This is a genomic window from Methylobacterium nodulans ORS 2060, from assembly GCF_000022085.1.
In the GTDB taxonomy this organism is placed as follows: Bacteria; Pseudomonadota; Alphaproteobacteria; order Rhizobiales; family Beijerinckiaceae; genus Methylobacterium; species Methylobacterium nodulans.
Genome location: NC_011894.1, coordinates 2696540 through 2749636, shown reverse-complemented (window position 1 = coordinate 2749636; position 53097 = coordinate 2696540). Strand labels below are relative to the sequence as shown.

Below are 53097 nucleotides of genomic sequence, written 5' to 3'. Positions count from 1 at the left end.
ACTTCACGTCGGGACGATTGCTGACGAGGTAATAGGGGAAGTTGCCGAGGGAGGCGACGCCCTTGACGTTCTGTCGGCCGCGGGTGCGGTCCCAGAGGGTGAAGAGTGGACCGACCCCGGCACTGGCGATGTCGATGCTGCCGGAGAGCAGTGCGTCGTTGACGGCCGAGCCGCCGGACAACTGGACGTAGTCGACCTTGATGTCGATGCCGGCCGCTTGGCCGTGCTTCTCGATCAGCTTCTGGTCCTCGGTCACGTTCAGGAGCAGGTAGACGATACCGAACTGCTTGGCGATGCGCAGCTGGCCCTCGGCCGCAGCGGCCGGACCGGAGGCGGCCACTGCCAGGCCCAAGCCTCCGAGCAGGGCAGAAGCCTGCCTGCGCGAAAGCAGGTTGCGTCTCTTCGTCATCACTCGCCTCTGATAATCGTCGTCCTGCGGGCCTGAATAGGCCGCGCTCGATGACGGAGAATCTGGCTTTGCGGGTGCGCCACGTCAACGAGAACGTTTTTCCTGGAGCAAGAATGCGGTGAGACAAATGATCTAGGTTCGCCAAAGTCGGGAGAAAAATCTTGTGATATCGACGATGTGCGTTCTTATGGTTTAGGATTTTCCACGATGTGGGGTGTGCCTGGCTGGTTATTCTTCCGATCTATTCGTTTTTAGAACACGTTTCTCTTGACTGCCCGGCAGCCGTCTCGCCATGCTTGCCCTGCCGCGCGGGACGGTGCGGGCGGGATCGGGCACGCCTCTCGAATGCTGGCGTGGGCGCGCTTCCGGTCTTTCAAAGCGAGGTTGCGGATGTCCAAGCCCGAGCGCCAGCTGGCGCTGAACCTGTTCATCTACCCCGGCGGTCATCACGAGGCGGCGTGGCGCTACCGGGAATCCGAGCCACGCCGCGTGCTCGACATCAGCTACTATCAGGAGCTGGCGCGGCGGGCCGAAGCCGCCAAGTTCGATGCGATCTTCTTCGCGGACGGGCCGTCGCTGCCGGAGAACGTCCGCTATTCCTCGCGGGTGCGGTTCGAGCCGGTGACCTGGCTGACCGCGATCGCCGCCGTGACGAGCCGGATCGGACTGATCGGGACCGCCTCCACCACCTACAACGAGCCCTACAATCTCGCGCGGCTCTTCGCGTCGCTCGACCATATCAGCAACGGTCGGGCCGGCTGGAACATCGTCACCACCAGCGATGCCGGCGCGGCGCAGAATTTCGGCCTGCCCGAGCACCCGCCGCATGGCGACCGCTACGACAAGGCGCGCGAGTTCCTCGACGTGGTGACCAAGCTCTGGGACAGCTGGGAGGACGATGCCCTCGTCGCCGATCCCGCGAGCGGCGTCTTCGCCGACGGCGACAAGGTCCACCGCATCGACCACGTCGGCAAGCATTACCGCGTGCGCGGACCGCTCAACGTCTCGCGATCGCCGCAGGGCCGGCCGGTCTACGTGCAGGCCGGCTCGTCGGAGGATGGCCGCTCCTTCGCGGCCCGGCACGCGGAGGCGATCTTCACCGCGCACCAGACGCTCGCCAGCGCGCAGGCCTTCTACGCCGACATCAAGACGCGCGCCGGCGCGCTCGGGCGCCGGCCAGAGCACATCCGCATCCTGCCCGGCATCAGCCCGTTCATCGGCTCGACCCAGGCCGAGGCCGACAGGCTGGAGGAGGAGATCGACGCACTGATCCAGCCGGCCGCCTCGCTGGAGCAGCTCAAGCGCATGCTCGGCGTCGACCTGAGCGGCTACGATCTCGACGGCCCCTTCCCACGCCACGTCATCGACAGGCAGGGCCCGAACGGCGTCGCGAGCCGCTTCCAGCTCGTGATGGACATCGTCGATCGCGAGGCGCCGACCCTTCGCGGGCTGATCAAGCGGCTCGCCGGCGCGCGGGGCCATTGGGTCCTGGCGGGCACGCCCGACCGCATCGCCGACGCGATCCAGACCTGGTTCGAGTCCGGCGCCGCCGACGGGTTCAACGTGATGCCGCCCTGGCTCACCGGCGGCTTCGACATCTTCGTCGCCGAGGTCGTGCCGATCCTGCGCAAGCGCGGTCTGTTCCGCGCGGAGTATGCGGGCACGACGCTGCGCGACCATTACGGGCTGCCGCGGCCGGAGAGCGGCTATGCCGTGGCCCGGCGCCGGAGTGCCTGATCCGGGCGGCGGCTCGACCGTTCGCCCCGCCCAGACACTCGGCCGGTGGCTGATCGCAGGCGGCACCCCCCAGCTCAGCAGCGCAGGGCGGTCGCGATTTCGGGCCTGTTCAAGCACGTGTTCGACTTCGTGGAGCCGGGGCGCTGGTGAGCCGGCCGGTGGCGCTCGCCGTGACCCTGCGGGCTTCCGACGCCACCGCGAGACCCGTGGCCTCGACCTGCACGTCCCGGCCGGCCAGGTGATCGCCGGAATCGGCCGCTCCGGCTGCCGCCAGAGCACTCTGCCGCGCCTCGCTCTATAACCAGCGCACCGGCTGGGTTGGAGACGAACGATGCCGACGACCTCACGTCCCGTGGCCGTGATCGGCGCGGGGTTCAGCGGAACCATGGCGGCCATCCACCTCAGCCGCATCATGCCGGAGCGCCCGGCTAGGGCTCGGCCTCGCGGTGACCGAGGACCTGACGCTGATCGACCAGCACGGGGATGCCCACCATCCGCTCTGGACGCTCGGCCCGCTCCTGCGCGGCACCCTGTGGGAGTGCACGGCCGTGCCGGACATCCGCGGCCAAGCCGCGGACCTGGCGCGGACCGTGGCGGCTCGCCTGAGAGCTGCGCCGGCCGTGCGGAGCTAGGCCCATCCGGAACAGCGCAGCCGGCAGGCGTGAGGTCAGGGGAGCAGCCGAAGGTGGTGTCCGCCCAGCAGCGTGGCGGTCATGCCCGCGACCATCGCCAGCCCGAAGACCCAGCCGGAGAAGGCACCGCCCTGACGAATACTTTTCATCAGACCTCCTCGGCGAAGGAAGTTCTCGTTTCGTCGGCGATCGACGGTGGTGAAAGCCTCATGCGCGGCGAAGGCCGAATGACTGGCGTGATCACGGCACCCGATGTTCTGAATGGAGAACGCGAGCGCTGGCCACGCTTGGTGACCATTCTCAGCCGAATGCCGACCGCGGCATGTCCGCCGGGCCGCGGCGGTTCTGCATCGCCGCGGTTGGGGTGATGCTTTCTGGATGCGGCGTTGGTGGTGGCGGAGCACCCAGCATCGCAGGATTCTCTCGCGAGGCGCCGATCGACAGCGGTTTCTTCTGCATTCGTGCGTTCTTTAAAAAGTACGTTCTCGTTGATCTTTCGGCCCGTTCGCTCGACAATTCCCCCTCATCGTCGCGCCCGGCGACGGCCGGAAGGAGGCCCCGATGCAAGCGGCAGCCGCGCCCCCGCGTCCGAGGGATGGGCGCCACCACCTCGTGGTGGGCGCCACGGCCAGCGCCCTCTGCCTGACCTCGCACCTGCTGCGGCAGAACCCGCGCGCCCAGGTGACGCTGATCGAACGGAAGCCCGACCTCTGCCGCCTCCTGCGCCGGCAGACCTACGCTCCGATCCTGAGGACCGGCGTCGCGGACGGGGAGCGATGGTGGCCGATCGGAGCGGCGGACGGTGCGGAGCCCCGGCTGAGTGCCGCGTTGCGGGAGGCCGCCACGCGCCTTCACGTGGCCGAGGGGACGTGCACGGCGCTTGGCGCGACGGGGCAGGGCGTCGCGGCTCTGCTCGACGACGGCACGACCTACCTCGCGCAGACTGCGACGATCACGGTGGCGGGATCGCCCGCGGCGCACGGGGCGGCATTCACCGCCAAGACCGGCGAAGCCCTGCGCGTGCTGCGCCTCGACCGCGCCGACCTGCCGCTCGGCACCGGCATCGCCTACCTGATTCGCTGGCTGCGGGATGTGGTGCGGGAGGCCGAACTCCGAAACATGCCCTGGACCGAGGCGATCGACGGCGTGCGCCTGCACGCCCCGGAGATCTGGCATCACCTGCCGCCGCGGGCCCGGGCGAGCGTCCTGCGTCATGGGCGCCGGGCGTGGCACGCGCTGACGGCGCGCGCACCGGGGCGTCCGGGGGCCTCGCCGCAGCAGACGGATCATCCGCTCCTGGCGATGGCGCGGACCGGGGCGGGCGGGCGCGAAGACCGGATCTTCACGACCGATCCCGCCGCGCTGATGCCCTATGCGGCCGGGGGGCAGCTTCTCGATCTCGACGTCGCCTGCGCGTGGCTTGCCACCCGCATCCGGGACGGCGGGGTATCGGATCGGCCCGAGTCCGTCCCGCATGCGGCCGCGCGCCCCTGCGCCACCTGGTGAGGGGAGTGGCCGTCAGATCTGGTAGGTGAGGCTGTCGCCCTCGTCCGCCGCCGGCCGGTCGCGCATCTGCGCGAGGGTGAGCGTATCGAGCACGCCCGCGATGCTGTTGCGCACCTCCAGCATCACCAGGCGCACCGCGCAGGCGGCCTCGTCCGCACAATCCTCGCAGGGGCGATAGCCCGTCCGGCTCGCGCAGGGGATCGGAGCCAACGGCCCATCGAGCACGCGGATGGCGTGGCCGACCCGGATCTCCTCGGGGGGCCGTGCCAGGGCATAGCCGCCCCCGGGGCCCTTGCGGCTGTGAACGATCCCGGCGTTGCGCAGTTCGCCCAGGATCGCGTCCAGGAATTTTTTCGGGATGTTGTTGGCCGCGGCGACCTCGGCCACGCCGATGCGGGCGCCGGGCGGCAGCCCCGCGAGATGGACGAGCGCCTTGAGCCCGTACTTTCCCTTGTTGGTGAGCATCCTGGCTCCGCGCGGCCGGGGAGGTAACTTGGTCGATATAATCGCTTGACTTCCCCCGCGCCAGCGCATCAGCACAGCCCGAAGCCGAGCCGCTCCCGCGCGCGGCCGATCGCGTCGAGGCGCGACAGGTCGGCGAGCCAGACCAGGACGAGCGGCGCTTCGATCACGTGCCGCTGGCCGCCCGTCACCGCGGCGAGGCGGCGCTTCGTCTCCGGATGCTCCACTGCGACCACGCTCCAGGTCTGGAGGTTCGAGGAGGCGGCCACTGCGCCGCGGCGATCAGGGTCTCCAGGGTGCCGGCGGGCGGGGGATCGGGCCGGTAGGCGCGCACCGAGCGATGGGCGAGGAGGCCAGGGTGTCGTTCCAGGCGATGGCGAGGTTCGCTCCCGCCGGTCCGTAGCGCTCCGCCAGCGCCGCCGTGCGTGCTCCCGTCCCTGCCATGGCTGCCCTCCATTCATCGGCAGCCTAGCGCGGCAACGGGTCCAGGCACACAGTCTACCTTGTATGTTGACTATATCACCTGAGGCTGGCACACCTTGCGCGTCAGGCCGCGAGGCGCCGGAAGCCGGCGCCCGGATGGGTGGATTTCAGCCGCGCGCCCGTCCCCGGAAACAGCTTCTCGCGAAGAGTCCCCTCCCGGTAGCGCGTCTTGAAGACGCCGCGGTCCTGGAGTTCCGGCACCACGAGGTCGACGAAGGCCTCCAGCGTCTCCGGCACCACCACGCGGGTGAGGTTGAACCCATCCACATCGGCCTCCTCGGCCCAGGACAGGAGCTCGTCCGCCACCTCGCTGGGCGATCCGACGAGGAAGGGCGCGCGCGCGCCGAGCGGCCCGAACTGCGCGAAGTCGCGCACCGTGAAGCGGTGGTCCGTGTTCACCGTCAGGTTCTCGACCAGCGACTGCATGGCGTTGGTCTTCACATAGGCCAGCGCCTCCTCGGGCCCGAGGGTGGACAGGTCGATGCCAGTCCAGCCCGAGACGAGGGCGAGCTGACCCTGGACGTCGAGATAGCGCGCGTACTCGTCGCGCAGGTCGAGCGCCTCGGCCCGGGTCGGCGCCACGATCACCGTCGCCCCGAGGAACATCAGGATGTCGTACGGGTCGCGCCCATGGTCGCGCGCCGCCTCGCGGATGCTGCGCACGGCCCTGGCGGCGATCGGCTTGGTGTGGCCGTTGAGGAAGATGCACTCCGCATGGCGCGCCGCGAAGGCGCGGCCCCGGGAGGAGGTGCCCGCCTGGTAGAGCACCGGCGTGCGCTGGGGCGAGGGCTCGGCGAGGTGGCGGGCATCGACGCGGTAGAACGGCCCCTTGTGCCGGACCCGGTGCACCTTCTCGGGCCGGGTGTAGATGCTGCGTTCCCGGTCGTGGATGACAGCATCGTCCTCCCAGCTGCCCTCCCAGAGCTTGTAGGCGGCCTCCATGAAGTCCTCGCCCGCCTCGTAGCGGGCGTCGTGCGCGCGGGCCTGCGCGAGGCCCATGCCGCGGGCACCGCTCTCCAGATAGCCGGTGACGATGTTCCAGCCGATCCGGCCCTCGGTCAGGTGGTCGAGGGTCGAGAAGCGCCGGGCGAACTGGTAGGGGTGCTCGTAGGTGAGGTTGGCCGTCACCCCGAAGCCGATCTGCGAGGTCACGAGCGCCATCGCCGGCACGACGAGGAGCGGATCGGCGTTCGGCGCCTGGGCGGCTCCCGCGAGCGCGGCGTCGGCGTTGCCGCCGTAGACGTCGTAGGTGCCGAACACGTCCGCGAGGAAGATGCCGTCGAGAAGCCCGCGCTCGGCCGTGCGGGCGAGCGAGGTCCAGTAATCGAGGGAGGTGTAGCGCACCGACGCGTCGCGCGGGTGCCGCCACATCCCGGCCCAGGTGTGACCCGGGGAATGCATGTGGAAGGCGTTCAGCCTCAGCTCGCGGCGGCTCATTCGAAGTAATCCGGCAGCTTGAATCCGTAGTAGAAGCGGTCGGCCCGGATCGCGGCCTTGAAGGCGCTCTCGTCGGGGCCGGGCACGAAGCCGACCTTGAGGTCGGGCGTCGTTGGTTCGGCGAGCGCGCTGCCCGCTGCCGCGGGGGCGGAGACGAGTGAGACAAGCAGGCGGCGCATGGTCAGGCCGCCTGCGCCAGCCGGCCGGCAGCCGCGAGCCCCCGCTCGAGATCCGCCAGGATGTCATCGATGTGCTCGAGCCCGATCGAGAGGCGCACGTAGCCCTCCGACACGCCCGTGGCGCGCTGGTCTTGCGGAGAGAGCTGCGAATGCGTCGTGCTCGCCGGATGGATCGCGAGGCTGCGGGCATCGCCGATATTGGCGACGTGGTAGAAGAGCCGCAGGCCCTCGATGAAGCGGCGGCCCGCCTCGCGCCCGGCCGCGAGTTCGAACCCGACGAGCCCGCCGTAGCCGCCCGCGAGGTAGCGGTCGGCCCGCTCCCGCTGCACGCCGGTCTGGAAGGCCGGATGGATCACCCGTGCGACCTCCGGCCGCCGGGACAGGTAGGTGGCGACCGCGAGCGCGTTCTCGGCGTGGCGCGCGATGCGCAGGGGCAGCGTCTCCAGCCCCTGCAGGATCTGGAACGCGTTGAAGGGCGAGAGGGCCGGCCCGAGGTCGCGCAGCAGCCGCACCCGGGCCCGCAGCGCGTAGGCGATCGGCCCGAGCGCCTTCGCCTCCTCGACCCAGACCGCCCCGTGGTAGCTCGGATCCGGCTTGGTCAGGGCCGGCTGGCGCTCCGGATGGGCGCTCCAGTCGAAGCGCCCGCCATCGATGATGAGCCCGCCGATCGAGGTGCCGTGGCCGCCGAGATACTTCGTCGTGGAGTAGACCACGACCGCCGCGCCGTGCGCGAAGGGCCGGGCCAGCAGCGGGGCGGCGGTGTTGTCGAGGATGAGCGGGATGCCGAGCGGCCGGCCGATCGCCGCCACCTCGGCGATGGGGAAGACGGTGAGCTTCGGGTTGGGCAGGGTCTCGCCGTAATAGGCGCGGGTGCGCTCGTCGGTGGCGCGGCGGAAGCTCTCGGGATCCGTCGGATCGACGAAGCGTACCTCGATGCCCTGCTCCTTCAGGGTGTTGGCGAAGAGGTTCCAGGTGCCGCCATAGAGGTCGGTGGCGCTGACGATGTTGTCGCCGGCCCGGGCGAGGTTCTGGATCGCGAGCGCCGCTGCCGCCTGGCCCGACGCCACCGCCACGGCCGCCGCGCCACCCTCCAGCAAAGCCGCGCGCTGCTCCAGCACCTCGGTCGTGGGGTTCGTCACCCGCGTGTAGATGTTCCCGAGTTCCTTGAGCGCGAAGAGGTTCGCGGCGTGGTCGGCGTCGCGGAACTGGTAGGAGGTCGTCTGGAAGATCGGCACCGCGACGGCGCCGGTGGACGGGTCGGCCCGCCAGCCGGCGTGCAGGGCCAGGGTCTCGGGCCGCAGCCCGGCCGGATCGAGGGTCTCGTATGCCATGACGGGTCTCCCTGGAGGGTCGGTCGGCGGCGCTGACGGGCCGCGGGACAGCCTCGGAACGCTCTCGCGGCACGGCGCCGATGTCAACGAGAATGTTCTTTTTAAAGAACGCAAGCTCAGAGCCGCAGGCTGCGTTTTACTGCCGATAGACGAAACTTTCTTCCTAGACCCTGCTCAACTCAGTGAGCGGACGCGGCTCTCAACGCCCCGACTGGTGAGCGTGCCGCCGCTTCGTTCGATTTGAAAAACGGACCGGCCCCTTGCGAGATGCGCTTGTTTCGTTCTCCAATTTGTCTATCAGATAAGTGCACTAATGGCTAGCGCGGCTGCGCCCGCGCGTGACAGGGAGCAGGACCGATGTCGCAGATCCAGGCAGGGTGGGGGGCTGGGCCGAGCGCCCGCTACGAGGATCTGGCCGAGCGCTTCCGGCCGGTCTTCCGGCGCATCTGCGAGACTGCCGCCGAGCGCGACCGCGACCGCCGGCTGCCGCACGAGGAGATCGCGTGGCTGCGTGAGGCCGGCTTCACCACTTTGCGCCTCCCGCGTGCGCGCAACGGCCACGATGCGACGCTGCCGGAGCTGTTCAACCTCCTGATCGAACTCTCGGCGGCGGACTCGAACGTCACCAACGCGCTTCGCGCCCATTTCGGCTTCACCGAGGACGCTCTGAACTCGCGCTTTCCCGCGTGGCGCGAGGCCTGGATCGAGCGGATCGCCCGCGGGGAGACGGTGGGGAGCGGCGTCTCGGAATCCGGATCCGCCAAGGTCGGCTCCTTCGAGACGGTGCTGCGCCGCGACGGTGCCGGCTGGCGGCTGAACGGCACCAAGTATTACACGACGGGCTCGCTCTTCGCGGACTGGATCCATCTCGCGGCGGAGGACGAGAGTGGTGCGCCGGTCGGCGCTGCGGTGCCCCGTCGCGCCCCGGGCGTCGCGGTGATCGATGACTGGGACGGCTTCGGTCAGGCGCTCACCGCCAGCGGCACCGTGCGCTTCACCGACGTCGCGCTGACGGCCGACCTCGTGAACCCGGACCCGGGCCGCTTCCGCTACGCGATGGCGTTCTTCCAGCTCGTCCACCTCGCGACGCTCGCCGGCATCGCGCGGGCGGCGGCCGAGGACGTGGCGCGCCTCGTCGGCGAGCGCCGCCGCGTCTACAGCCACGGCAACGCAGCCCGCATCGCGGAGGACCCGCAGGTGCTCCAGGTCGTCGGCCGGGTGCGCGGCGCCGCCTACGCGGCGGGGGTCGTCGCGCTCAAGAACGCCGAAGCGGTGCAGCGGGTCTATGAGATCGACCAGGCGGGCGATTCCGAGACCGCGGAGGCCGCCGGCGCGGTTGCCGACATTGAGGTCAACCAGTCGGTGACGGTGGTGACGAGCCTCGTCCTCGACGCCACGACCCTGCTGTTCGACGCGCTCGGCGCCTCGGCCACGGCGCGCTCGCTCGGTCTCGACCGCTACTGGCGCAACGCCCGCACCATCGCGTCGCACAACCCGCGCATCTACCGCGACCGCATCGTGGGGGATTTCGCCGTGAACGGAACGGTGCCGCCCAAGCAGTACCGCGTCGGGCAGGGATAGCCCGACGCGGGGCGGGCGCCCGAACGGGCGCCCGCGCGCCCCGTCCGGGGCGCCCGCTACGCCCCCGGCCAAGCCGGAACGAAGGCGGGAAGGTTGCGCTCGATGTAGCTCTTCACCTCGGGCGCCTTGAAGGTCTCGACGAAGCGGCGCAGGCGCGGGTCGTTCTTGCGGTCCTCGCGGGCGGTGAAGCGCAGCACGAACTGGTCGTCCGCCGAGCGGTCGAGCAGGAGCGCCGAGTTCGGGTCGCCGCCCGCCGGGATCAGGTAGGTGAGGTTCACCATCGCGAGTGTCACGTCGTCGAGCGAGCGGTAGAGCTGCGCCGCGTCGAGCTCGATGATGTCGAGCTTCTTCGGATTGGCGACCACGTCGAACTTCGTCACCGCGAGCCCCTTGCCGGGCGCGAGCGTGATGAGCCCCGCCTTCTCCAGCAGGCGCAGGCCGCGCGCCCCATTGAGCGGCTCGTTCGGGATCGCCACCGAGCCGCCGACCGGAACCGCCTCCAGCGATCGGAGCTTTTTCGAGAACAGCCCGATCGGGGCGATCAGCCCGACCGGATCGACCTGCACCAGCTTGGTGCCGCGCTTGGCGTTCTGAAGTGCGAGGAAGGCCCCGTGCTGGAAGAGGTTAGCGTCGAGATCGCCCGTGTTCACTGCCTCGTTCGGCGTGACCCAGTCGGTGAACTCGACCACCTCCACGCGCTGGCCCCGCTCCTTGGCGAGGCCGGCGGCGAACTGCACCACCTGCGCTACCGGACCAGCGGTCACGCCGATCCGCAGAGGCTTCTCGTCGGCCTGCGCCACCGCGCTGAGGCCCAAGAGGACCAGAAGGACACCAAGCATCATTCGCCGCATCGGGCGCTCCATCGGCTGTGATAGGACAATCATGTGGTCCGGTGCGCAATGTGGATGATCATTCAAGAATAACCAGCCTGCGCAGCAGGGACAGCTACTTCATCCCATGCGCGGATCGGCGAGATCAACAGAATGTATTGCTGTTTTTGCGGTGCGAGGGCGGATGATGCTCTCTGCGATGCGGCGATAGGGGGAGTCTCTCGGCAGCGACGCTCGTCGTCCGCCGCTCGACACTGAAGCTGCATTGGGCCATGCTAGGGCGCGCTCGCCGCCCTTGCGGCCGAAGGACTGCTGCCCCGGCCCGTCGACACGGCGGCTCTCGGGATCTGGGAGCCGCCGACCCGCTGACCCTCAGCCGAGGAGGGACCGCACCTGCTCGGCGAAGCGGCGCATCTCCGCCTCGAAGGGCTGGAACTGCAGCATGAACAACTCGATGCCCGCAGCCCCGAAGGCGGCGATGCGCTCCGCCACCGTGGCGTAGCTGCCGACCAGCCCTGCCGCCGTGCCGCCGTTGGTGCCCACCGCCCGTGCCCTCGCCATGGTGCGGATCATCACGACCTGCGGGTCGACCCGCGTGCGGCTCGCCTCCCGCATGCCTGCGTCCTCCGCCGCGAGCGCCAGCAGTCGCGCATGCTCGGCCTCCGCCTCCGCATCCGTCTCGCGCGCGATCACGAAGGCCGAGAGGCCGAAGCGCAGCGGCGGCAGGTGGCGCGGTCGCGCGGACGCATCCGCGATCAGGCGGCGGACCGCGTCGAGCGGCTGGCCGTTGATGAACCACACGTCGCCGTGATCCGCGACGAGGGCCCGCGCCGGCTCGGACTCGCCCCCGAGATAGATCCGCGGGCGCGTCCTATACGGGTCGGCGGGCCGCAACTGCAGGTCGCTCACCCGGAAGTGGCGGCCCTCGTGGCTCACCCGCTCGCCCTGCATCAGCCGCGAGACGAGCGCGATCCACTCCCGTCCGTAGGCGTAGCGATCGTCGTGGTCCGGGAAGGGGAGGCCCGCCGCCTCGAATTCCGTGGCGTTCCAGGCGTTGACGAGATTCAGCGCGAAGCGCCCCTCGCTGATGTGCTCGATCTGCAGCGCCATCTTGGCGAGCACCGCCGGGTGGAAGAGCCCCGGCTTGATCGCCGCGATGAGCTCGATCCGCCGCGTCAGCGCGGCCAGCGCCGCCGTGGCGGTCCAGGTTTCAAGCTGGTCGCGGGTGTCGTCGTAGGGATTCACCGTGTGCTGCGCCACCAGCACCGAATCGTAGCCGAGCGCCTCGGCCTCAAGCACCAGCGCGCGGTTGCGCGCCCAGGAGGCGTCGTCGGGCTCGTCCGGATCGTGATGCGCCGCCCGGCTGCCGTGGACCGGCGCCCAGACGCCGAAGCGCGGAAGTGTCATTCCCATCAAGTCCTCTGTCGCAGGGACTCCGTCCCTGCACCCCGCCAGAGGGCTCGCCCTCTGGACACCCGAATTCAGCCGCGCGTCTCGGGATGCCACAGCGGCACCGCCGTGGCGTCGATGCGCCGGGGGATCAGGCCGGCCTCGTGGAAGGTGTCGGCGATCACCTGCTGCTCACCCAAGGCCTCGCGAAGGACCGGCTTCACCGCGTAGCTCCGGCGCGCGTTCACCGTCTCGACGATGCCCACCGGCACGTCGCCCCAGATGGGTGAAAGGAATTCCGCAGCTGCTTTCGGGTTGCCCTTCACCCAGCGGCCGGCCTCGGTGAGCGCGTCGAACACCACTCCCACCACCTCCGGATGCGCCTCCGCGAAGGCGGTGTTGACAGTGTAGTACCGGTTGTAGCTGGAGAAGCCGGTGGCATCGGCGATCACCCGCACCGGGCTCTTCGCCTGCGCGATGGCGAGGAACGGATCCCAGATCACCCAGGCATCGAGGCTGCGCCGCTCGAAGGCCGCCGCCCCGTCCGAGGCGTTGAGATGCGCCGGCCTGATATCCGCCGGCGTGAGGCCCGCCCGCTTGAGCGCCGCGGTCAGGATGAAGTGACAACCCGATCCGCGCTGGAACCCGACCGTCTTGGCCCTGAGATCCGCCACCGTGCGGATCGGCGAATCCGCATGCACGATGATCGCCTCGGCCGAAGGCGAGGGATCCTCCTTGGCATAGAAGGTCAGCGGGGCTCCCGCCGCCTGCGTGAAGATCGGCACCGCATCGGCCACGTCCGCGTGGAAGTCGGTGCTGCCCGCGTTCATCGGCTCGATCACGCTGTTGAACAGGTGCCAGCTCACCCCGAAGCCCTTGGGGGAGAGCCGCTGCTCCAGCGTGCCGTTGGTCTTGAGGATCGTGAGCAGCGTCGAGGAGCGTTGGTAGGCGAAGCGGATCGTCTGTGGGGCGGCCCGCACGAGGGCAGGGGCCGCGAGGCTGCCCGCAAGGCTGCCGGCCAGACCGCCGAGGACGGCGCGACGGGTCGGGAACGTCATGGAGAGGATCCTTCAGGTGCCTGGCCGGCGCACCGCGTCGGCGATGGTGAGGGGCTTCGGCAGCAGGCCGAGCCGATGGAAGGTGTCGGCGACCCGCTGCTGGTCGGCGACCGCGGCGGCATCGAGCGGTGCGACGCCGTAGCTCTGACGCCGCAGCGCCACCGTGAGTACCGGCGCCGGGATGCCGACGAGCGGCGCGAGTTCCTGCGCCACCGCACCGGTGTTGTCCTTGGCCCAGGCGTCGATCGCGGCGATGGCCGCGAGTGTGGCGTCGAGCGCCTTGGCGTGCCCCGCCACGAAGGCGCGCCGCGACAGATAGAACTGCCGGTTCGGCACCAGCCCCTCGCCGGTCGTCAGCGTGCGGGCCGCATGGGCCTGTTCGCCGGAAGCCAGGAACGGGTCCCAGATCGCCCAGGCGTCGACGCTGCCGCGCGCGAAGGCCGCGCCCGCATCCGCCGGCGCCAGGAAGGCGAGCTTCACCTGATCGTAGGGCACGCCCGCCTGCTCCAGCGCGCGCACCACCAGGAAATGCACGTTCGAGCCCTTGTTGAGCGCAATGGTCCGGCCGCGCAGGTCCGCCACCGTCCGGACGGGGCTGTCCTTCGGCACCAAAATCGCCTCGCCCTGGGGCGCAGGGGGCTCATTCGCCACGTAGACGAGGGCGTCGCCCGCCGCCTGCGCGAAGATCGGCGGCGCCTCGCCGGCCGAGCCGAAATCGATCGCTCCCGCATTCAGCGCCTCCAGGAGCGGCGGCCCGGAGGGGAACTCGGCCCAGACCACCCGGTAGCCGAGCGGCTTCAGCTTCTGCTCCAGCAGGCCCTTGCCCTTGAGCAGCACCAGCGTGCCGTATTTCTGGTAGCCGACGCGGATCACCGCCTCCTCGGCCCGGGCCGTGAGCACGGTGAAGAACACGAAGGCGAAGGCGGAGAGCAGGATCCAGGTCTCGTACAGACCTCGTCGCCGAAGCTTCCGGCGGGCGGCAATCGCAGGCATGAGGACACTCCCGATCGGAGCGGAGGTCTTGCGCCACGACGGCGCGACAATCCGCTGTCCGGATATGCCGCATCTCAACCATGGATCACTGTCCGGTCAATGAAATTGATTTCTATTCTTCTTTGGATCGGAAGCAGCAAATTCCCGATCGATTGTGGGACGAGGAAGGTTTCTGCCGCTCGGTTCAGGGCTGCGGGCGGATCGTCACGGCGGTCTGCCCGGCCGCGTCGGTGTTGGCCAGGATCCGCCCGGCCCCCACTTCCAGGCGCCCGGCCGCGATCTCGCCGGCGACCGCGGTCGTCGAGGGCGGGGCGGCCCGGTGCCGGTGAACGTCCCGGAACGGCCGCAGGTGCCGCAGGAAGCGCGCGCGCTCCGCCGCCGGCAGGCTGCGCCAGAGCTAATCGGTGATCGGCGCGCAGCGCGTCGAGCACGTCGCGCCAGAGAGGTGAGGTCGGGCGGCGCGACATCGGGCAACGGCCAGATCACGGTCATGGGCGGCGTTCTCGCTGGACGCACCCGGGGTTCTCGGATCCGGACGAAGTTATCGCCTTCGACAGTTTCGGGATCTCGCTGCAGGGATGCGGGATCTTGCACCATTCCATCGGGTTGAATGTTGAGGATCAGCCGAGAGGAGGCCGCATGGAGGATCCGTACGATCTCGCGCGGTTCGTCGAGGCTCAGCGCGGCACCTATGATCAGGCTCTGCGCGAGCTGACGGCCGGGCGCAAGCAGACCCACTGGATGTGGTTCATTTTCCCTCAGATCGCAGGGCTCGGGTTCAGCGCCATGGCGCAGCGCTATGCGATCAGCGGCCTGCCGGAAGCCCAGGCCTATCTCCGCCACCCGGTGCTTGGCGAGCGGCTGCGCACCTGCACGGCCGCGGTGAATGCGCTGACGGGCCGGACGGCGCATGAGGTGTTCGGGTCACCCGACGATACGAAGTTCCGCTCGAGCATGACGCTGTTTGCACGGGCGGATACCACCGAGCGGGAGTTTCGCGCTGCGCTGGACGCCTATTATGGCGGCCAGGAGGACCCGCGCACACTCGAAAAGCTGCGGGTGTGATACCGCCCGTCTATGAAGTGATTGTCTCTATCCAGGGCTGGCTGGCGAGGGAGAGCAGGCGCTCGCGGGTGAGTGCGGTCCGAGCGTCGCGTCGCAGCACGCAGCCACGATCTGCTCGTCACTGTCGAGCGCCCAGGGGGAGAGGAAGCGGTCGCGCAGATACAGCCGGGTCCACTCCACCGGATGGAGCCCGGGACCGTCGGGCGGCTGCAGCACCGGCTGCCGGGTCATCCGGCGGCGCGGCTGCTCGGCTCTCGGCCTGGGACGCGGCCATCGGCGGCTCGATCCGAGCCAGTTGCCTTCCGGGAACGCGCTGCCAACCGAGCGGCGGAGACAGGAGCGAGCTGAGGAACGGACCAATGGACCTCGGCCGGTGCTGTCGAGCGCGGGCTGCGCGAACGGCTCAGATTCCCAAGGAGCCGAGGTTCGGCTGAAAAACGCTCACTGCAGCGATGCCGCCGCAAGCGGACCGTCACGGACGGGCCGTTTTGGTGACTCACCCCTTCGGAGGTCAAGCTCAGAGCGAAAGACTGCTTCGTTTAACAGTTGCGTGTAATTTTTGATATTTCCCTTCCGCTCACGCGGATACAGTCTCTCACCGGCACAGGTAGCATCGTACTCGCCACACGACGCGCTACGTCTGCCTCGAACGGCTCGCGGAGTCGTCTGTCGGCTGCGGTGTACGCGGCGGACATTGCAAAGCTTGGACGCGCCCCGCTTCAGTTGAGTTCCGCCGCTGATGCGAGGAGGAAGCAATGCAGCCTATGTCTTCAGGCATCACCGCGGCTGCTGCCGCGAGGCTTCCGCTTGTTCGTGTGGCAGTTCTCTCCGGGCTCATCGTCACCGTAGTCCCCGGGATCGCCTTCGGTGAGTCGATCGGGACGTCCGGCACCGCGCCCTATGTCACGCATTTCGTGTTTCGGCCTCTGACGAGCATCGACATCCCGGGTCTCGGCTCTGTGACCCCGCTGGAAGCCGTGGGAACCACGCAGAATCTGAAGGGTGAGGCCATGCTCGACAAGATGTCGGCGCATTGCATGGCGCTGAATGTCTCGTCGGGCGACAAGAAGTACATCGATGGCGCCTGCGTCCTCGCAGACAAGGATGGAGATAAGATTTTTTCCACCTTCGATACCCGGGATGTCGACAAGACGCAGGCTGATTTCAGCTGTGGCACCCACATCATCACGGGCGGCACGGGCAAGTACGACGGCATAACGGGCCGCGAGCCGTTTGCCTGCAATGTGATGCCGGCACTAGCCGGACCCGGCGGCTATACGGCGATGGACATCCCCCACAACACGACGTGGGAGATCAAGCCGAAGCAGGTCGGCCGCACTGCGCCAAGCACAACCGGCACGACCAAGCCTTGAGGCTCAACGGGGGCCCGTCGGCTCGTGCGAGAAGGTCGCCCGAGGCGGCCCCGGGATACGCCGCCGTGACAGGCCTCCGCACCGCGTCGTCGGAGAGGCGGCGTCGGGCCGCCCAAGAGCCCGATGCTTGCGCGCCGGGGTCGCGGCCGACGCAGGCTGCAGGGCAACCAGCGGTCCGCGAACCTGATCACTCTTCGCCGATTGCGGGAGCGGAGGGCGAGCCGGAGAGTGCCCGACGGCATGGCGGATGGTCCCGCGTGGGACCTGGCGGTGAGCCTGCGAGATAGGCTGCACGGCTCCTGCGCGACTCCGGCCTGCACCCCTTCTCGCGCCAACACCAAACATATGGCTAAGCTATTGGTGGAGCAGGCTTATGCGCAAGCTCCACAATTTTCCTGTATCCCTCCCACTTGCCAAGGCTAAACGTTCAGCTACCTTGTGTAGAAATGGCGCCGTCGTTTGTATCTGTGGCGTCCGATGCTGATAGTTTCGGCATCAAATGATGTGTTTTGCCGAATGACGGCTTCTATATGCAGATGATTGGCTTCCTCTGTGTGGGGCCAAGCTAAATAAAGCCCGTCTTGATCCTTCACCGGATTGGGCGGCCGGAGGAGTTCGCCTTGTAGGGAGACGAGAATGCGTACGCTTGTGCTCTGCGCCTCTGCAGCCAGCCTGATCGCCTGCACGGTCACTGTCAGCCTCGCGGAAACCGCCGCCCAGCGAGCGGCCTGCACTCCGGACGTGTTTCGTCTCTGCAGCAGCGAGATCCCGAACGTACCGGGCATCAAAGCCTGTCTCAGGCGCCAACGGCAGAACCTGAGCAACGCCTGCCGAGAGGTCTTCAACGCGCTGGATCGCGCGGAGGTGACCCGCACCACCGTGACCCGATGAGGGGACATGACATGCGGCACGGCCGTCTTGGTCCGGAAGCATGGCTCGGCCTGCCGGCAGAGGGGCCTGACATTCTGGCGGCTTCCGGAACGCGGATAGGGTGCCGGACCGCTGCTCTCTGCCTCGTCGGGAAGGTCCACTAAGCAGGCTTGCGTTGGCGTGCCACCACTTCACCTGCTGAGGTCCTTGGTCTGTCTCAGGTTTTTGTCGGAAAACCGCGGGCTCCGAAACCTGCTTAGAGAACCGGCACGCCCCGCTGCTTGGCGTGGTCCCCGGGCTCGACGTGGATCGTCACCACCGCCCCCGGCAGCGCGCCCTCGATCGCCGCCTCCAGCCGGTCGCAGATGCCGTGGGACTCCGCCACGGTCATTTCGCCCGGCACCACGAGGTGGAAGTCGATGAAGGTCGCCTGGCCCGCATGGCGTGTGCGCACGTCGTGGGCTTCGAGGGCGCCCGCCCCGTGCTCGGAGATGAGGCTGCGGATCTGCTCCTGCATCTCGGGGGTGGCGGCTTGGTCCATCAGCCCGTTCACCGAATCGCGCACCATGCCCCAGCCCGACCACAGGATGTTGAGGGCGACGAGCGCGGCGATCACCGGGTCGAGCAGCAGCCAGCCCGTCACCGTGGTGAGCCCCACGCCCGCCAGCACGCCGACCGAGGTCACGACATCGGCCATCACGTGCCGCCCGTCCGCGATCAGCGCCGGCGAACGCCACGCCCGCCCGCGGCGCAGCAGCATCCAGGCCCAGACCCCGTTGAGCACCGTCGCGGCCCCGTTCACCGCCACGCCGAGCAGCGGCATGTCGATCGGCTTCGGGGCGAGGACGGCCTCGGACGCATCCTTCAGGATCAACACCGCCGCGACGACGATCAGCGCCCCCTCGATCACCGCCGAGAAGTATTCCGCCTTGTGATGGCCGTAGGGGTGGTCCTGATCGGCGGGCTGCGCGGCGACGCGCAGCGCGACGAAGGCCGTTGCCGCCGCCACCACGTTGACGATGCTCTCCAGCGCATCCGAGTAGAGGGCGAGGCTTCCGGTGAGCCACCACGCGCCGAATTTCAGGCCGAGCACCACCAGCCCGAGGCCGGTGCTGACCAGGGCCGCGGCTTGCGCACGTTCCATCCCAAGGGTTCCGTCAAGGCCGCCCCGCCGCGGGGCGCCGGCTCCATACGCGGACCGGCCGCCGCAAGGCCACGGCACACCTCTTAGCCGCGGCTAAGAGCACCTCGCAAAACTCCCGCTGCGCCGTCGTGGCCAGTGGGAGTGCTCCCGGTGATCGGGATTTTTGTGAGAGGCTCTGAGTGGCCGGGGGTCAGGATGACGCCGTCTCGCCCCGGCGCGCGGCCTCCCGCACCCGGCTCAGCTGGGCGCGGGCCCGCGCCTCCGCGGCCTTGCGGGTGTAGCGGCGCTGCAGAAAGCCGAAGCGCGCGGAGGCCGCGAGGGCCTCGAGGCGCGCCGCCTCGCATTCCCACCACGCCACCAGCTCCGCATCGAGCGTCGGATGGTTCGTCATCGCATCGGCCTCCTTGGTCTCTCCATGGGGCAAGATGGCGTTGCCGGGACCGCGCTGCTACGGGGGCCATTGATCCCCGGGGCGGATCCGTGCTGATGGCGCGCATGCGCGTAGACCTGTTCGATTTCGACCTGCCGGAGGCGCTGATCGCGCTTCGCCCGGCCGTGCCCCGGGATTCCGCCCGCCTCATGCGGGTGCGTCCCGGCGAGCCCCCGGCGGATGCCCAGGTGCGCGACCTGCCCGACCTGCTGCGGCCGGGCGACTGCCTGGTCTTCAACGACACCAAGGTGATCCCCGCCCGCCTGCGCGGCCTGCGCGCCCGGCCCGACGGGACCGTGGTGCGGGTCGAGGCGATGTTGCACCACCGCGAAGCCGCCGATTGCTGGCGGGCCTTCGCGCGGCCGGCCAAGCGGCTGCGCGAGGGCGACCGGATCCGCTTCGGGGCAGGGCAGGAGGGCGCGGCCTGCGACCTCGGCCATCTCGACGCGACCGTCGTGGCGCGCGGGGAAGGGGGCGAGATCACCCTCGCCTTCGATCTCGCAGGCGCGGTCCTGGACGAGGCCGTGGTGCGGCTCGGGGAACTGCCCCTGCCGCCCTACATCGCCGGCCGCCGCCCCGCCGATGCGCGGGATGCCGCCGACTACCAGACGGTCTATGCCCGCGCGCCCGGCGCCGTCGCGGCCCCGACCGCGGGGCTGCACTTCACCCCCGACCTTCTCGCCCGCCTGGACGCGGCCGGGATCGGACAGGCCCGCGTCACCCTCCATGTCGGCGCCGGCACCTTCCTGCCCGTCAAGGCGGAGGACACCGCCGACCACCGCATGCATGCCGAGACCGGCGAGATCACCCCCGAGACCGCCGCGGCGCTGAACCGTGTCCGCGCCGCCGGCGGGCGGATCGTGGCGGTGGGCACCACCGCCCTGCGGCTCGTCGAGTCGGCGGCCGCCCCGGACGGCACCCTCCGTCCCTTCGCGGGCGAGACCGACATCTTCATCACGCCGGGCTACCGGTTCCGGGCCGTCGACGTCCTGATGACGAATTTCCACCTGCCCCGCTCGACGCTGTTCATGCTGGTCAGCGCCTTCGCGGGCCTCGATACGATGCGGGAGGCCTATGCGGCGGCGATCGCGCGCGGCTACCGCTTCTACTCCTACGGCGATTCGAGCCTTCTCTTCCGGGCCGGGACCTGATGACCGACACCTTCCGCTTCACCGTCGCGGCCACCGACGGCGCCGCCCGCACGGGCGAGATCCGCATGCCCCGCGGCGTCATCCGCACCCCGGCCTTCATGCCGGTGGGCACGGCCGGCACCGTCAAGGCCATGTATCCCGAGCAGGTGAAGGCGCTCGGCGCCGACGTGGTGCTCGGCAACACCTACCACCTGATGCTGCGCCCGGGCGCCGAGCGGGTGGCGCGGCTGGGGGGCCTCCACGCCTTCATGCAATGGCCCTACCCGATCCTCACGGATTCCGGCGGCTTCCAGGTCATGTCGCTGTCGGGCCTGCGCAAGCTCGACGAGACCGGCGTGACCTTCCAGTCCCACATCGACGGCACCCCGCATGTGCTGACGCCGGAGCGCTCCATCGCGATCCAGGGGCAGCTCGGCTCCGACATCCAGATGCAGCTCGACGAATGCGTGCGCCTGCCGGCCGAACCGGCCGCTATCGAGCGCGCCATGCGCCTGTCGCTGCGCTGGGCCGAGCGCTGCCGCGTTGCCTTCGGCGAGCAGCCCGGCAAGGCGCTGTTCGGCATCGTGCAGGGCGGCGATAGTCCGGCCCTGCGCGTCGAGAGCGCGAAGGCCCTGGTGGGTCTCGATCTCAAGGGCTACGCCATCGGCGGGCTGGCGGTGGGCGAGCCTCAAGGCACCATGCTGGCGATGATCGAGGCGGTCGAGCCGCACCTGCCCATGGCGAAGCCCCGCTACCTCATGGGGGTCGGCACGCCCGACGACATCATCGAGGCGGTGCGCCGCGGCATCGACATGTTCGACTGCGTGATGCCGACCCGGGCCGGCCGCCACGGCATGGTCTACACCCGCCACGGCCGCATGAACCTGCGCAATGCCCGCTTCGCCGAGGACAACACCCCCCTTGACCCGGAATCGACCTGCCCGGCCGCGAATCTCTACACCAAGGCCTACCTGCACCACCTCGTGCGGGCCGGCGAGATCCTCGGCATGATGCTGCTGACCTGGAACAACCTGTCCTACTATCAGGACCTGATGGCGGGCCTGCGCCGGGCGATCGGGGAGGGGCGGCTCGCGGATTTCATCGGCGAGACCCGCGAGGGCTGGGCGAAGGCCGAGCGCGACCGCGCCCAGGGCTGACGCCGCCCGGGACCCCGGCAGAGAGCCGCCGGCCCTCTGCACACCCGGGAATCACCCCGCGGCCGGGTGGGCGAGCACGCGGTAGAATCCGTCCGGGTCATCCTCCCCCAGGGAGACGGCGCGCCGCAGGCCCTGGAGCAGGCGATCCGCGATCGGGAGGCGGTAGTGCAGGGCGTCCCAGTAATGGGCGTCCTGCGTGGTGACCGGAGACGGGATGCGGAAGTCGATGACGGTCGCCCCGTGCCGCCGGGCGATCGCCGTCACCTGGGCCTTGCACGCCGTCTCCTGGGCCGCTGCCGAGCTGCCCGGCTTCGGCTGGACGGCGACATGGACCGGCATGAAGGCAATAAGCCTGAGCGCCTCGCCCGGCACCGCCGCAAGGAGCCCGTCGAGCCAGCCGAGGGCCGGAAAGGCGGTCCCCGCAGCCGGGGGCTCCTGCGCGGCGGCCATCTCCCGGATATGGGCGGAGGCCCGCACCGGGTCATAGGTGGATTCGGGCGGCGTGAACACCTCGTAGCCGTCGCCCCGGATGCGCTCCGGCATCCGCCCGAGGCGATGGAGCAGAACCCGGCCGGCGATCTGCACGCTCTGCAGGTTCCACTGGGCGAACAGCCCCCGCCACGCGGCGCCCTCCCGGTAGAGCCAGGGCGGAAAGGGCCGGAAGGTCAGCCGTTTGACATCGGCCTGCGGATCGCACCAGCTCGCGTCGAGCCCGAAGATCACCGCGGTCGCCCGCACCCGGCCGAGGAAGAGGCGGGCGAGCCGCATCTGCTCCCAGGGCGTCGCGGCATTCATGGCGAGATTGGCGAAGCGCCCCCCGAACGCGCGGTCGAGGGCCTGCGGATCGAGGAGCCGCGCGGTCGAGGTCCCGAACACCGCCGCGTCATAGGCCCCGCTGCGCACGATCTGCGGGTACATGAAGCGCTGGTTGAGGTCCATGATCGGCCCCGGCGCCCGCCCGGGCGCCGCCCGCAGGCCATACGGGTCCATGGCAGCCACGAAGGCGAAGGCCGCAAGGCTGGCCGCACCGGCGGTGCCCAGGAGGAGGCACACGAACCGGCGCCACGGCACGGCCGCGGCGGACCAGGCAGGGATCGGGATCGCGCCGGCGGAGGTTCCGGCCGAGGAAGCGGGACGGGTCACCCCCCCTCGTTCGGCGGTTGACCCGGCGGCGTCAACCCCCTACATCCGCGCCTGCTCCGTTCACGGACTGCCGGGCTCCAAGCGCCGGACCCGCGCGGGAGCGAGCGCGTAGCTCAGCTGGTAGAGCAACGGACTTTTAATCTGTAGGTCCTGGGTTCGAGTCCCAGCGCGCTCACCATCAAACCTTTGAAATCACGAGAAAAATCCAGCGCCCTGCTGTGCAGGCGATGATGCCGGTTGCCAAATTCGGGTGATCGGTTGCCAAACTCAGGCAGAACCGCGCGTTGCCGTGCCCGGCCCGAACAGGTTCCGGCGGGTCTCGGCCCAGCCCTCCTCGAGCTTCTTCATCGCGTTCACGGCGAGCCGCCGCTTGTTCACGTCGCGGGCATAGTGGCGCACCATCTGCTCGCTCATCTCCACGATCGCCGACACCTCGGCCTCGGTGCAGCCGGTCTCCAGCAGCATGTTCACGGCGTTCTTGCGCAGGCCGTGGAACACGAAGCCGCCCTCGCGCAGCCGCTGCATCGCCGCCTTTTTCGCCGGCGAGGCGGTGGTGGGCTGGCCCTTCGCGTTTATGCTGGTGAAGTCGCGCTGCCATGCCGTGCGGTAGGCGCCGAGCGTCCAGGGCGTACCGTCCTCGCGCAGGTGCAGGGCCGGATGGTCGACGTGCGTGCGGGTGAGGATCTCCCGGTACTCGGAGTGGATCGGCACGTACACGGCCGCGCCGGTCTTGCGCGCGATCATCTCGATCGCGTTGGCGCCCACGGCCGGCCGGTGCATCGGGATCACGTCGATCGAGCGCTGGCCGGTGTAGAGGGCGGAGTAGACCGGCAGGTGCAGCCCGACCCGCGCGTGCTCGAAGAACGTCTCGAAGGCCCAGTCCGGCCAGGGCTCGTGCGGATCGACCTCATGGGCGACCTTCTCCGTTGCTTCAACGACGTTGGCGGTCGCGAAGCCCCGTGGGATGCCGAAGGCGATGAGGCGCGAGAGCACGGCGCGGAAGTAGCGGGCAACCGCCGGAGTCGCCTGGAAGCTGTCGATTGCCTTCTGTGCGTCGACCGTGGTGAGATCGGCCACCGGATCGTCGCCCCAAAACTCGGCAATGAGCCGGAGGTGTCGCTCGTAGTCCCGCTGCGTGAGGGCCGAGAGCTTGGTGTAGATCGCGTGCTCTCGATAGAGCGCGATGAGCGCCGCAAAGGTCTTGCGGTCCTCCGCATCACCGAGCTTTTCGCGTTCGGCCGCCGTGTCGAGCGCCCGCCAGAACGCCTCCATCCCTCCCTCCGCGCGCGGGTCGGGCAGTGGGTGGCGACGGTGGGAGGGGGCCACCCAAGCCCAGGTCCAGCCCGCATCGGTACGCTGCGCGTCGAGTTCGGCGTATTGCCTGCAGCGCAGCCAGAATTCAGGTGCCTGCGGACCGAAGGGGAGAGGCAGGCGTGGCCACTCGCGAGGAGTCGAGCGATAGCGCTCGTAGTAGTAGAAGACCCGACCCGACGGCTTCGTGCGCGCCTTCACGTAGCGCGGCAGGTCAACCATGCCGGCGGCGCTCCTTGGCCTCGACAAACCGGTCTCCCATGCTCTTGCGCGCGGGCGCAGTGTCGGGCGCGGCCGGGCCAGGCGTCAATTCCGGGTAGAGGTCAGGCCGGCGCCGCTTGCGCCAGCGGTCGATCGCCTCAAGGTCGTACATGCCCGTGGTCTCGTCGGGCATCGGGAAGCCGCGAGCGAAGAGCTGCGGGATGAGGCTGCGGAACTGCTCAGGTGTCAGGCAGAGCTTGCGCGCCACCTTCTCGGCCGGCGCGTAGTCCGGATCGATTCGGAAACGCACAGGCGGGGGAACCGGAGGGCGCAGCGGTTCACGGTACTCTCCCATCAATTCGTGCGGCATCGGACGCTTGCGCGGCATCCTCAGGTCCTCCGCCTTTGGGTCATCCGAACCGCCCGCAGGTACGGCCGGCTCGCCAGCACCACGTCCGTCGCTCGCCAAGAGGGACGGCCCGCCCGCTTGTGGCGATCCTCGTCGCGGTAGAGCGAGGCGAGGCGATTGAGCGCGGACAGCAGCTTGAGCGCCCGGGCGAGTGGGCGATGGAAGCGGAAGGCCATGAAGAGGTCGTAGACCTCGGCCCCGCGCTGGAGGCGCCGGTTGTTCCAGGCCTGCCGGCATGCCGTGGAGCAGAAGCCGGAATGGCGAACAGCGGCCCCGTAGGGCTGTCCGCACTCCAGGCAGGTCCGCTCACTCCGGAGCGGGGCGGTATCGCCGTCCTGGGCCACCGGAGTGGGTGCGTTTAAACGCAGCGGCGCGTTCATGGCGCCACCGCAGCCGGCGGGCGGAGATCCGCCAGCGCATCCTCGGCGACCTGCAGGGCCGCCAGGGCGGCCTCGCTGTCCTCGGCGACGGGTGCGAGGATCGCCCGGATGCTGTCGAGGGCGGAGTCGAGGACCTCCGCCAGCTCAGCTGGCGCTCGCGGCGCACTGCCGTTGGCCCGGCCGAGCAGGATGGCCGCCACCGCGTGTGCCGTTTCATCCGGCCACGTGCCTTCGGTATTGACCGTGAAGACCTCGTAGCCATCCGCGTCGCGGACGACCCCCACGTCGTCCGGGTCCTCGCTCAAAACGAGAGGAAGGCGGATGCAGTGCCGGGCGAAGAGGGCGGCATCAGCCACGATCACGCTCCCGCAGTGCGAAGGCCAGGCCGAGCCGCAGCGGCGCGCTCCTTGGAGATCCCGCAAGGCTGCGCCGTCGCGAGCGCCCGCACGACCTCGTCGAGCGAGATGCAGATGTCAGTGGCGAGGAGCGCCATCAGCTCGGGCTCCTCGCCATCCTGGGTCAGGATCAGGCAGCGCTTGCCCTGACCGCAGAACCAGCCAGCCTCCAGGTGCGCGCTACGCCCGCAAGGCAGCAGCAGGACGCAGGTATCGGCCCATTGCATACCGCGCAGATCGCTGACGAAGCCGCGGGCGGCGATCGGGTGCGTGGTCAGCAGGCGCCGGTACTCCGCGGCGGACCATGCCTCCCAATTCGGGTCGATCTCCGACCAAGCGAATCCCGGTACGCCATTGAAGGGGTTGCGGAAGTCGTAGACCTCGTGCCCCGCCTCGCGCAGCGCGGAGACGAGTGCGGGCTGCCGTGCGTTGCGCCAGGACGAGGCGACGTAGATGCGACGGGACACTGGTCAGGCTCCTGCGGATGAGGGATCGGGGCGCCCTGAGGGCGGGGTGAGGCGGAAGCGGATCCGGATCGGGTGCCACAGCGTTCTGGGCGGCCAATCTCTGGAGCGCGCCCGTCATGCGAGCAGATCGTTTGACCCCACAGGCGCGGTGTCTCGCGGTGTCTCGCTGCCCTGCTCGGCAGCGTCGCGCTGGCTGGACCGGTTGAGGCTGAACAGGATTCGGCATCGCGCATCCGCAACTGCCAGCAGCTCACGCGCGCCGTCGCGGTCTGGGGCATCGTCAACCTCCGCCTGGACGGCGGCACGGCCGTGCGGGTTGTGCGTGATCGCAGCTTCTGCCAGCCGGGCGAGCGCATCGCGCGCACCATCGTGCGGACAAACGACATCCCGGAGTGCGTGATCGGCTTTCGTTGCACGGATCGCGCGGACAGTGATGAATAGACTAATCCCGCCGTCGTACGGGAGGCGGGTCGCGCCGGCTGCGAACAGGTCTGTGAAGCGGGCGGAGGTCATACCAAATCTCCACTTGCCTGTGACCGAATGTGGGCGTGGAATATTCGTGCGCTCCGCTCTCTGTGGGAGTGGTGACCATGTGCCGTCAGATGAAGGCGCGCGCGCAAATCGAGGCGCTTGTCTTGAAACACGCGCGACATTTGCCTGGATGTCAAAACATCTTCAGCATCGAGATTGTGCGCCGTCAACCATCGCGCACATATCCTGCGTTCTGTATTTTCACCGATGATGATGACATCGCACCGCATGGTGATATCGTGCGGCAAGTTGCCATCATAATCCGACACTTCTACAAGGCATACGACGTCTGGGATGAGCGGCTGCAGTAAGTCGAGAGAGCAGCCGAAGCTCGGAAGCTGCTGGCTCTCTCGCACGTCGTTGACGGGGAGAAGGACAGCCGGGTCTGTGAGGCGGGCGGACGTCATGGCCGCACCTCGAAGAGCTGCGCCTGGGCGAGCACGCTGCCGAAGGCGGAGAGGCGGGCAGCCGCGCGCGGGTTGATCCACAGCACCTCGGTGCGGGGCAGAGCGCCATCGGCCATGCTGGCCGCCTCGACCCGCAGCCAGTGCGCCAAGCGGCGGTCGTAGAGCTCGGACGGGTAGCCGGAGAGCACGACGAAGCCTTGGCGCTCGTCCAGCAGCTCGAGCAGCTCCGCTTGCGCGTCCTCGGTCAGCTCATGCGCGTACCCGACATCGGTCGTGCGCGTGCTCGGCAGGTAAGGCGGGTCGACATAGAACAGCGTCCCGGCATGGTCGCGGGTGCGCAGGAGATCGCGACCGTCGCACTGCTCGATCGCCACGCCCCGCAGCCGCTCGATGATCGCCGGCAGGGCGTCGGCATAGTTCGCCCAATCCCGGGATGGTGTCGTGCAGTTGCGGTCGGCCTTGGAGCGATAGCCCGACATCCGCCGGAAGCCGGACCGGCCGCGGGCTCGGACGAGGCTGTGCGAGTTCGACGAGCGGCCCATGAAGGACCGCACGAGGAGACGACGAGCCCGCTCGACCTCATCCTCGGCCGGCTCGTAGGCGGCCAGGTACTCGTCGCGCGCGAACGGGGTGAGCGTGAGCCGGTGGATCAGCTCGGCGGCGCGCCGCGAGCGCAGCACCCGGAACAGGTTCACGACGTCACCGTCGAGGTCGTTGTAGAGCTCCGAGAAGACCCTTGGCTTGCGCAGCAGGACGGAACCTCCGCCGCCGAACGGCTCGATGTAGGTCCGGTGTGCCGGGAAGTGCCGGACGATCCAGGGGGCGAGGCGCCACTTGCCGCCGTGCCAGCGCAGGAGCGGCCGGGTCGGCTCGGGCGGGGGCGCGGCCACAAGCTGTTTCTCGCCGTTTGCGCACAGTTCTGTGAGGCGAGCGGAGGTCATGCCGCTTCCCTTTGACAAATGTAAGGGACAGCTGGGCACCCACGAGTCATACGCCCGCGGCGCAGGGGCGGATCTACATGAAACGCAAGTCGAAGACGCGAACCGAAATCGCTGATATCCTCTTGCAGCACATTCGCCGCGTTCCAGGCGGCGAGCATATCAGAGGCATTCGGATCGGGCCACGCACCGACGTAACGGTTTTGCCTTCGTTCGTTATCGATGTGGATGCGCAAGCCGGTGACGAGGCGAACACGGCTGTCGACGCGATCCGCCGAATGATACCGATCCTGTACGAAATCTATGATGTTAAGAACTTCGCGGTGCATTAGACGGAATAGACCGCCCGCGAAGCTGTCGATCACGAGGGAGCGGGTCATCAGTGCGGACCTCGCAGTGTGAATACCGCACACCCCGAACAAATGTCTGCCTGATGTTCAGCGCACTTTAACCGGCCTGTGCCAGACGTGCTGGCCATGTCCAGCGTGACTTCACCGATGCTGCACGAGCGCCGCAGAGCAAAGCGCACAGATGCATTCAAGCTCGGGTGCATCGTGATGGGTGATCGTGCTTTGCTGATTGACTGTCTCGTCTGGAACAAGAGTGAGATCGGCGCGATGCTAGAGGTTGAGCCCTCAGCTGAGGTTTCGGAGCACTTCAGGTTAGTTGTCGGCTCGCTGCATGTGGATCGCGCTTGCGAGCTCCGATGGCGGCGCGGGCGTAAGATGGGCGTTCGCTTCGTGGACGCGAAAGGACGCACACCCCTGCGCTCCAGACCGGCGGAGGATTGAGCCATCAGTGCAGCCCTCCGGCGGCGGGCTGATCGGAGGGCGTCTGCTCCCGGCGCACGGCATCGAGGCACGACGACAGACCGTCGCGCATCACCGCACCTCCGCCGCCATCGCGACCACGACCGGCCCCATCACCGTCCCGGGCCGCCGCATCACCGGCCAGTGGGCCCGCACCGGGATCGCGCTGCGCGGCCGGACCAGCTCCGCCGCCCGGCTCTGGCGGATGGTCACCTCCTCGCCGCGCTCCAGGGCTTCGAGGATCGGCTGCAGCCGGTCGGCGTAGAGCCCATAGAACTCGGCAAAGTCCTGGAGCCGGCGCAGGTCGTCCCGTTGCGCCGTGGCGTGCGCGCGCATCCGCTTCAGGTCCCGATGCTGACCCGGCCAATTACCGATGAGGGTCGATTGCCACTCGAACGCCTGCGCGAGCTCGGCACTGTGCTTGTCCGCTTCCTTGCGGGCGGCGTCGGCGAGGCTCGGAAAGTCGTAATCGCGGAGATCAGCAGCGCGCATGGTCAGGCGTCTCCCGGGATGGCGACGAGGCGGAGGGAGCCGCCCCAGATCGTTTCGACGTGCAGGTGCAGAGGGGCGAGCACCGCGTTGGCGCGGCGCACGAGCTGGGATTGCCGGGCGTCGCTCATCGGCTTGCCGGGGCGGGCGGCGGCCATGGCGTCGGCGCGGCTCACCGCCAGCCCGACCCGCTCGCTGAACAGGAAGGCGAGCAGCTCGAACGTGCCGACCTGACGGAGGTCGAGGCGATGCCGGCCGCACCGGAGGCAGCGATAAGCCTTGTCCAGCACCACGGCGCCGGGGTTGGCGAGTGCGGTGTCGTAGCCGCAGGCCTCCACGATGATGATCGTCGGCAGCGGCAGGACGGGCCGCTCCACCGCCTCGCGCGCGGCGTGAGTGCGGCGCGAGCGAATGTTGTGGCGGACGGCCTGGGGCGCGGTGGTGCCGAGCATCGCAGCGCCCTCAGAACGGGATCTCGGCGTCCTTCACCCCGCGCGCCGCATTGGCGGCACCGAGGAGAAGGCTGCGCACCTCACGCAGTCGCTCGAGGCACGGTGCGCGATCGTCGGTGGTCGTGGCCTCGGTCGGACGCGCGGCGTTGAAACCCTTCGCCCACCAGAGCAGGTCGGCGAGGCCGGCCGCGATCTGGTAAGCCGTCTCGGCTGGCAGGCGGATCTCCGCCATATCCGGCGCCGGCGGCTTCTCGCGCCGCGGGACGCATGGCGCCACGTCTGGCGCGGACTCGCCCCGCTTGGCACCAGCCGCCGCGCGGACCTTGCTGATGCCGTACGGCGCAGACCGGATCTCGGGGTGGGTGAGCACACCCACCATGCCGAGGAGCTCGTCCCACGCGAGGCCGGTCGCGTGCTGGGTATTTTCGCCGTGCCCGACGGTGAGGTTGAAGTGCCCCGAGTCATCGGCCGTGATTGTGATGGGAAGGGCCCGCATCGGTCAGCCCTCCCCGCCCTGGGGAGCCTCGGTGCTGTCCCAACCCGCATACCAGCGGCTCAGCCGCTCAGGGTCGTTCGCGATCGGCTGATTCAGGCACTTCCGCTTGTTGCCGCGGGCCTTGGCTCGGGCGCCGGCCTGGAAGTCGGGATGCTCGGGGTCGCCGAGCCACTTGTCCTCGCCGTCCGCATCCTCGTCGGCGCTGGTCTCACGCTCGGTCGGAGGGGTGACAAGCGCGTCACCTCCCGGGAAGTCGTCCTCGGCCGGACCGGCCTCCTCCGGCGCGGTGAAGGCCTCCACGGCATCAGTCGCGGGAGGCGGCGCCTTCGGGCCGGCCGCCAGCGCGTCGAGCTTCGCGCCCAGCCCGCGGGGCGTCACATCCCGCGCCGATTCCGGCCCGCGCGCCGGGGCTGGCTCGATCTCATCGTCCGCGTAGACGCCGAGCAACACATCCGGGAAGTGCCGCCGGCAAAGCGCCCGACCCGAGAAGTAGGCGAGCTGCTGGTCGGGGTCCTGCTTCCACAGGGGCGAGTTCTTCGGCGTGATCTTGCCGAGCGGCGGGGAGAGGTAGTCGACCACCTCGTCCGGCTCGTCGGCGAGACGGGCCCAGGCGCGGCACCGCCGCTCGTCGCCGTCGCCTGTGTACTCGAACCGGATCCGGCCCTTAATCGGCGCGCGCTTCAGGATGACGGCCTGAACCAGCTTCGACTCGAAGGCGATCTGGTCGTTGACGAAGTAGGAGTTGTTCGCGACCGCGTAGGGCGACATCCCCCACTCGACGGCCTGGGTGCAGATCGCGAGGCAGGCGCCCGGGTTGCCACGCAGGTGCTTGCGGACGCCCGCTGACGAGACGGCCATCAGCTTGGCGAACTCCATCAGCTGGCCGGCATTGGCGAACGCGACGCCGCCGCTCTCGGCGGATACGGACAGGGCCGCGGTGGCGACGGGATCAACGCGCTCGGCCACGCGGCGCTCGGCATCGGACAGAGTGAGGGCTCCAGCGGTCATGCGGCTGCCTTTCGGGGATTGCGGATGGAGATCTGCGGGAAGGAGGTCGCCGCGACGGCGTAGGCGGCGCGGGCGATCATCTTGCGGACGACCACCCGGCCGTCACCGAGGGTCGCCTGGGTGTGGCCAGCGAGCTTCTCGACCAGCTCGGCATCGAGGGCCTTCTTGGTCTCCTGGGCGGCGCGGATCGCGGCAGCCGCGGCGGCGCGCTCATCGATCAGGGCGGGCGCCCGGTTGTCGCCCGACAGGTCGAGCACCGGCAGGCCGTCATCCGGCGGGTAGAGGGCGGCGAGGGCATCGCCGTCGCGGCTGTAGTCGGCCGGCGGTGGCACGCCGTCCGCGACGCCCTGCCAGAAGGTGCCGACCTCCTGCACGAGGCGATCCCAGATCCCCACGTGCAGCGGGATCTCGACCACGTGCAGATCGAGGCCGTGGCCGACGACGAGGAGCGCCACCGCCGCCCAAGAGGCTTTGGTCAGCTTCGCCTCTACGATCGCCTGGACGGCGATCCAGAGTGGCAGTTCGACCTCGCCGCTCTCGGTCCGCCACTTGTGCCGGGAGACGATGTCCGAGGTGGTCTTGACCTGGATCACGCCCCGCCCCGGCCGGGTAGGGTCGACGGCATAGGCGTCCGGCGTGCAGCCGATCCGCAGCTCGGGGGCGCGCAGGTAGACATTGTTCGCCGGGGTGACCTTCCAGCCCGGCCGATCCTCCGCGAGGATCTGCAGCGCGTCGTCCTCGAGGAGGCGGCCCCGGCGCATGGCCGGGGTCTCGGTCGGATCCTCGGAGAGGTGCCCGGCCTTGAGCGCGTGGAGCTCGAAGCGGGTCGTGTACTCGTGGACGCCGAGGATGGCGCCCGCGACCGAGGCGGTGATGTCCTGGGCCCGCAAGGCGAGCCAGCCGGCGCGGTCCTTGGCCGGGTTGATCCGGTGGCGCTCGATCTTCACGACGCGCCTCCGCCAACGCGCCGGAGGAAATGCGCCGTCTCGGCCGACAGCGCGTCGAGGTGGGCCGGGTCGAGCGGCGCCATGGCGCCCGCCGGCAGGACACTGGCCATCGCGTTGATCGCCGAGCAAATGACCTCCGCCCGGTCGTGCACGATGGCCACCGAGGCGACCGGCATCGCCGAAGCGCAGGGCTTGCCCTCGGCGTCGACGATCATGCGGCCGGAGCGCTCCACGACCGCCCACGGGGCTGGGCAGCCGAGCGCCTCCAGGAGGACGCGGAAGGTCTGGGAGGCTTCGGCGGGCGTCACAGCGCGCCTCCGAAGCTCATGTTGTTCTCGGTGCAGTAGCGACGGAACGCGGCCTCGTGCAGTTCGCCGGGCAGCATGTCGATGCTGTGCCCGATCGTGCCGCCCTTCCAGGAGCCCTTGCGCTGCCCGGTCTCACCGGAAAAGCGGATGTCGAGCGAGCGCCGGATCTTCGGTCGCCGAAACAGCGACAGCCACTTGAACCAGCCCGTCCCGAAGTGCCACTCGCGCTCCTCGATGCGGGTGCGTGCGGTCAGCGCTTCGCCGTCGAAGTCCGTGAACGCGAAGGTGCGCGACGGGCAGGCTTCTTCGGCTGCGTGACGGGCTGCCCACCAGCCGCCAGCGCCGAGCAGATTTCCCCTCCTCGGCGGCTCGGTCCAGAAGTGCTCGCCCTCCAAACCGTAGAAAGAGGAGCGGGCGTGCCGCCACTGCGTCCATGGCAGAAAGCACGACCAGCTCTGAGTTGTCGTGCTGTCGTGTGTCTGGGCGCCGAGGAAGACCTGAAGGAATCCATCAGAGACCGAAACGCCATACTGCCGTTCATGGCTGTCCCAGTACCAGTCGCGGCCGAGCCGTTCGATGGTCGCTGCATCCCACGTCTGCGCGTACACCTTGCGCCGCCACGGCTTGATGATCGCCGGCAGGGCAAGGATGAGTGTATGACCAAAGCCGCTGACACGCAGCCGGCAGCCGGGATAGTCATCGTCATCGCCGGATCCGAGCACGATCGCCAGAGGGCGATATCCGCGCTCTGCGCGGGCGTAAGTGAAGGGACCGAAGTAGCGGTCGTTATCGCTCCAGCGGATGCGCATCGTCACGCCCTCCCCGCCTGCGCAGCCGCGATCTGCGCCGAGATCACTTGAAGGGCTGCCCGGATCTCGATGTCCGCAGCGATGCGCCCCTCGATGTCCGTGCGGTCGATGACCCGAGACAGGGCGACGAGATGCCGACCCACCAGCACCAGGGCGCCGAGGCGCTCCGTGGCCAGGTCAGCGCGTCTGGCGATCGCAGCGGCGCGCCGTTGCATTTCGAAGCTCGCCATGGCGGCGACGTGGAGCGGGTCGAAGATCCGCCCGGTGCGCAGGTCCACCACGGGGGCGGTGGGGCGGTCGGAGGTCAGCATGACCGGCCCTCCGCCTTGGCGATGACGTCCAGCAGGCCGGAGACGAAGCCCCGCTCGGTCTTCTGCTCTGCGAGAGCGTCAACCGCGCGCCTCAGCCCATCAAGCAGATCAGGCGCCGCCAGAATTAGGGTCGCGACCTGCCCCGCATTCTCGGTCTCATTGACCTCAATTACCCCGCTGCCCGACAGATAGATGACTGCGGTGTCAGTGACGGGCTCGCCGTTGACGTGCTCGACCGAGCCGAGCGACCAGGGAAGACTGTAGGGCGCGCTCATCAGCACCCCCGCCCGTGCACCTTGAGGACGTATTCGCGGCGGCTCTCCTCGATGAAGGAGAGTTCGCCCGGGGCCGCCTCGGCCTCCTCGTTGGCGCGCAGCCGCAGCTGCAGCGCCGTCGCCATGTCGTCCTCCTCGTTCGGGGTGAGCGCGTGCTCCTCCGGCGTCAGCAGTTCGAGGCAGATCTCGTCCACCTCGCGGCGCCTCGCGTAGACGCGCTCGCGGGCCTCGCGGATCACGGCATCATCGGAGACGCCGGCCCGGGACAGCCCAGTGTCGCCGCAGTGGAGCGCGACGACGACCTCGGCGCGGTAGCGCTCGGCGCAGAGCAGTTCCGCGAGCGAGGCGGCGAGGCGCTCCGCGGCCTTGCGGCGGACGTTGTCGCGCCCGGCGGGAAGGGTGAGGGCTGCCATCAGAGCACACCCTCACGCACCGCGTTGACCAGGGCGCCGCCGCCCAGGGCCAGCGCGATGAGGATCGCCGCCGCGATGATGACGAGGCCGGTCGCGAGCCAGTCGCGGTCCGCGGGCTCGCGCTGCGGCTCATTCTCGGGAAGCGGCTCGCGCAGGAACAGCGGTGGCTCGAAGGCGGGGAAGGTCTCGCGTGGCTTGGCAGCAGAGAGGGCGAGCGGCCTGCGGAGGCGGACGTCCGCCGGGACGATCAGGTAGCCGTCATCCGACGTGCGGATGGACAGGCGGGCGCTGGCGAGAGGGGCATTGCGCATCGGGGCTCATCCGTGATGGATGAGCCCACATTATGGGCCGCAGCCCATGCGGTCAAGCCCACATACTATGGGCTATACGAGGAAGCTGAACGTCCCGATGATCAGGTGCGTCGCCTCCACCTCGATGCCACCAGTCTCGCCGGAAGACAGCCACACGGGGTCCTGCCAAGCCGGGTCGTCGCTCTCTGGATCGAGGCGAATGCCTACATCCGTGATCGCTACGCGCTTGAGGGTGTATTCATACCGGTCGTGATCGCGCCTCTGGCAGACCACGAGATCTCGATGCTGAATGCGACGAGGCATGTCGGCGAACGCAACGCCAATAACGTAGGACCCCGCTTTCACCACGCGGTTCATGCTTGTCCCTTCGACGCGCCATGCGTACTGCTTCAGCCCGGCGTACTCCGGGTGCGGAATTGACGGAACGTGAATGAGTTCCTCTAACTCCTGCACGCCGCTCTCCTGCCACGCCCCGGCTCTCAGGTACCCAAGCACCTTAGCATAGGTAAGCGTTTTGGAAGCAAGAGGTGGTGTGTGAGATTTTTTGCTTGGCGTGCCAACTGTAGCGCCACCCCACTCAGCGTCAGCATCTGTAGGTAATGGAGAATTTGGTTTAACGAAAATCTCTGCAGATACCTGTAGTTCTCTTGCCACGAGCCGCAGCGACGCGAGGCTCGGGGTTTTGTTTTTGCGGAACCACTCGTTTACCGCGGCAGCGTTCAGACCCACAGCGATAGACAAAGCGCGATCTGAGTATCGCTTAAGCTTCATTTGCTCGCGTAGTAATTGGCGCCACTCAGGCAGAAGCTCGATATCGGTGCCGCTCACCAACTCGGGAGCTGATGTTCCTGCCACCGGTTTTGTTGGTGCTCCCACTGCCGACTTTTTGGTGTTTTTTCGACGCACGGACTCGCTTGGCGGCTCGTCTTTCGTGTCATGCATGTGGGTTGACACCCTTCACGGTATAGCCCATAAGGTGTGGGCTATGACCCACGCCGATCTACTGGCCCGCATAGAACGATTCTTGTCCCACACGGACATGAGCGCATCCTACTTCGGGCATCGCGCGGTAGGAAACAGCAAGCTCGTCAAGCGCCTACGCATGGGCAGGACGGTCGAGATTGCCACGGCTGAGAAGTTGCTTCGCTTCATGCAGGCGGAGATGGCCGTCCGAAAGAGCAAGGCGCGCAGGCTATTGCGGCGTGCGCCGGAGGGCGTCTTTGAACAGCGCGGCCCCATGACTGAGGCGCCCGGCGGCTCCCCAGAGCAAGGAGCCACCGCATGACAGCGTCTCTCCCTCTCGCCCGCATCCTGGCCGCTCATGGTGTGGTGCTCGCGCTGGTGGTCGCGATCATCGCGACAGTTGGTGTGATGCGACCGACGGCCAGCCATCCCACCCATCCGAACGGCCCCACCCGCATCCTGACGGAGGCGCAGCCGTGACCCCTGTGCGCATTCCATGCGTGACCTCGAGCGGCTTCGTCATCGGGAACCTGGCGGTCATCACGCCCCGAGGCGGCACGGTCGGCCTGCATATTGCTGAGGGCGACGATAGAGCAACTGGCGATCTCAACCCGGCTGGCGCGGCGCACCTGGTGCTGCCGCTCGCCATCCACCTCGGCTTGACCGTGGACGAGCTGGATGCCGATCTGGCCCAGCAGATCGAGGAAGCCGCACGCAACCTCGCGGCCGCCTGCAAAGCGTCGCGTGAGCGGCGGGCTGCGATCAACGAACGTCTCTCGGCTGCCATCGCGCGCGGCCGTGGCGACGAGCCCACCTGTGCAATCGGCCGCTACCTGCCGCTCCGCCGCGAGGCGTGAGCCATGCGCTCCATCACGGTTTTCCCGATCCGCCGGCCACCACCTGGCCCATCCGGCGGCGCGCCCGGGCCGGCCACCCGCCCCATCCAGTCCCGGCCCGGGCGCAATCCTGATCGCGTCGCTCAGCCCAGCAATTCTGTTCGCGCCGGCCGCCCGGCCCGCGCTTCGAGGCCCCTGCCGGCGGTGGCGTCGCCGGTCGGAGCACTGCCCATCTTGGGCGTTTCCTCCCTGACTGGCCCCCTCTCCCGGTGCGGAGAGGGGGGCTTTTTGGGGCCGCAATTCCGACGTGCCGCGTTCTGCGGCATGTGCGCCCGCGCCAGCAAGGTCTCTCGCATCGCTGACCGCGCGGGCGCTCCCCTTTTCCTGGTTTCGCGTGACCGCTCGCCGGCAAGCATCATCGGTCGCGCGCGTGTTGTCCTGCGTATCCCTGTCCACCTCCTGCATCTCGAAGCGCTCCCTGGTTCGACACCGTTGAACCACAGGAGCCTTCCGACGTGCCGGAAAAACATACCGAGGGCTCGGAAAAGTATTCCGAGGGCGGTCGCATGACGACGGTCGATCAAGCCTCTCAGCTTCTGCGAGAGCTCGCCGAACCGCGGCCGGTTGGCGACACCGTGAAAGCTGCCATCACGCGCGCCGCGCGCGCGGTCTCTGCCGTTCTTCAGGAGCCGATGAGCTATGGCCGTGCCGAGGATATCTGGCGGCGCGAGGCTCGCCGGATCGACGCCGCCGAGATGGACGCCATCCGGGCCGCGCATGCCCGCCGCGCCGGCGAGCTTCGGACCGAAGTTCAGAAAGCTACGGCGTTGGCTCAACGCCTTGAGCGCCTGGTTGCCCAAGCATCTCCTGCTTCAAGCGGCGAAGATCTTGAGCAGATCCGGTCTACGGCAGATGAGGCGTGGAAGGCGGCGCGTACGCTTCGCCGTCTTGCTTCGGAAGCGCGCGGAGCGTGATCGGCGATGACTGGCTTTGTCGATTCCAGTCCCTCCGAGTTCACGCCGCCGGAGACGGGCCGTCCGGCGCCGACCGATGGCCGCGCGGGAGGTCAGCGATGACCCGCGCCCGCCCCGAGCAGGTGATCCAGACCAAGATCGTCGTGGCCATGCACCGGCGGTTCGACTGCCTGTGCGTGCACGTGCCGAACGGCGGCCGGCGCGGCAAGCGCGAGGGCGTGGCATTCAAGGAGATGGGCGTCGAGGCGGGGCACCCTGACTTGATCGTGTACGGCCGAGGCGGCCGCTGCTTCCTCATCGAGGTCAAGGCGCCCGGCGGGAGCCTCAGCGCGAGCCAGCGCGCCTTCCTTCCCGGCCTGCGGGAGCGCGGCTTTCCGGTGCACGTGGTGGACAGCGTCGATGAGGCGCTCGCGGCCGGTGAGGCCTTCGGGCTGCCGCCAGCCTCGGCGCGACCGCGTCCGGCGCCCGAGCCGGCGACGGAGTTCTGACCGTGGCGGCGCTCCAGTCCCATTCCGAGAGCCGCCGCAGCCCTGCCCGCGTCGAGGGGACGGCGCAGATGCGGCTCGGGTTGAAGGGCGAGACGAAGCTGCGCGAGGACGAGCAGCTCTCGAAGCTCTACCGGGCTTGGAAGCGGCAGAAGCTGCAGGCACTGCTGGATGGTCCCTTTGGCGAGCAGATCCGCGACCTCGACCGCTTCATGCGCCGCATGGAGCTTGCCGACGGGCCGGCGTTGATCGCCCGCGTCGAGGCCGTGGCGTGGATCCAGGAGATGGACGCCGACGCCCGCCACGATCTCCTCAGCCTGATCGGGCGGCGCATCGCCCTGATGCGCGAGCGGAACGGCCTCGAGCCTTTCAACGACGGCGTGCCCGGCGATCCGCCGCGCGCCTTCGAGCGGATCAAGCAGATCATGGGGTGCCGATGACGATCCCCGTCAACGCCCGCGCCGTCATGGCGAGCCGGCGCGAGCCGCCGACCGCCCTCGACTTCTTCCCCCCGCCCCCGTGGGCGACCCGCGCGCTCTGCGAACTCCTGCGCGAGCGCGGCGTGCCGATCGGCGGCCAGGAGGTCTGGGATCCCGCCTGCGGCGAGGGGCACATGGTCGGGCCCCTGCAAGAGGAGTTCTGGCACGCCGAGGGATCGGACGTGTTCGACTACGGCCGCGGGTACCGGGTGCGGGACTTCCTCGACCCGGCCGGGCACGCCTACCGCCCCGACTGGATCATCACCAACCCGCCCTTCTCGGTCTCGCTTGAGTTCGCCCTGACCGCGCTGCCGCTCGCCCGCGTCCGCGTGGCGCTGCTGGTGCGGAGCGCGTGGCTCGAAGGGACGGAGCGATACGAGCGCCTGTTCGGCCCGCAACCGCCGTCGATCGTCGCCATGTTCAGCGAGCGAGTGGCGATGACCCGCGGACGGTGGGATCCCGGCGCCAGCAGTGCCACGAGCTACTCCTGGGTGATCTGGCGGACAACGGCGAACCGCGGCCGCAAGCCCGAATTCACCCATCTGCCGCCCGGCACCCGGGCCCGCTGCATGCGGCCCGACGACGCTCGGATCTACGGCGTCCAGACGGACGCTCCGCTGCTCGCACTGGCGGGGGCCTGACCATGGCCGAGCCCTACAATCCGAAGCACCCGACCCGCCCCGTGCCGATCGCACGCATGTCCGACTGCATGACGTACGCGATCCGCACGAAGCCGCTCGGCTACTGGTCGTACATGGCGCGGTTCGGTGACAACGACGCCTACAAGGTCGACCCCTGGCGCTGGATCGACATCCCCGAGGCGCTCCAGGACGCCGCCGACCTCATCAGCGATCTCGCCCGCCTCGCCGCGCTGATGCCGGGCGGGGAACAGCGGCTGCGCGAGGTCATCCGCGAGAAGATCGCGCAGCTCGAGGCGGCGCAGGCTCAGACAACCTCGGGGGCTGCTGCATGAGCGAGGGATCGAAGCTCGCGGTCGAGGTCGTCTCGTTCAAGGCGATGGACCGCAACAGCCTGAAGGGGTTCGTGACGGTCCGAATCCCGGCGATGCGGCTCACCATCCGCGACTGCACCGTGCACGAGAGCCACGGCAAGCGCTGGGTCGGGCTGCCCTCGAAGGCCCAGATCGGGCGCGACCAGGAGCTCGTCCGGAAGGACGGTAAAATCCAGTACGCGGCCGTGTTCGAGTTCGATTCGAAGGCCGTCGGCGACGCCTTCAGCGCGGCGGTGCTGCGCGCCCTCGACGCGCGTGTCGACGGAGCCGCGGCGTGACCTGGTCCGGGCAACAGGATCGCGCCCTGCACGAGATCGCGGCGTGGCGGCGCGCCCCGGGACGCAAGCAGATCTTCCGGCTGTTCGGGTTCGCCGGCACCGGCAAGACCACGCTGGCGCGCGCGGCCGCGGCGGAGGTGCGCGGCACGGTGCTGTTCGCGGCCTTCACCGGCAAAGCCGCCCTCGTCCTGCGCTCGAAGGGCTGCGAGGGCGCGTCGACGATCCACAGCCTGATCTACCGCGCCTTCGAGATCGAGGAGCGCGACGCATCGGGCAACGTCGTCGGCGTGAAGATCCGCTACTGCCTCGACCCGTTTTCCGCCGTCGCGGCTGCCGCGCTCGTCATCGTCGACGAATGCTCGATGGTGAACGAGAAGCTCGCCCGGGATCTCCTGTCGTTCGGCACGCCGATCCTGGTGCTCGGCGATCCCGCGCAGCTACCGCCGGTGCGCGGCGAAGGAGTTTTCACCGCCGAACAGCCCGACGTCATGCTGACCGAGATCCACCGGCAGGCGGCGGACAATCCGATCATCCATCTCTCGACGAAGGTGCGCGAGGGCGGTCGGCTCGCCCGCGGCGATTACGGCGACAGCCGCGTCATCGACATCGGACGGTTCACGCCCGAGGTCGAGGCCGGCTCCGATCAGATCCTGGTCGGGCTGAATCGGACCCGCCGCACCCTCAATGCGCGGGCCCGGCGCCGGCTCGGGCGCGACCCGAATTACCCCGAGGCCGGTGATCGCCTCGTCTGCCTGAAGAACAACAAAGACAAGGGCCTGCTCAACGGCGGCCTGTGGGACATCGCAGAGGTCGAAGGCTTCGACGAGGACGGCGTCGACCTGCGCATCGCATCCTGCGACGTGGAGGGTCAGCGCGCCGACGTCTACGTGCGGCGCGAGTTCTTCGAGGGCTGCGAGGAGACCATCCCGCCGGCCGAGCGGCGCGGCACCGACGAGTTCACCTACGGCTACGCGCTGACCGTGCACAAGGCGCAAGGGTCACAGTGGGACGACGTGCTGCTCATCGATGAGAGCAGCGCGTTCCGTGAGAACCGGGCGCGGCACCTCTACACCGGCCTGACCCGCGCCGCCGAGCGCGTGACGGTGGTGCTGTCATGACGGCGCCAACCGACAATCCCCTTCTGCTCGCGGCGCTCGACTATGCCATCCGCGGTTGGCCCGTGTTCCCGTGCTCGCCGACGACGAAGCAGCCGCTCACCCGCAAGGAGAGCGCGCCTGGCGCGAAGGACGGAGGCCTCCACCTCGCCACCACCGACGAGGCGCAGATCCGGGCGTGGTGGGCGAAGCACCCGCGCGCCATGATCGGGATCCCGACCGGCGCGCGCACCGGCAACGTGCTCGACCTCGACCTCGGCGATCCGGCCGTGATCACGGGCGCCGCCTACCTGGAGCGGCTGCGCGAGCACGTCGGCGGGATTCCGGAGACCGCCATTGCCGAGACCGGCTCGGGCGGGCTGCACCTGTGGTTCCGCGCCGATCCCGATGCGCCGATCGCGAACGGCGCGAACATCTGCCCCGCTCTCTTCATCCCGCCTGCTGAGGGTGCGACGCGGGCCGATGGGCGCAAGGCCAAGGGCGCGGCGATCGATGTGCGCGGCGAAGGCGGCTACGTCATCGTCCCGCCTTCGGTGCGCGAGGACGGCCGAGCCTACACGTGGTGCCCCGGACCCGAGGACGGGCTGAGCCCGCCGACCGAGGCGTTGCTGCGCCTGATGCGCAAGGAGGAGGCCCGAGCCGCTCGCGACGCGCAGGCCGAGGCTGCCTCACGCGGTCCCTGGGTGCCGCGACCGACGGACAGCATCGACCCTGCCCAGGTGCTGCTGGACGGGGACGAGGCGGTGGTGCGCTACGGCCGCGCCGCACTCGACAAGGAGGTCGCGGCGGTCGCAGCGGCGCCGAGCGGAGGGCGCAACAACGCGCTCAACGCCGCCGCGCTCAAGCTCGGAGGTCTCGTCGCCGCGGGCGCGCTGGTCGAGGGCGAGGTGCGGGAGGCGCTGCGGAGCGCCGCGGAGGCCTGCGGCCTAGTCGGAGACGATGGGCTGAAATCCGTCCTCGATACGATCGAATCGGGGTTGCGGGCCGGGATGCGACGCCCGCGCGACCTGTCCGAGGTGTGGGCGCGTGCCGCCCGCGACGAGCGGCGACGCCAGCGCCGCGTAGGCGGGTCCGGAGCCGATCAAGCCGACGCAGCCGCGGACGAGAGCTGCGGCGACGCGGAGATCGACCGCATCGCGGCGCTCTATCCGCTGCCCCGCCTCGCCTCGCCGCCGCTGTTCTACGAGCGGCATCGCGGCCGCGTCATGGTGCACAAGGAGGTCCCCGCGAAGCGGCGCGACGCCGCCGCCGCCACCGTAGCCGTGCCGGTCGCGACCCCCTTCGGGATGACGGCCCGGATCCGCTACCTCGACCGTGAGGACGCCTACGGGCTGCGGATCGCCGTCGAGGACATGAGCGGGCGGCCCCGCTACATCGACATCGAGCGCGGCGATCTCGCCCGGCAGGGTGCCGGGGAAATCCGCGCCCTCCTGTTCGCGGCCGGGCTGCGCACCGAGGACGACGGCGAGCACATCGCCGTGCGGGCGCTCAAGGCGGCCGACCCGAAGGTCGAGATCCTGGTCGTGTCGCAGCCGGGCTGGCACGAACTTCCCGACCTCGCCGATCCCTTCTTCGTCTGCCCCGGCGGCGAGGTGATCGGCACTCCCGAGGGCTCCGCCTACGAGCTGTCCGTCTCGACCAGGATGCCGCCGTCGGTCGCGGCTTCGGGCAGCTTGCCCGGCTGGGCGGATGCGGTCGAGGCCGCCATCAATGTCGAAGCCTGCGAGCACTGGACGCTCGGGGCCTGCGCGGCGTTCGCTGGGCCGCTCGTCTCGCTGACCGGGCTCGACACCTGCGGCCTGAACCTCTCTGGCTTGTCGTCGAGCGGGAAGAGTACGGCGCAGAAGATCGCGGTCTCGGCCTGGTCGACGCCGGACATCCGCAAGCCCGGCCTCGCGCAGTCCGCCAAGTCGACGGTGAACGCCATGGAAGCGCTCGCCGCGCGCTCGAGCGGCACCGTCTTGTCCCTCGATGAGCTCGCGCATGTCACGGGCGCCGAGGTCGCGCGGATGATCTACACCTTCGCGGGTGGGGTCGGGCGCCGGCGCATGACCGCGGACGCCACGCTGCGCGAGAGCTACACTTGGTCCACCTTTGCGATCCTGTCGGCGGAATGCTCGCTGGAGGAGAAGGTCAAGACCGACGAGCGCGCGGAGTGGGTCGCCGGCATGGCGGCGCGCTTCGCGGATGTCGACGTCACCTCCGTCAACCGTTCCGTCGACCGGCCGACGCTGGATCGCATCGCCGCCATTGACCGCAACTTCGGCCATGCGGGTCCGGCTTTCGTGCGCGCTCTCGTCGCCGATGGCGCGCACCGAGATCCCGTCTCTCTCCGCGAGCGGATCATGGCCGATGCGAAGCGGATCGCCGGGACCGCAGCCGACAGCACGCAGATGCGGGCCGCGATTCCCTTCGCCCTTCTGCGCCGTGCCGGCGAACTGGCGGTGAGCTACCGCCTCCTGCCGGCCGAGACGCCGGTCGCGGCGGCGGTGGCCTGGGCGTGGAACCAATTCATGCACTCGAGCGATGCGCGGGCCCTGGATCCCGAGGAGCAGGTCGTCGCCAACCTGCGCGCCTGGGTCGTGCAACGCTGGAACGTCACCCTGCGGGAAGTCGGCGCGAGCGGAGGCGGGCCGCGGGAGGCGGAGGGCTGGTTCGATGAGGATGCCGTCTACGTGCTGCGGGAGAAGCTCCGCGCAGCCGCGGGCAACGTCATGACGGAAGAGGCGACGGCCGGCGTGCTGCGCCGGAACGCGTTGCTGTTCAAGGAGGAGAAGGATGGCCGCCCCTATCTCCGGTACGTCAGAGGGCTCGGCAAGGTGCAGGCCTACGCGCTCAAGCGCCCCGACTTCGGTCGCGAAGTCTTCACCAATATCGTCGATTATCCGGGAAAGGGGAGGTTCGCCTCATGACGCGACCCCCGGATAGGCGGTTTTCCCGGTTTTCCCGCGATTTTCCCGGAAACGGATTGGATCAAGTGATTGATCCACAAGAGTTTCCCGTTTTCCCGCTTTTTCCAGCCCCGGAGAAGATACAACGCGCGTGCGCGCACGCGTGAGAGAGCCTTGGAGACCCGTGATCCCGCACGAAAATCACCCCCTTAGTATCTCCTCTACTCCTGGAAAAAACGGGAAAACGGGAAAGACAATCAGATCAATAACTTAGGAGGTGTCGAGCGCGGGAAAAATTCGGGAAAAGCGGGAAACGTAATGAGATCAACAACTTAGGAGATGTCACGATGAACGACACCCCGACCACCCCACCGGCTCTGGATCTCGCCGGCCTCACCAGCCGCATCGTCGCCGGCTACGTCACCCACAACGCCGTCCCTGCCGCGGAACTGCCCGCGCTCATCGTGTCGGTGCACGGCGCGCTCGCAGCCCTTGGCAAGCCTTCCGAGCCCGAGGCGCCGGCGCTCGTCCCGCCGGTGCCGATCAGGAAGACCGTCACGCCCGACGCGATCATCAGCCTGGAGGACGGCCGCCCGTACAAGTCCATGAAGCGGCATCTGTCGACCCGCGGCCTCACGCCCGAGCAGTACCGGGCCAAGTGGGGACTGCCGATCGACTATCCGATCGTTGCCGCGAACTACGCGGCCCAGCGCTCCGAGCTGGCGAAGCAGTTCGGCCTCGGCCGGCGAGCTGAGGCGAAGGCCGCCTGATGTGCCGGGGCGGCCGGAATGCGTCCGGCCGCCTCATCTCCCCCACGTTGAGCACCCTGGAGAGCACCGTGAGCACCGCCCCCGCTTACGACCCGTCTCTGACCTACTACGCCGCGTCCGTGGCCGGTCACGGGGAGTATCGGGCCTGCGAGTGGCTGCAGCAGGCCGGCTTCGCCACGCTGGCCCCGGGCCGCACGGCTGTCGTGCGGCAAGCTTCTAGCGGCAAGCGGCTCGTGCGGCGTCCAGTGTTCCCTGGCTACGCCTTCGTTGGCAAGCGGCCGGAGCAATCCTGGCGGGACATCCTGCGGGTGCCTGGCGTCCGCGCGCTCGTCACGACGGGCGAGGCTCCGACCGAGCTGCCGCCGTGGATGATGAAGATGCTGATCGCAGCTGACGAGATGGGCGCGTACGACCGCCCGCGACCGCAGCTTGCGGTGGGCGACAAGGTGCGGATCCGCGACGAGCTCTGGCAGGGCCTGATCGGCGAGGTGATGCGCGCCCCGGAGGGCCGGCGCATTGCCGTGCTGCTGAAGGCGTTCGGCAAGAAGCATGTCCTCAGCGTCGACGTTGACAGGCTGGCTGCCACATGAGACCTTGCAGCTGCGCACGGTCGTTGTTGCAATTTTGCAACCACGCCGTGCGGATGCATTGGTTAGCAGCCCCGCGCGAGCGATCGTGTCGGGGCTTTTTCACGTGTTCGGATGACGAGGATGCGGGGCCGCACGCCCGTGCCGCAGACCATCTGCGTGTGCTGGGCCTCCACCGGCCGCATTATCACCAAGCCCGACGCGGACGGCTCTGTCGCGAAGTGTCTGCGGGCCAGCCCGTCTCACCGCCCTGCGAGATCTACGGCCAGGGACTGTGTCGAGAGAGGCAGTAGCAGGTCGGCTTGTGAGAGCAGGTCGGGTGACCAGGAGGCTAGCCACTCGACCTGCCGCCCTCCGCAAAGTTGGCTGCAGTGATCAGAGAGCAGCATTCATGATGCACGTTGGGCTATCGACCGCCACCGCTCAGGGGGATTAGCCGATGTCCGGCTACACTGGAGTCATTGGCCTAGCCCGTGCGCTTCTCACCATGCTCGGCAGCATGTTCGCAGTGTTCTCGACTGCGATCAGCCTCGTGACGGCCGGCAAGATCCTGGCGGGCGTTCAGTTGCGCCATGGATAAGAGCGCAGCCGAGAAGGCCCGGAGCCGTAGGTCCGACGCGCACCGCACGGCCGATCAGCCTTGGCGTCACTGGTACTGGACCGCCCGCTGGCGCCGCCTCGCCAAGGCCCAGCTGAGGGAGCATCCCCTCTGCGCGATGTGCTCCACCGATGAGCGCCCGGTGGCGGCCTCCATCTGCGATCACATCCAGCCTCACCGAGGGGACGAGCATCTGTTCTGGCATGGCGAGCGGCAGTCCCTCTGCGCTCCCTGCCATGACCGCCTCAAGCAGAGGCAGGAGCGCCGGGGCTATGTGCCCGGCGTCACCCCGGACGGGCGCCCGCGCGACCCGCTGCATCCGTGGAACCGGAGCTGATCGATGGCCGAGCGGCGCTGGCACTCGCGAGCCGAGCTACAGGCCCGGCATCTCACCGGCCGCGTGCGCGGCAGACCGGGCTGGTTCGGCCGTGTCGTGATGCAGGTCGAGGTGAGATCCCCAGAGCCGCTCTATCCGAAGGTGCCGCCGCGGGGCCAGCGCGATGTGGGGGCGCAGGGCGCCGACACGTTCTGGCGGGATGCGACGGTGATGGATCTCGCCGAGATCAACCCGCGTGGTCGGGAGCGGGATGCAGACCGCCGCGCCCGGCCCTGAGGGGACTGATACCCCCCCGGGGGGGGGTGGTCGAAAGTTCAGGGGCATTCGGACTGCACCGGTCGCCCCCGCTGCGTTCGCACCGGAAGCAAAAATTGAACGGGGGGATGTCGGCCATCTCCTACGGAGAAGACGGTTGACACTGGCAGCAATTCCCGGCGGTGACGGCGCGCCGGCCGAGCCCGACTGGTCTCAGGCCTACGCCGATGAACTCGACATTGCGTTCGCGCATGAGCAGTGGGGCCACATCGTCCGCGAGATGGGCGAGCGGGGCACCCTGTCGGTCAGCAACGGCCACGCCATCAAGCGGCTGGTCGAGATGCGCATCCAGTACGAGCGCGCGAGCCGGCATGTGGCCGAGCATGGCGCGATCCTGCGGGCGACGCGCGCCAAGACCGGCCAGTGGAATCCGTATTGGTCGGTGATGACGAAGGCGGACGAGGCGATTCGGGTGCTGGAGGCCGAGCTCGGCCTCGCGCCGGTGCGCCGCGGCAAGGCGGCGAAGGTCGAGCGGAGAGCGAGGACGGCCCGTGCGGCGGACGCCTACCTCAAGCCGGTCGCCCGCTGACCCGGTTACGGCTTGGGCGGAGGAGGTCGTTGTGGGCCGGCAGATAGCAGGCGAGCTCGTGCGCCATGCCGCCGAGCGGCACCTGCGCGACCTGCGCGACGGACCGGCGCGGGGGTTGCACTGGCGGCCGGACCGGGCGGCGCACGCGCTCGGGTTCTTCCCGGCGGTGCTCACCATCACGGCCGGCACCAAGGCCGGCCAGCCCTTCCAGCCGCTGCCCTGGCACACCTTCGTGATCGGCTCCTTGTTCGGCTGGCGCACGGACAGCGGCCGGATGCGCTTCCGCACCGGCTGGCTGGAGACCGGCAAGGGCCAGGCCAAGTCGCCCCTGATGGCCGCGATCGGGCTCTACCTGATGGGCTATTACGGCGTGGCCCGGTCGGAGATCTACGCCATCGGCCAGGACCGGGCGACCGCCAACGTGCTGTTCAAGGACGCGGTCGCGATGTGCCGCGCGCCGATCCCGGGCGGCGACGACGAGACCGACAGCCTGGAGAGCCGCGAGCAGGTGGTCATCCGGGGCGAGCTCGACAACGCCTGGAAAATCGAGCACCCGGCGACCGGCTCGAAGTTCCAATCGCTGGCCAATGGTGAGGCCATCTCCGGCCCGCGGCCGACCGCGGTGCTGGCCGACGAGATCCACGAGTTCAAGCAGAACACGGCGATCGAGACCTGGAAGCGGGCCATCGCCAAGATGCCGGGCGACGCGATCATGCTGTTGGGCACCAACACGCCCGCCTCCACCCAGATCGTCGGCACGGATTATTCGGAGTTCTACCAGAAGGTCGCCACGGGCGAGATTAGGGACGACGAGGCGTTCGCCCTCATCGCCCGGGTCGATGTAGCCGACCGCGAGAGCGTGTTCGACAATGAGGCCTGCTGGCCGAAGGCGCTGCCGGCGCTGGGCGTGACCTTCCCGCTGGAGAACATCCGGGGCGAGGTCAACACCGCCCGGCAGCTGCTCTCCACTGCCCTGTCGGTGAAGCGGCTCTACTTCGGCATCCCGATCGGCGCCACCGCGTTCTGGATCGCCGAGGAGGCCTGGGCCGCGGTGCAGGGCACGGTGGACGAGGAGGCCTTGAAGGGGCGGCCGTGCTGGCTGGGGCTGGACCTGTCCAAGAAGAACGACCTCACCGCCCTCACGGCGGTGTGGGCCGGCGCGGACGGGCACCTCTGTGCCAAGACCTGGTACTGGACCACGCGCGAGGGGCTGGCCGACCGGGCCCGGGCCGATCAGGCGCCCTATGACCAGTGGGCGGAGAGGCCTGAGGAGACGGGCTTGGTCGCCGTTCCGGGCGCGGTGATCGACAAGACCTTCGTGGCGGCCCAGGTCGCCCGGCTGGTCGCCGAGCACGAGGTGCAGTTCCTGGCCTTCGATCCGGCCGGCATGGCCGACTTCATCGCCGCCTGCGAGGCGATCGGCCTGGCGGTCTGGCGCTACCGCGGCCCGGAGGAGCCGCCCGGCGCGGGGCTGAAGCTCGTCGCGCACGGCCAGGGCAAGCGGGTCGCGTTCGAGGACCGCCAGCTGGTGATGCCCCGCTCCATCGAGCAGCTCGAGGACAAGATCCTCACCGGCACGATCACCATCGCCGCCTCGCCGGTGACCTATGCCTGCGCGGCCAACGCCCAGGTCGACTGCGACGGCCAGGGCAATCGCGCCTTCGACAAGGCCCGCTCGCGCGGGCGCATCGACGGGCTGGTCACGCTGGCAATGGCGACCGGCGCCGCCCTGTTCCACCCGACCGAACGCCCGCGCGAATACCAGATGTTCGTGCTGGGGTGAGAAGGACCCCGGACATGAACCGCATGTATTCGCTCCTCACCGTCAAAGCCGTTGAGGACGAGCAGCGCATCATCCGCGGCATCGCGACGACCCCCAATCCGGACCGGGTCGGGGACATCGTGGAACCGCTGGGCGTCCGGTTCAAGAACCCGATGCCTCTGCTGCATCACCACGACCACGACAAGCCGGTCGGCAGCGTCAGCTTCGACAAACCGACCCCGGACGGGATCACCTTCGAGGCGCGCCTGCCGCAGATCGCGGAGCCGGGCCCGCTGCGCGACCGGGTCGAGACGGCCTGGGGCGAGGTCAAGGCCGGGCTCGTCCGCGCGGTCTCGATCGGGTTCCGTGCCCTCGAATACGCCTTCCTCGACAGCGGCGGGATCCGGTTCACGCAAACCGAGGTCCTGGAGCTCAGTCTTGTGACCGTCCCGGCCAATGCGGACGCCAAGATTTCCCTCATCAAGTCGATCGACGCCCCTGTGCTCGCCGCGACCGGCAAGGAGCCGAGAGCATCCGATCGACCTGTTCGTCCCGGCGCCTCGGGCACATCCACCAAACCTGTCAATCTGAAACCGGAGAACGTGACGGCGATGAAGACCGTTGCTGAGCAGATCGCGGCGCTGGAAGCCACCCGGCAGGCCAAGGCCGCGCGCATGGCCGAGGTCATGCAGACGTCGATCGACGAGGGCCGCTCGACCGACGCCGCCGAGCAGGAGGAGTTCGATACCCTGGAGCAGGAGGTCCAGGCGATCGACGGCGATCTCAAGCGGCTGCGCGCCCTGGAGAAGGCCCAGGCCGCCTCCGCGCGCCCGGTCGTGCAGAACCAGATCCGGACCGCCGAGGACGGCGCGGCGGCCCGCAGCGGGGTCGTGGTCACGGCCAGCCCGAAGCTGCCGCCGGGCATCGGCTTTGCGCGGCTGGCCCGGGTGAAGGCCCTCGCCAAGCTGGACGGCGAGAGCCCGCGCACGCTCGCCAAGGAGCTCTACGGCGAGAACTCGGTCATCTACGGCATCGTGTCCAAGGCCGCGGTGCCGGCCGGGACCACGAGCAACGCCACCTGGGCCGGTGCCCTCGTCGGCGAGGAGACCAGCGTCTTTGCGGATTTCGTCGAGTTCCTGCGCCCGCAGACCATCCTCGGCCGCTTCGGCGCCAACGGCGTCCCGGCCCTGCGGCAGGTGCCGTTCCGGGTCGCGCTGATCGGCCAGACCTCGGGCGGTCAGGGCTACTGGGTCGGTGAGGGCAAGGCCAAGCCGCTCACCAGGTTCGACTTCGAGCGCAAGACCCTGGAGCCGCTCAAGGTCGCCAACATCGCGGTCGTGAGCGAGGAGACGCTGCGCGACTCCAGCCCGTCCGCCGAGATGATCGTGCGCGACCAGCTCGCCGCGGCCCTCCGCGAGCGCCTCGATCGGGACTTCATCGACCCGGCCAAGGCCGCGGCGGCCAACGTGTCGCCGGCGTCGATCACCCACGGCCTCACGCCGATCGCGTCGTCCGGCAACGACGCCGATGCGGTGCGCGCCGACATCCGCGCGCTGTTCGGCGCCTTCATCGCGGCGAACAACACCCCGACCTCGGGCGTGTGGGTGATGCCGGCGACCACGGCGCTGGCCCTGTCGCTGATGCAGAACCCGCTCGGGCAGGCCGAGTTCGCCGGCATCAGCATGAACGGGGGCACCCTGTTCGGCCTGCCGGTGATCGCGTCCGAGTTCGTCCCGAGCCCGGGGACGGGCGCCTACGTGGCCCTGGTGAATGCGGCGGACGTCTACCTCGCCGACGAGGGCGGCGTGGCGATCGACATGAGCCGCGAGGCGTCGCTCGAGATGGCGGACACCCCGGCCGGCGACGCCGGCGTGCCGACGGGGGCGCAGCTCGTCTCGCTCTGGCAGACCGACTCGGTCGGCTTCCGGGCCGAGCGCACGGTGAACTGGGCCCGCCGCCGGGCGAGCGGCGTCGCCCTCCTGTCGGGCGTCAAGTGGGGCGCGCCTCCGGCCACTCCCTGATTGATCCTCTGACGGGCCGCCTCGTGCGGCTCGTCTCCGGTCCAGGGAGATCCCCGTGAAAAGCCAAAGCTACCTGACCCGGGCGATGCGGTCGTCCGATCCGCGCTATCGGCGCGTGCTCGAAAGGCTCGGCTATCGCCGCCCCGCTGCGCCGGCTGCCTCGCTGGACGCCCCGCCGGCCGAGGAGACGGACGCCCAGCAGGACGAGACGCCGTCCACCTCGAAGGCCGAAGCGCAGGACGGTCTTGCGGCCCTCCGCGCCGAATACGAGCGCGTCGTGGGCAAGCGCGCCTTTCATGGCTGGGACGTGGAGACGCTGCGCGCGAAGATCGCGGCGGCCACGACCGAGGGCTGACCTTGCATGGCGCGCAGCACGTTCCTGGCGGCCCTTGGGAACGCCCTTGCCCCGCGGACCAAGGCGCTCGCGCCCGTCCCGCAGGGCCGCGGCGGTTGGCTCCGCATCCTCGAGAGCGTCGCCGGGGCGTGGCAGCAGAGCGTGGCGGTGAAGTATAACGCCGTCCTGTCCCATCATGCCGACTTCGCCTGCCGCACGCTGATCGCCTCGGACATCGCGAAACTGCGCATCAAGCTGGTCCAAAGGGGCGATGACGGGATCTGGGCCGAGGTCACGAATCCGGCCTATTCGCCGGTCCTGCGCAAGCCGAACCACTTCCAGAACCGCATCCAGTTCATGGAAAGCTGGGTGCTCTCGAAGCTGCAGTCCGGCAACAGCATCGTCCTGAAGCAGCGCGACAACCGCGGCGTCGTGGTGCGGCTCTATGTGCTTGACTGGAACCTGGTCACTCCGCTGGTCGCGGACGACGGCTCGGTCTTCTACCAGCTCAACACCGACCGGATCAGCGGCCTGACCGGGAGCGTCGTCGTCCCGGCGCGCGAGATCATCCACGACCGCTTCAACTGCTTCTTTCACCCGCTGATCGGGCTGTCGCCGATCTTCGCCGGGGGGCTGGCCGCAACCCAGGGTCTGGCCATCCAGAACGACAGCACGCAGTTCTTCCAGAACGGGGCGCAGCCGAGCGGCATCCTGACGGCGCCCGGGGCGATCCACGACGACACGGCCAAGCGGCTGAAGGAGCACTGGGAGAGCAACTATTCGGGGAAGAACGCCGGCAAGGTGGCCGTGCTCGGCGACGGCCTCAAATACGAGCCGATGAAGGCCAAGGCCGTCGACTTTCAGCTGATCGAGCAGCTGAGGTGGACCGCCGAGGTGGTCTGCTCCACCTACCATGTCCCGCCCTACAAGATCGGCGTCGGGCCGCTGCCGTCCTACAACAACGTTCAGGCGCTCAACATCGAGTATTATTCGCAGTGCCTTCAGGCCCTGATCGAGGCGATCGAGCTCTGTCTCGACGAAGGTCTCGGCCTGGCGGAGGGCATCGGCACGGAGTTCGACGTCGACAATCTCTTGCGGATGGACACCACGGCGTTGATCAACGCCGAGAAGGAGGCGGTGGGGGCCGGGATCAAATCGCCGAACGAGGCGCGCCGACGGCTCGACCTCAAGCCGGTCCCGGGGGGCGAGTCCCCCTATTTGCAGCAACAGAACTTCAGTCTCGCGGCGCTGGCCAAGCGCGATGCGCAGGCCGATCCGTTCCACCCGGCCGCGGTGGACGCGCCCCCGGATCCGCAGGCGGCGAGTGAGAACATCGCGCGTCTGGCGACGGCCCTCCGGCTCAAGTTCGCTGAGGCGCCCGCCCATGGATGAGGCTGACCGGCTCGCGGAGGCGGTGTTTCGCGCGGTGGAGGGCTATCTCGCCCGGACGGTGGGGCCGCTGCTCGCCCGGCTCGAGGCGCTGGAGAGGCGGGAGCCTCGGCGCGGCGAGCGGGGTCACAATGGCCAGCCGGGCCGCGGCCTCGCGAAGGCCATCGTCACCGCGGATGGCCTGCTCGTCCTGACGATGACGACGGGCGAGGAGCTCAGCGTCGGCCGCGTGACAGGCAAGGACGGCAAGGACGGGGCCGATGGCGCGCCCGGCCGGGACGGCCGCGATGGGGTCGACGGCGCGCCGGGCGAGCCGGGCCGCGATGGCACGGATGGGGCGGATGGTCGGGACGGCCGCGACTTCGATCCGGAGCTTCTCCGCACCGCGGTGGTCGAGGAGGTATCCAAGGCGGTCGACGCTATCCCGAGGCCGCGGGACGGTGCGCCTGGGCGCGACGGCACGGACGGGAAGGACGGACGGGATGGCAAGGACTTCGATCCCGCGGCCATGACGGCCGCTGTCGAGCAGGCCGTCACGAAGGCCCTCAGCCAGATCCCTGTTCCGAAGGACGGGACGCCGGGCCGGGACGGCAGGGATGGCGTCGGCGTTGCGGGCGCCCTGATCGACCGCAGCGGCCATCTCGTCCTCACCCTGTCGAACGGCGAGACCCGCGATCTCGGCAGCGTGGTCGGCCGGGACGGCAAAGATGGCGAGCCTGGACGTGATGGCGCTCGTGGCGAGCGAGGAGAGCCGGGTCGAGACGGTAAGGACGGGGCCGATGGTCGGGATGGCCAGGACTTCGATCCGGACCTGCTGCGTTCCGCGGTTGCCGAGGAGGTCTCCAAGGCGGTTGCAGCCATCCCGCAGCCGAAGGACGGCGCGCCCGGGCGAGATGGGAGGGACGGAAAGGACTTCGATCCCGAGGTGCTCGCGGCCGCTGTCGAGCGTGCCGTCACGCAGGCGGTCGGTCGGATCCCCGTTCCGAAGGACGGCGCGCCGGGCCGGGACGGCGCAGATGGGGTCGGTGTTGCTGACGCCCTCATCGACCGGACTGGCAAGCTTGTCGTCACGCTGACGAATGGCGAGACCCGTGATCTTGGCTTGGTGGTTGGCCGAGATGGCAAGGACGGTGCCGACGGCCGCGATGGCCGGGACGGCGCTCCCGGTGAGCGTGGCGAACAAGGAGAACCAGGTCGCGATGGCAAGGATGGCACCGACGGTCGGGATGGCCAGGACGTCGAACCGGAGGCCCTGCGGATCGCTGTCGAGGAGGCGGTCACGCAGGCCGTCAGCCAGATCCCGCTCCCGAAGGACGGGGCGCCCGGCCGGGACGGTCGCGACGGCGTGGACGGCAAGGACGGCGTCGGCCTCGCCGATGCTCTGATCGATCGCTCCGGCAACCTCGTGGTCACGCT

67 protein-coding genes and 1 tRNA gene (2 of these 68 only partly in view) are annotated in these 53097 nt (G+C 69.2%); 35 read left to right on the top strand and 33 right to left on the bottom strand.

Annotated features, from left to right (window positions below):
- Positions 1-409: the 5' portion of an ABC transporter substrate-binding protein gene (locus MNOD_RS12780; RefSeq protein WP_015929318.1), read on the bottom strand. The gene continues 623 nt to the left of window position 1, outside the view; the window shows 409 of its 1032 coding nt (coding positions 1-409); it begins with the start codon at positions 407-409; its stop codon lies beyond the left edge, outside the window.
- A 390-nt stretch (positions 410-799) separates the two neighbouring features.
- Here MNOD_RS12780 and MNOD_RS12775 point away from each other — a divergent pair, with 390 nt between their 5' ends.
- The 3 genes from MNOD_RS12775 to MNOD_RS12765 all read left to right on the top strand — a co-directional run bounded on the left by MNOD_RS12775 (position 800) and on the right by MNOD_RS12765 (position 4284).
- Positions 800-2146 carry an LLM class flavin-dependent oxidoreductase gene (locus MNOD_RS12775; RefSeq protein WP_015929317.1) on the top strand — a complete coding sequence of 449 codons (1347 nt, stop codon included), beginning with the start codon at positions 800-802 and terminating at the stop codon, positions 2144-2146.
- A gap of 446 nt (positions 2147-2592) precedes the next feature.
- On the top strand, positions 2593-2778 hold the full coding sequence (locus MNOD_RS12770; RefSeq protein ID WP_015929316.1) for a hypothetical protein: 186 nt from the start codon (positions 2593-2595) through the stop codon (positions 2776-2778).
- 561 nt (positions 2779-3339) lie between these two features.
- Positions 3340-4284: an FAD/NAD(P)-binding protein gene (locus MNOD_RS12765; protein ID WP_015929314.1), complete on the top strand. Its 945-nt coding sequence runs from the start codon at positions 3340-3342 to the stop codon at positions 4282-4284.
- A gap of 12 nt (positions 4285-4296) precedes the next feature.
- On the opposite strand, the gene MNOD_RS12760 is transcribed toward MNOD_RS12765, so the two are convergent.
- The 6 genes from MNOD_RS12760 to MNOD_RS12740 form a co-directional block, all read right to left on the bottom strand.
- A complete protein-coding gene (locus tag MNOD_RS12760; protein ID WP_015929313.1) occupies positions 4297-4749 on the bottom strand; it encodes an RrF2 family transcriptional regulator in 453 nt (150 codons plus the stop codon).
- Between the two features lie 68 nt (positions 4750-4817).
- Entirely contained in the window at positions 4818-5015 is a 198-nt protein-coding gene (locus MNOD_RS50590; protein WP_425277526.1) for a nitroreductase family protein, read from the bottom strand.
- Positions 4934-5203, bottom strand: coding sequence for a nitroreductase family protein (locus tag MNOD_RS12755; protein ID WP_425277499.1), 270 nt, complete (start codon positions 5201-5203; stop codon positions 4934-4936). The genes MNOD_RS50590 and MNOD_RS12755 overlap by 82 nt, the downstream gene beginning before the upstream one ends.
- Before the next feature lie 89 nt (positions 5204-5292).
- A complete protein-coding gene (locus tag MNOD_RS12750) occupies positions 5293-6666 on the bottom strand; it encodes an LLM class flavin-dependent oxidoreductase (RefSeq protein WP_015929312.1) in 1374 nt (457 codons plus the stop codon).
- Positions 6663-6845: a hypothetical protein gene (locus MNOD_RS12745; RefSeq protein ID WP_015929311.1), complete on the bottom strand. Its 183-nt coding sequence runs from the start codon at positions 6843-6845 to the stop codon at positions 6663-6665. The genes MNOD_RS12750 and MNOD_RS12745 overlap by 4 nt, the downstream gene beginning before the upstream one ends.
- A gap of 2 nt (positions 6846-6847) precedes the next feature.
- Entirely contained in the window at positions 6848-8176 is a 1329-nt protein-coding gene (locus MNOD_RS12740; protein ID WP_015929310.1) for an O-acetylhomoserine aminocarboxypropyltransferase/cysteine synthase family protein, read from the bottom strand.
- Between the two features lie 357 nt (positions 8177-8533).
- Here MNOD_RS12740 and MNOD_RS12735 point away from each other — a divergent pair, with 357 nt between their 5' ends.
- Positions 8534-9757 carry an acyl-CoA dehydrogenase family protein gene (locus tag MNOD_RS12735; RefSeq protein ID WP_015929309.1) on the top strand — a complete coding sequence of 408 codons (1224 nt, stop codon included), beginning with the start codon at positions 8534-8536 and terminating at the stop codon, positions 9755-9757.
- A gap of 56 nt (positions 9758-9813) precedes the next feature.
- On the opposite strand, the gene MNOD_RS12730 is transcribed toward MNOD_RS12735, so the two are convergent.
- The 4 genes from MNOD_RS12730 to MNOD_RS12715 form a co-directional block, all read right to left on the bottom strand.
- A complete protein-coding gene (locus tag MNOD_RS12730) occupies positions 9814-10608 on the bottom strand; it encodes a MetQ/NlpA family ABC transporter substrate-binding protein (protein ID WP_015929308.1) in 795 nt (264 codons plus the stop codon).
- Positions 10609-10959: 351 nt separating this feature from the next.
- Complete coding sequence (locus tag MNOD_RS12725) at positions 10960-11994, bottom strand: LLM class flavin-dependent oxidoreductase (RefSeq protein WP_043748610.1); 1035 nt, start codon at positions 11992-11994, stop codon at positions 10960-10962.
- A gap of 74 nt (positions 11995-12068) precedes the next feature.
- A complete protein-coding gene (locus MNOD_RS12720; protein WP_015929306.1) occupies positions 12069-13034 on the bottom strand; it encodes an aliphatic sulfonate ABC transporter substrate-binding protein in 966 nt (321 codons plus the stop codon).
- Between the two features lie 12 nt (positions 13035-13046).
- On the bottom strand, positions 13047-14027 hold the full coding sequence (locus MNOD_RS12715) for an aliphatic sulfonate ABC transporter substrate-binding protein (RefSeq protein ID WP_015929305.1): 981 nt from the start codon (positions 14025-14027) through the stop codon (positions 13047-13049).
- Between the two features lie 80 nt (positions 14028-14107).
- Between MNOD_RS12715 and MNOD_RS12710 the strand changes: the two genes are divergently transcribed.
- From MNOD_RS12710 to MNOD_RS12695, 4 genes are all read left to right on the top strand, one after another.
- Positions 14108-14356, top strand: coding sequence for a hypothetical protein (locus tag MNOD_RS12710; protein ID WP_043748609.1), 249 nt, complete (start codon positions 14108-14110; stop codon positions 14354-14356).
- 310 nt (positions 14357-14666) lie between these two features.
- Complete coding sequence (locus tag MNOD_RS12705; protein WP_015929304.1) at positions 14667-15092, top strand: DUF1810 domain-containing protein; 426 nt, start codon at positions 14667-14669, stop codon at positions 15090-15092.
- A 764-nt stretch (positions 15093-15856) separates the two neighbouring features.
- On the top strand, positions 15857-16465 hold the full coding sequence (locus MNOD_RS12700; RefSeq protein ID WP_244424721.1) for a hypothetical protein: 609 nt from the start codon (positions 15857-15859) through the stop codon (positions 16463-16465).
- 636 nt (positions 16466-17101) lie between these two features.
- Positions 17102-17356, top strand: a complete 255-nt coding sequence (locus MNOD_RS12695; RefSeq protein WP_015929301.1) for a hypothetical protein — start codon at positions 17102-17104, stop codon at positions 17354-17356.
- Positions 17357-17591: 235 nt separating this feature from the next.
- Here MNOD_RS12695 and MNOD_RS12690 read toward each other — a convergent pair whose 3' ends face one another.
- Both MNOD_RS12690 and MNOD_RS12685 read right to left on the bottom strand, forming a co-directional pair.
- Positions 17592-18479 (bottom strand): cation diffusion facilitator family transporter, encoded by an 888-nt coding sequence (locus MNOD_RS12690; protein ID WP_015929300.1) that lies wholly within the window; start codon positions 18477-18479, stop codon positions 17592-17594.
- A gap of 190 nt (positions 18480-18669) precedes the next feature.
- A complete protein-coding gene (locus MNOD_RS12685) occupies positions 18670-18870 on the bottom strand; it encodes a hypothetical protein (RefSeq protein ID WP_015929299.1) in 201 nt (66 codons plus the stop codon).
- A 104-nt stretch (positions 18871-18974) separates the two neighbouring features.
- Between MNOD_RS12685 and queA the strand changes: the two genes are divergently transcribed.
- Together queA and tgt are read left to right on the top strand one after the other, a co-directional pair.
- On the top strand, positions 18975-20060 hold the full coding sequence (gene queA, locus MNOD_RS12680) for a tRNA preQ1(34) S-adenosylmethionine ribosyltransferase-isomerase QueA (RefSeq protein ID WP_043751087.1): 1086 nt from the start codon (positions 18975-18977) through the stop codon (positions 20058-20060).
- Positions 20060-21196, top strand: coding sequence for a tRNA guanosine(34) transglycosylase Tgt (gene tgt, locus MNOD_RS12675; protein ID WP_015929297.1), 1137 nt, complete (start codon positions 20060-20062; stop codon positions 21194-21196). Before queA ends, tgt begins: the two co-directional genes overlap by 1 nt.
- Positions 21197-21247: 51 nt before the next feature.
- On the opposite strand, the gene MNOD_RS12670 is transcribed toward tgt, so the two are convergent.
- Positions 21248-22339 carry a hypothetical protein gene (locus tag MNOD_RS12670; RefSeq protein WP_015929296.1) on the bottom strand — a complete coding sequence of 364 codons (1092 nt, stop codon included), beginning with the start codon at positions 22337-22339 and terminating at the stop codon, positions 21248-21250.
- 102 nt (positions 22340-22441) lie between these two features.
- Between MNOD_RS12670 and MNOD_RS12665 the strand changes: the two genes are divergently transcribed.
- Positions 22442-22517, top strand: a tRNA-Lys gene (locus MNOD_RS12665).
- A gap of 89 nt (positions 22518-22606) precedes the next feature.
- On the opposite strand, the gene MNOD_RS12660 is transcribed toward MNOD_RS12665, so the two are convergent.
- The 6 genes from MNOD_RS12660 to MNOD_RS12635 all read right to left on the bottom strand — a co-directional run bounded on the left by MNOD_RS12660 (position 22607) and on the right by MNOD_RS12635 (position 26015).
- Complete coding sequence (locus MNOD_RS12660; protein WP_015929295.1) at positions 22607-23872, bottom strand: site-specific integrase; 1266 nt, start codon at positions 23870-23872, stop codon at positions 22607-22609.
- Entirely contained in the window at positions 23865-24239 is a 375-nt protein-coding gene (locus MNOD_RS12655) for a hypothetical protein (protein ID WP_015929294.1), read from the bottom strand. The genes MNOD_RS12660 and MNOD_RS12655 overlap by 8 nt, the downstream gene beginning before the upstream one ends.
- A 2-nt stretch (positions 24240-24241) precedes the next feature.
- Positions 24242-24640, bottom strand: a complete 399-nt coding sequence (locus MNOD_RS12650; protein WP_015929293.1) for a hypothetical protein — start codon at positions 24638-24640, stop codon at positions 24242-24244.
- Positions 24637-24996, bottom strand: coding sequence for a hypothetical protein (locus tag MNOD_RS12645; protein WP_015929292.1), 360 nt, complete (start codon positions 24994-24996; stop codon positions 24637-24639). Before MNOD_RS12645 ends, MNOD_RS12650 begins: the two co-directional genes overlap by 4 nt.
- A gap of 2 nt (positions 24997-24998) precedes the next feature.
- Positions 24999-25502: a hypothetical protein gene (locus MNOD_RS12640; protein WP_015929291.1), complete on the bottom strand. Its 504-nt coding sequence runs from the start codon at positions 25500-25502 to the stop codon at positions 24999-25001.
- A 114-nt stretch (positions 25503-25616) separates the two neighbouring features.
- Positions 25617-26015, bottom strand: a complete 399-nt coding sequence (locus MNOD_RS12635) for a hypothetical protein (protein ID WP_015929290.1) — start codon at positions 26013-26015, stop codon at positions 25617-25619.
- A gap of 77 nt (positions 26016-26092) precedes the next feature.
- On the opposite strand from MNOD_RS12635, the gene MNOD_RS12630 reads away from it, so the two are divergent.
- Positions 26093-26344: a hypothetical protein gene (locus MNOD_RS12630; protein ID WP_015929289.1), complete on the top strand. Its 252-nt coding sequence runs from the start codon at positions 26093-26095 to the stop codon at positions 26342-26344.
- 92 nt (positions 26345-26436) lie between these two features.
- Here MNOD_RS12630 and MNOD_RS12625 read toward each other — a convergent pair whose 3' ends face one another.
- Complete coding sequence (locus tag MNOD_RS12625; RefSeq protein WP_015929288.1) at positions 26437-27330, bottom strand: DNA adenine methylase; 894 nt, start codon at positions 27328-27330, stop codon at positions 26437-26439.
- A 128-nt stretch (positions 27331-27458) separates the two neighbouring features.
- Here MNOD_RS12625 and MNOD_RS12620 point away from each other — a divergent pair, with 128 nt between their 5' ends.
- Positions 27459-27710: a hypothetical protein gene (locus MNOD_RS12620; protein ID WP_015929287.1), complete on the top strand. Its 252-nt coding sequence runs from the start codon at positions 27459-27461 to the stop codon at positions 27708-27710.
- A 549-nt stretch (positions 27711-28259) separates the two neighbouring features.
- Here MNOD_RS12620 and MNOD_RS12615 read toward each other — a convergent pair.
- From MNOD_RS12615 to MNOD_RS46445, 12 genes are all read right to left on the bottom strand, one after another.
- On the bottom strand, positions 28260-28679 hold the full coding sequence (locus tag MNOD_RS12615) for a hypothetical protein (protein ID WP_015929285.1): 420 nt from the start codon (positions 28677-28679) through the stop codon (positions 28260-28262).
- 2 nt (positions 28680-28681) lie between these two features.
- Positions 28682-29128, bottom strand: a complete 447-nt coding sequence (locus MNOD_RS12610; RefSeq protein ID WP_015929284.1) for a hypothetical protein — start codon at positions 29126-29128, stop codon at positions 28682-28684.
- A 10-nt stretch (positions 29129-29138) separates the two neighbouring features.
- Complete coding sequence (locus MNOD_RS12605) at positions 29139-29624, bottom strand: hypothetical protein (protein WP_015929283.1); 486 nt, start codon at positions 29622-29624, stop codon at positions 29139-29141.
- A 3-nt stretch (positions 29625-29627) separates the two neighbouring features.
- On the bottom strand, positions 29628-30632 hold the full coding sequence (locus tag MNOD_RS41450) for a recombinase RecT (protein WP_015929282.1): 1005 nt from the start codon (positions 30630-30632) through the stop codon (positions 29628-29630).
- On the bottom strand, positions 30629-31579 hold the full coding sequence (locus MNOD_RS12595; protein ID WP_015929281.1) for a YqaJ viral recombinase family nuclease: 951 nt from the start codon (positions 31577-31579) through the stop codon (positions 30629-30631). Before MNOD_RS12595 ends, MNOD_RS41450 begins: the two co-directional genes overlap by 4 nt.
- The gene (locus tag MNOD_RS12590) at positions 31576-31887 is read right to left on the bottom strand and encodes a hypothetical protein (RefSeq protein WP_015929280.1); all 312 of its coding nucleotides are present in this window, start codon (positions 31885-31887) and stop codon (positions 31576-31578) included. Before MNOD_RS12590 ends, MNOD_RS12595 begins: the two co-directional genes overlap by 4 nt.
- Complete coding sequence (locus MNOD_RS12585) at positions 31884-32696, bottom strand: hypothetical protein (protein WP_015929279.1); 813 nt, start codon at positions 32694-32696, stop codon at positions 31884-31886. The genes MNOD_RS12590 and MNOD_RS12585 overlap by 4 nt, the downstream gene beginning before the upstream one ends.
- Before the next feature lie 2 nt (positions 32697-32698).
- Positions 32699-33007 carry a hypothetical protein gene (locus MNOD_RS12580; RefSeq protein ID WP_015929278.1) on the bottom strand — a complete coding sequence of 103 codons (309 nt, stop codon included), beginning with the start codon at positions 33005-33007 and terminating at the stop codon, positions 32699-32701.
- Positions 33001-33282, bottom strand: coding sequence for a hypothetical protein (locus MNOD_RS12575; RefSeq protein ID WP_015929277.1), 282 nt, complete (start codon positions 33280-33282; stop codon positions 33001-33003). Before MNOD_RS12575 ends, MNOD_RS12580 begins: the two co-directional genes overlap by 7 nt.
- Positions 33282-33695, bottom strand: a complete 414-nt coding sequence (locus tag MNOD_RS12570) for a hypothetical protein (protein WP_015929276.1) — start codon at positions 33693-33695, stop codon at positions 33282-33284. The genes MNOD_RS12575 and MNOD_RS12570 overlap by 1 nt, the downstream gene beginning before the upstream one ends.
- Entirely contained in the window at positions 33695-34006 is a 312-nt protein-coding gene (locus MNOD_RS48970; protein WP_015929275.1) for a hypothetical protein, read from the bottom strand. The genes MNOD_RS12570 and MNOD_RS48970 overlap by 1 nt, the downstream gene beginning before the upstream one ends.
- Before the next feature lie 72 nt (positions 34007-34078).
- A complete protein-coding gene (locus MNOD_RS46445) occupies positions 34079-34948 on the bottom strand; it encodes a LexA family protein (RefSeq protein WP_157091450.1) in 870 nt (289 codons plus the stop codon).
- A 43-nt stretch (positions 34949-34991) separates the two neighbouring features.
- Here MNOD_RS46445 and MNOD_RS12555 point away from each other — a divergent pair, with 43 nt between their 5' ends.
- The 22 genes from MNOD_RS12555 to MNOD_RS43095 all read left to right on the top strand — a co-directional run.
- Positions 34992-35291 carry a hypothetical protein gene (locus tag MNOD_RS12555; protein ID WP_015929273.1) on the top strand — a complete coding sequence of 100 codons (300 nt, stop codon included), beginning with the start codon at positions 34992-34994 and terminating at the stop codon, positions 35289-35291.
- On the top strand, positions 35288-35449 hold the full coding sequence (locus MNOD_RS48010; RefSeq protein ID WP_015929272.1) for a hypothetical protein: 162 nt from the start codon (positions 35288-35290) through the stop codon (positions 35447-35449). The genes MNOD_RS12555 and MNOD_RS48010 overlap by 4 nt, the downstream gene beginning before the upstream one ends.
- Complete coding sequence (locus tag MNOD_RS12550) at positions 35446-35826, top strand: hypothetical protein (RefSeq protein WP_015929271.1); 381 nt, start codon at positions 35446-35448, stop codon at positions 35824-35826. The genes MNOD_RS48010 and MNOD_RS12550 overlap by 4 nt, the downstream gene beginning before the upstream one ends.
- A gap of 545 nt (positions 35827-36371) precedes the next feature.
- On the top strand, positions 36372-36779 hold the full coding sequence (locus MNOD_RS46440) for a hypothetical protein (protein WP_157091449.1): 408 nt from the start codon (positions 36372-36374) through the stop codon (positions 36777-36779).
- 98 nt (positions 36780-36877) lie between these two features.
- Positions 36878-37267 carry a VRR-NUC domain-containing protein gene (locus MNOD_RS12540; protein ID WP_015929269.1) on the top strand — a complete coding sequence of 130 codons (390 nt, stop codon included), beginning with the start codon at positions 36878-36880 and terminating at the stop codon, positions 37265-37267.
- Positions 37268-37269: 2 nt separating this feature from the next.
- Entirely contained in the window at positions 37270-37704 is a 435-nt protein-coding gene (locus tag MNOD_RS12535; RefSeq protein ID WP_015929268.1) for a hypothetical protein, read from the top strand.
- Positions 37701-38384: a hypothetical protein gene (locus tag MNOD_RS12530; protein WP_015929267.1), complete on the top strand. Its 684-nt coding sequence runs from the start codon at positions 37701-37703 to the stop codon at positions 38382-38384. The genes MNOD_RS12535 and MNOD_RS12530 overlap by 4 nt, the downstream gene beginning before the upstream one ends.
- A 2-nt stretch (positions 38385-38386) precedes the next feature.
- Complete coding sequence (locus MNOD_RS12525) at positions 38387-38716, top strand: hypothetical protein (protein ID WP_015929266.1); 330 nt, start codon at positions 38387-38389, stop codon at positions 38714-38716.
- Positions 38713-39033 (top strand): hypothetical protein, encoded by a 321-nt coding sequence (locus tag MNOD_RS12520; protein WP_015929265.1) that lies wholly within the window; start codon positions 38713-38715, stop codon positions 39031-39033. Before MNOD_RS12525 ends, MNOD_RS12520 begins: the two co-directional genes overlap by 4 nt.
- Positions 39030-40151: an ATP-dependent DNA helicase gene (locus tag MNOD_RS12515; RefSeq protein WP_015929264.1), complete on the top strand. Its 1122-nt coding sequence runs from the start codon at positions 39030-39032 to the stop codon at positions 40149-40151. Before MNOD_RS12520 ends, MNOD_RS12515 begins: the two co-directional genes overlap by 4 nt.
- Positions 40148-43060, top strand: a complete 2913-nt coding sequence (locus tag MNOD_RS12510) for a bifunctional DNA primase/polymerase (RefSeq protein WP_015929263.1) — start codon at positions 40148-40150, stop codon at positions 43058-43060. Before MNOD_RS12515 ends, MNOD_RS12510 begins: the two co-directional genes overlap by 4 nt.
- Before the next feature lie 326 nt (positions 43061-43386).
- Positions 43387-43809: a Ros/MucR family transcriptional regulator gene (locus MNOD_RS12505; protein ID WP_015929262.1), complete on the top strand. Its 423-nt coding sequence runs from the start codon at positions 43387-43389 to the stop codon at positions 43807-43809.
- 68 nt (positions 43810-43877) lie between these two features.
- Positions 43878-44399 (top strand): transcription termination/antitermination protein NusG, encoded by a 522-nt coding sequence (gene nusG / locus MNOD_RS12500; protein WP_157091448.1) that lies wholly within the window; start codon positions 43878-43880, stop codon positions 44397-44399.
- A 436-nt stretch (positions 44400-44835) separates the two neighbouring features.
- On the top strand, positions 44836-44976 hold the full coding sequence (locus MNOD_RS46435; protein ID WP_015929260.1) for a hypothetical protein: 141 nt from the start codon (positions 44836-44838) through the stop codon (positions 44974-44976).
- Positions 44969-45331 carry a hypothetical protein gene (locus MNOD_RS12495; RefSeq protein WP_015929259.1) on the top strand — a complete coding sequence of 121 codons (363 nt, stop codon included), beginning with the start codon at positions 44969-44971 and terminating at the stop codon, positions 45329-45331. The genes MNOD_RS46435 and MNOD_RS12495 overlap by 8 nt, the downstream gene beginning before the upstream one ends.
- 3 nt (positions 45332-45334) lie before the next feature.
- A complete protein-coding gene (locus tag MNOD_RS12490) occupies positions 45335-45607 on the top strand; it encodes a hypothetical protein (RefSeq protein ID WP_015929258.1) in 273 nt (90 codons plus the stop codon).
- Positions 45608-45743: 136 nt separating this feature from the next.
- Positions 45744-46175: a P27 family phage terminase small subunit gene (locus MNOD_RS12485; protein WP_015929257.1), complete on the top strand. Its 432-nt coding sequence runs from the start codon at positions 45744-45746 to the stop codon at positions 46173-46175.
- A 31-nt stretch (positions 46176-46206) separates the two neighbouring features.
- A complete protein-coding gene (locus tag MNOD_RS12480) occupies positions 46207-47958 on the top strand; it encodes a terminase large subunit (RefSeq protein ID WP_244424720.1) in 1752 nt (583 codons plus the stop codon).
- Positions 47959-47972: 14 nt separating this feature from the next.
- Positions 47973-49958, top strand: a complete 1986-nt coding sequence (locus MNOD_RS12475; RefSeq protein WP_015929255.1) for a phage major capsid protein — start codon at positions 47973-47975, stop codon at positions 49956-49958.
- Positions 49959-50013: 55 nt separating this feature from the next.
- Positions 50014-50313 carry a hypothetical protein gene (locus tag MNOD_RS12470; RefSeq protein ID WP_015929254.1) on the top strand — a complete coding sequence of 100 codons (300 nt, stop codon included), beginning with the start codon at positions 50014-50016 and terminating at the stop codon, positions 50311-50313.
- 6 nt (positions 50314-50319) lie between these two features.
- Complete coding sequence (locus MNOD_RS12465; RefSeq protein WP_015929253.1) at positions 50320-51684, top strand: phage portal protein; 1365 nt, start codon at positions 50320-50322, stop codon at positions 51682-51684.
- Positions 51677-53097, top strand: the 5' portion of a protein-coding gene (locus tag MNOD_RS43095; RefSeq protein ID WP_015929252.1) for a collagen-like protein. Its footprint extends 883 nt past the window's final position; 1421 of the gene's 2304 nt are visible here — the first part of the coding sequence; the start codon lies at positions 51677-51679; the stop codon falls past the right edge of the window. Before MNOD_RS12465 ends, MNOD_RS43095 begins: the two co-directional genes overlap by 8 nt.

What these genes read in the sequence shown, in the direction of transcription:
- tgt (WP_015929297.1), top strand. Translation starts at nt 20,060, where the DNA reads ATGACCGACACCTTCCGCTTCACCGTCGCGGCCACCGACGGCGCCGCC.
- MNOD_RS12655 (WP_015929294.1), bottom strand. Translation starts at nt 24,239, where the DNA reads ATGCCGCGCAAGCGTCCGATGCCGCACGAATTGATGGGAGAGTACCGT.
- MNOD_RS12775 (WP_015929317.1), top strand. Translation starts at nt 800, where the DNA reads ATGTCCAAGCCCGAGCGCCAGCTGGCGCTGAACCTGTTCATCTACCCC.
- MNOD_RS12690 (WP_015929300.1), bottom strand. Translation starts at nt 18,479, where the DNA reads ATGGAACGTGCGCAAGCCGCGGCCCTGGTCAGCACCGGCCTCGGGCTG.
- MNOD_RS46440 (WP_157091449.1), top strand. Translation starts at nt 36,372, where the DNA reads ATGACGACGGTCGATCAAGCCTCTCAGCTTCTGCGAGAGCTCGCCGAA.
- MNOD_RS12580 (WP_015929278.1), bottom strand. Translation starts at nt 33,007, where the DNA reads ATGCTGACCTCCGACCGCCCCACCGCCCCCGTGGTGGACCTGCGCACC.
- queA (WP_043751087.1), top strand. Translation starts at nt 18,975, where the DNA reads ATGCGCGTAGACCTGTTCGATTTCGACCTGCCGGAGGCGCTGATCGCG.
- MNOD_RS48010 (WP_015929272.1), top strand. Translation starts at nt 35,288, where the DNA reads ATGACAGCGTCTCTCCCTCTCGCCCGCATCCTGGCCGCTCATGGTGTG.
- MNOD_RS12510 (WP_015929263.1), top strand. Translation starts at nt 40,148, where the DNA reads ATGACGGCGCCAACCGACAATCCCCTTCTGCTCGCGGCGCTCGACTAT.
- MNOD_RS12720 (WP_015929306.1), bottom strand. Translation starts at nt 13,034, where the DNA reads ATGACGTTCCCGACCCGTCGCGCCGTCCTCGGCGGTCTGGCCGGCAGC.
- MNOD_RS12540 (WP_015929269.1), top strand. Translation starts at nt 36,878, where the DNA reads ATGACCCGCGCCCGCCCCGAGCAGGTGATCCAGACCAAGATCGTCGTG.
- MNOD_RS12695 (WP_015929301.1), top strand. Translation starts at nt 17,102, where the DNA reads ATGCGTACGCTTGTGCTCTGCGCCTCTGCAGCCAGCCTGATCGCCTGC.
- MNOD_RS12705 (WP_015929304.1), top strand. Translation starts at nt 14,667, where the DNA reads ATGGAGGATCCGTACGATCTCGCGCGGTTCGTCGAGGCTCAGCGCGGC.
- MNOD_RS12605 (WP_015929283.1), bottom strand. Translation starts at nt 29,624, where the DNA reads ATGCGGGCCCTTCCCATCACAATCACGGCCGATGACTCGGGGCACTTC.
- MNOD_RS12730 (WP_015929308.1), bottom strand. Translation starts at nt 10,608, where the DNA reads ATGCGGCGAATGATGCTTGGTGTCCTTCTGGTCCTCTTGGGCCTCAGC.
- MNOD_RS12620 (WP_015929287.1), top strand. Translation starts at nt 27,459, where the DNA reads ATGAAACGCAAGTCGAAGACGCGAACCGAAATCGCTGATATCCTCTTG.
- MNOD_RS12615 (WP_015929285.1), bottom strand. Translation starts at nt 28,679, where the DNA reads ATGCGCGCTGCTGATCTCCGCGATTACGACTTTCCGAGCCTCGCCGAC.
- MNOD_RS12630 (WP_015929289.1), top strand. Translation starts at nt 26,093, where the DNA reads ATGTGCCGTCAGATGAAGGCGCGCGCGCAAATCGAGGCGCTTGTCTTG.
- MNOD_RS12725 (WP_043748610.1), bottom strand. Translation starts at nt 11,994, where the DNA reads ATGACACTTCCGCGCTTCGGCGTCTGGGCGCCGGTCCACGGCAGCCGG.
- MNOD_RS12555 (WP_015929273.1), top strand. Translation starts at nt 34,992, where the DNA reads ATGACCCACGCCGATCTACTGGCCCGCATAGAACGATTCTTGTCCCAC.
- MNOD_RS12525 (WP_015929266.1), top strand. Translation starts at nt 38,387, where the DNA reads ATGGCCGAGCCCTACAATCCGAAGCACCCGACCCGCCCCGTGCCGATC.
- MNOD_RS12610 (WP_015929284.1), bottom strand. Translation starts at nt 29,128, where the DNA reads ATGCTCGGCACCACCGCGCCCCAGGCCGTCCGCCACAACATTCGCTCG.
- MNOD_RS12710 (WP_043748609.1), top strand. Translation starts at nt 14,108, where the DNA reads ATGGATCACTGTCCGGTCAATGAAATTGATTTCTATTCTTCTTTGGAT.
- MNOD_RS12495 (WP_015929259.1), top strand. Translation starts at nt 44,969, where the DNA reads ATGGATAAGAGCGCAGCCGAGAAGGCCCGGAGCCGTAGGTCCGACGCG.
- MNOD_RS12760 (WP_015929313.1), bottom strand. Translation starts at nt 4,749, where the DNA reads ATGCTCACCAACAAGGGAAAGTACGGGCTCAAGGCGCTCGTCCATCTC.
- MNOD_RS12700 (WP_244424721.1), top strand. Translation starts at nt 15,857, where the DNA reads ATGTCTTCAGGCATCACCGCGGCTGCTGCCGCGAGGCTTCCGCTTGTT.
- MNOD_RS41450 (WP_015929282.1), bottom strand. Translation starts at nt 30,632, where the DNA reads ATGACCGCTGGAGCCCTCACTCTGTCCGATGCCGAGCGCCGCGTGGCC.
- MNOD_RS12750 (WP_015929312.1), bottom strand. Translation starts at nt 6,666, where the DNA reads ATGAGCCGCCGCGAGCTGAGGCTGAACGCCTTCCACATGCATTCCCCG.
- MNOD_RS12520 (WP_015929265.1), top strand. Translation starts at nt 38,713, where the DNA reads ATGAGCGAGGGATCGAAGCTCGCGGTCGAGGTCGTCTCGTTCAAGGCG.
- MNOD_RS12575 (WP_015929277.1), bottom strand. Translation starts at nt 33,282, where the DNA reads ATGAGCGCGCCCTACAGTCTTCCCTGGTCGCTCGGCTCGGTCGAGCAC.
- MNOD_RS12735 (WP_015929309.1), top strand. Translation starts at nt 8,534, where the DNA reads ATGTCGCAGATCCAGGCAGGGTGGGGGGCTGGGCCGAGCGCCCGCTAC.
- MNOD_RS12505 (WP_015929262.1), top strand. Translation starts at nt 43,387, where the DNA reads ATGAACGACACCCCGACCACCCCACCGGCTCTGGATCTCGCCGGCCTC.
- MNOD_RS48970 (WP_015929275.1), bottom strand. Translation starts at nt 34,006, where the DNA reads ATGCGCAATGCCCCTCTCGCCAGCGCCCGCCTGTCCATCCGCACGTCG.
- MNOD_RS12740 (WP_015929310.1), bottom strand. Translation starts at nt 8,176, where the DNA reads ATGGCATACGAGACCCTCGATCCGGCCGGGCTGCGGCCCGAGACCCTG.
- MNOD_RS46435 (WP_015929260.1), top strand. Translation starts at nt 44,836, where the DNA reads ATGTCCGGCTACACTGGAGTCATTGGCCTAGCCCGTGCGCTTCTCACC.
- MNOD_RS12585 (WP_015929279.1), bottom strand. Translation starts at nt 32,696, where the DNA reads ATGCGCATCCGCTGGAGCGATAACGACCGCTACTTCGGTCCCTTCACT.
- MNOD_RS12715 (WP_015929305.1), bottom strand. Translation starts at nt 14,027, where the DNA reads ATGCCTGCGATTGCCGCCCGCCGGAAGCTTCGGCGACGAGGTCTGTAC.
- MNOD_RS12650 (WP_015929293.1), bottom strand. Translation starts at nt 24,640, where the DNA reads ATGAACGCGCCGCTGCGTTTAAACGCACCCACTCCGGTGGCCCAGGAC.
- MNOD_RS12685 (WP_015929299.1), bottom strand. Translation starts at nt 18,870, where the DNA reads ATGACGAACCATCCGACGCTCGATGCGGAGCTGGTGGCGTGGTGGGAA.
- MNOD_RS12475 (WP_015929255.1), top strand. Translation starts at nt 47,973, where the DNA reads ATGAACCGCATGTATTCGCTCCTCACCGTCAAAGCCGTTGAGGACGAG.
- MNOD_RS12530 (WP_015929267.1), top strand. Translation starts at nt 37,701, where the DNA reads ATGACGATCCCCGTCAACGCCCGCGCCGTCATGGCGAGCCGGCGCGAG.
- MNOD_RS12635 (WP_015929290.1), bottom strand. Translation starts at nt 26,015, where the DNA reads ATGACCTCCGCCCGCTTCACAGACCTGTTCGCAGCCGGCGCGACCCGC.
- MNOD_RS12765 (WP_015929314.1), top strand. Translation starts at nt 3,340, where the DNA reads ATGCAAGCGGCAGCCGCGCCCCCGCGTCCGAGGGATGGGCGCCACCAC.
- MNOD_RS46445 (WP_157091450.1), bottom strand. Translation starts at nt 34,948, where the DNA reads ATGCATGACACGAAAGACGAGCCGCCAAGCGAGTCCGTGCGTCGAAAA.
- MNOD_RS12755 (WP_425277499.1), bottom strand. Translation starts at nt 5,203, where the DNA reads ATGGAGGGCAGCCATGGCAGGGACGGGAGCACGCACGGCGGCGCTGGC.
- MNOD_RS12490 (WP_015929258.1), top strand. Translation starts at nt 45,335, where the DNA reads ATGGCCGAGCGGCGCTGGCACTCGCGAGCCGAGCTACAGGCCCGGCAT.
- MNOD_RS12745 (WP_015929311.1), bottom strand. Translation starts at nt 6,845, where the DNA reads ATGCGCCGCCTGCTTGTCTCACTCGTCTCCGCCCCCGCGGCAGCGGGC.
- MNOD_RS12570 (WP_015929276.1), bottom strand. Translation starts at nt 33,695, where the DNA reads ATGGCAGCCCTCACCCTTCCCGCCGGGCGCGACAACGTCCGCCGCAAG.
- MNOD_RS12660 (WP_015929295.1), bottom strand. Translation starts at nt 23,872, where the DNA reads ATGGTTGACCTGCCGCGCTACGTGAAGGCGCGCACGAAGCCGTCGGGT.
- MNOD_RS12465 (WP_015929253.1), top strand. Translation starts at nt 50,320, where the DNA reads ATGGCGCGCAGCACGTTCCTGGCGGCCCTTGGGAACGCCCTTGCCCCG.